Raw genomic sequence first — 44,531 nt, 5'->3', positions numbered from 1 at the left:
ACGCTCTTGCCGAACACGCCGAACAGCCCCGCCGAAACCGTGCCCTGCTCCTTGTCGACGGAGATCCTCATCAGCCGCAGCAGCGGATGGCCGGGCGCCTGCACGTCGACGGCAAGCACGTCGTCAGCATTGCGTCCGGCGATAAAGACATTCGAGCAGACGATCTTGGCCGAGTACCCCGAGCCGATACGGATCAGCTCCGGCGGCGCCAAATACAGCCAGGCGGCGAGTGCTGCGACCGCCAGCACGGCCAGCCCGACCAGCCATTTCACCAGCCTCAGAACAATCCGCATTTTTCCGACTCTCCCCGGACGCTCATCTATGTCATTGATTTGGCGCCATTGCTTCGGCAAAATCGCGATTTCTGTCGAGCGCCGTCAACGGAATATCAACCATGATCGGCGATCACTGATGCTTGTCGCCCAAAAGTGCGCAGTGGTTTTGGGATAACGACATGCAGGAAAACAAAGATTAAAGCGCGTCGAAGAGGCGCGCTTTAAAAATAGGAGCGGTCCTGTGGGGTGATCGCTTTGGGGGTACTGTCGAGGGGCCACCTGCAGCAACAACCCATCAGCGGCCGGCTGAAATCCGGTTCAGGAGTAGCGATGCGCCGTTTCGCGGCTTTCATCATGCTGACGTTGCTGGGCGCCTGCTCGACCGTCGACGATCTTGCGCCGTCACTGCCGAGCGCCCCGACCGTTGCGGTGCGTGCACCCCGTTTCGACGACTCCGACCCGCATGAGTGGGAAAGCGGCGCGCCGTGGAGCTATGCCGTTCACGGCACCGACGTCTCCAAATACCAGACCTCGGTCGATTGGCCGGCGGCCAGGGCCAGCGGCATTTCCTTCGTTTTCATCAAGGCGACTGAAGGCGGCGATCGCTTCGACGAATATTTCGACGAGCATTGGAGCGGCACGAAAGCCTCGGGAATTCCGCGCGCGGCCTATCATTTCTACTATTTTTGCACGCCGGCCGCCACGCAGGCGCGCTGGTTCATCAAGAACGTGCCCAAAGACCGCTCGGCGATGCCGCCGGTTCTCGACATGGAATGGAACCCGCAATCACCGACCTGCAAGCTGCGCCCTGATGCGGCCACGGTGCGCAGTGAGATGAGCACATTCCTCGAAATCGTCGAAAAACACTATGGCAAGAAGCCGATCGTCTATACTTCGATCGATTTCTTCGATGACAACGGCCTGTCGGCTTTTCGCGGCTACCCCTATTGGCTGCGTTCGGTGGCTGGCCATCCGCGCGAGAGATACGGCAGCCACCCCTTCACTTTCTGGCAGTACACCGGAACCGGCGTTGTGCCGGGCATAAGGGGCAAGGCCGATATCAACGTTTTCAACGGCTCGGAAGCAGCCTGGAACAAGTGGCTGCGGCAGAACACCCGTTGACACCGGGCCTGCCGCCTGCTTTTCGACACAGCCAGTGAAGGACGCCTGCAACCGCTGGTAATCTTCTTGGAAGGATGGCGATGCGATTGCGCTTGGAAATTCTCGCGGCGCTGCTTCTGGCCGCCACGGCGCCGGCGGTGGCACAGCAATGCGGCGGCGATTTCGAGGCATGGAAGCAGGGTGTGGCGGCGGAGGCCAGGAACGCCGGCGTCGGCACTGCCGGCCTTGAGGCGCTGGAAAACGCCACCGCCGATGAAAAGGTGCTGGCGCGCGACCGCTCCCAAGGCGTCTTTACCCAGACCTTCGTCGAGTTCTCGAACCGGATGATCTCGCCCCACAGGCTGAAGCAGGGCGCCGCCAATCTGAAGAAATACGCGGATGTCTTTGCCCGCGCCGACCGGGAATTTGGCGTCCAGCCGCCGATCATCGCCGCCTTCTGGGCGCTGGAAACTGATTTCGGCGCCGTGCAGGGCGATTTCCACACGCTGAACGCACTGGTCACGCTCTCGCATGATTGCCGCCGCCCGCAACTCTTCCGGCCGCAGATCACGCCGCTGCTGACCCTCATCGATCGCGGCGTCGTGCCGGCTGATGTCACCGGCGCCTGGGCGGGGGAAATCGGCCAGACGCAGATGCTGCCGTCCGACTATCTCGGCCGCGGCGTCGACGGCGACGGCGATGGTCTGGTCGACCTGCGCAGCAGCGCGCCTGATGTGATCATGACCACGGCCAACAAGATCATGTCGCGCGGCTGGAAACGCGACCAGCCCTGGATCGAGGAAGTCCGCGTGCCCGCCGACATGCCGTGGGACCAGACCGGCCGCACCAACAAGCTGCCGTTGACGCAGTGGGCTCAGTGGGGTGTCACCAACCCGAACGGCACGCCGCTTGTCGACAACGGCCTGAAGGCAGGTGTCGCGCTGCCCATGGGCCGCAAGGGGCCGGCCTTCCTCGTCTACGACAATTTCGACGTCTATCTCGAGTGGAACCAGTCCTTCACGTATGCGCTGACCGCGGCAAATCTCGCCACGCGGCTGGCGGGTGCGCCGCAGTTCGATCCGCGCAATCCCGAGCCCGGCCTCAACGGCGATCAGATGAGGGCATTGCAGACGAAGCTCGAGGCCAAAGGCTTTGACGTGGGCACGGTCGACGGCATCCTGGGCACCAACACCCGCGAGGCGATCCGCAAGGAGCAGAAGCGGCTAGGCTTACCGGTCGACGGCTGGCCGACACCGGCGTTGCTGGCGAAACTTTAAGCGGGTCATCGCCTGGCAAGCAGGAAGTCGATGAAGACACGCAAGGCCGGCGGAACCTGCCGGGAGCTCGTATGATACAGGTAAAAGCCCGGAAATCTGGGCGACCAGGCTTCGAGAAAACGGATGAGCTTGCCGGCTTCGATCCACGGCCGAACCTGGTAATCCAGCATGTAAGCCACGCCGATCCCATCCAGGGCCGCCCTGATCATCAGTTCCGTGTCGTTGACCGTCAGACCGCCGTTCACGGCTATTTCCAAAGCGCGCTGGCCTCGCGCGAACTCCCATCGATAGATGTTGCCGCCACCGGGCCATTGGAAATTGATGCATTCGTGATGATGCAGGTCAGCGGGATGGCGGGGCACGGGGTGATGCTCCAGATAGCTGGGCGCCGCCACCGCGGCCATCTCCAGCTCCTCGCTGAGTTTCACCGCTACCATGTCCTTATGCAGCCGCTCACCAAGCCTGATTCCGGCATCGAATCGTCCCTCGACAATGTCGGTCAGCATGTCGTCGATGATTATGGTGAGGGCAATATCGGGATAGGTGCGGCGGAAATCGCCGAGGATGGGCGCGATGAAACGCATCGCGGCAATGCGTGGAACATTGATGCGCAGCGAGCCTGCCGGTCGATCGCGGGATGCATGCGCGTCGGCGACAGCCCCTTCGAGTTCGCTGAATGCCGGTGCGAGGCGGGCAAACAGCGTTTCGCCTGCGGCGGTCGGCGACACGCTGCGGGTCGTACGGTTGAGCAGCCGGACACCGACACGCTCTTCCAGCCCGCGTATCGTCTGGCTAAGCGCCGGCGGCGAAACCCTCAGCCTGGCCGCGGCGCGGACGAAGCTGCCTTCCTCGACGATCGCCGCAAACGCGTTCAGCTCGGAAAACTCGCTCCCTCGCATTATGTACCCCAGACTTAACAAGCCTATTCGATAATAGGTTATTATCTGAGCAATAGCATTCCCCTAACTTCGACATGGAACTGCTGCCCGATTTGGTGCGGGCGCACACCCAGACGAAAAAGGGACAGCTATGTATCGTTCGCTTGAAGGCAAAACCGCGCTCGTGACCGGCAGTTCGCGCGGCATCGGACGCGCCATCGCCGAGGGGCTCGCGGCAAACGGCGCGGCCGTGGTCGTCAACTATGTCGGTAACGAGAAAGCCGCCCAGGAAGCCGTTGCCGCCATCCGCGAGAATGGCGGCAAGGCCGTCGCCATTCGGGCCGATATCTCCAATGTTTCCGACATAAGCCGGCTGTTCGATGAGACCGAAAAGCAGATGGGGCCGATCGACATCGTTGTCGCCAATGTCGGTGTCGCCGTCATAAAGCCGTTCGTCGAGGCCACCGAAGCCGACTTCGACCATGCCTTCGGCGCCAACGCCAGAGGCACCTTCTTCACGCTTCAGGAGGCGGCGCGCCGCGTGCGCGACGGTGGCCGCATCATCGCCGTCTCCACCGGTGGAACCAAGATGTTTTTCACGCAGACGGCCCTTTATCTCGGCAGCAAAGGGGCCGTCGAGCAGTTCGTCCGCGTCCTCTCGCGCGAGCTCGGGCAGCGCGGCGTCACCGTGAATGCGCTTTCGCCAGGCTTTACCGATACCGACCTGCTGCCCGAGCGAGATCGCGCGATCGCCGCCGGCATGTCGCCCTTCGGCAGGATCGGAGCGCCGCGCGACGTTGCCGATGTCGCCGTTTTCCTCGCCTCCGACGAGGCCCGCTGGCTGACCGGCGAGAACATCCAGGCCGGCGGCGGCGTAGCCTGACCTGCGTATGGCCTAATCAGCCATCGTCTCCAGGCTGGCAAACCCCTGCGGCGCGTCGCCTTCGTCGAACGGCGTCGTCACCTCGACGAACGTGTCGGGGTAGAAGCCGTTGAATCGTGTCCTCAGCGACAGCGAATAGGCGCCGATATGGCCGATCTCGATCCAGTCACCGGTATCGACCGTTTCCGGCAGCCAGAACGGCCGCGACAGGATATCGACGGAATCGCAGGTCGCGCCGCACACCTTGAACGGCACGATGGTCTTCTCCTCGCCATTGCGCGAACGGATCGCCGGGTCTGGAATGAAGCGCGCCGGCAGTGTGATCTTGCCGGTCCATGAATCCGACAGCGACGCCCAGATGCCGTCATTGATGTAGAGCCGCTTGCCCTTGCGCAGCAGCACGCGCACGATCAGCGACAGGCAACGCGCCACGATCACCCTGCCCGGCTCCGCCACCAGCGGCATCTGGTCGAACTGGTATTCCTTCAGATCGCCCGACAGCCGCGACATGATCTGGCCGAGCGACGGCATCTCGATCTGCTTGCGGTTGGGATCATGGCCATATTCGGCGGGAAAACCGCCACCGACGTCGAGCCCGGCAATGTCGAAGCTGACGCGGTTGCGCACCCAGTCGGCCGAGGCCAGTGCCCGCTCATAGGTGTCGGGATCCTCGATCTGGCTGCCGACATGAAAGCACAAGCCGACCTTGTAGCCGGTCCGGTTCAGCCGTTCGGCCAGCTCGACCGCATTGGCCGGGCCGGCGCCGAATTTCTTCGACAACTCGTAAGCAGCCGATCCTTTCGTCTGGATGCGCACGAACACGGTGATCGCACCCGGATCGATATCGAGCGCCCGCACCACGCGGGTTAGCTTGGTGATCTCGTCCTCATGGTCGAGCGAGATGACGCGAATGCCGTATTTCTCCAGCGCCAACTTGATGTCCGACTGCGCCTTGACCGGATGCATGTAGAGCATCTCGGCGTCGGGCGAGACCGCGCGCACGGCGGCGAACTCGCCGGGCGAGGCAACGTCGAAGGCATTGACGCCGGCCTCGACCAGCGCCTTCAGCACGATCTGTTCGCCGTTGGTCTTGACTGCATACGCGGTCTTGCCGGGAAACATGCCCATGAACTGCCTGGCGTCCGCCTTCAGCACCTGCGGGCGGAAGCAATAGATCGGGTCGTCCGGGCGAAGCGCCAGCGCCGCTTCCCGGGCATTTTCGAATCGCTGCATGGACGAATCCCTTGACCTAGACTGCGCACAATTAATCCAACCTATGCGTGAATGAAAACAATTCTGTGTCTCGCGCCCCTGACGCTGCGGCGCTACGCCGGATGACAGGCCAGACGACAGGAAAGCTAGCCCACCGATCTGGTTTCGGGTGGCCCTTGCAGACAAATAGGATATGGCCTGAACAGACGCCTGACTGGCTTTGCATTCAGAGCCATCTGGGAGGACGATCCATGGCGATCACAACCACGACTGCAATGCGCGGACCAATGGTCCTGAAAGAGTGGGGGCAGCTTCTGCTGCTCGGTGCGATCTGGGGCGGCTCGTTCTTCTTTGCCCGCATTGCCGTTGCCGAGCTTCCCCCGCTGGTGCTGGTGCTGTTCCGGGTTGCCATCGCGGCGATGGCACTGCAGCTCTATCTCGGTCTGCGCGGCCCGTCCTTCCGCCTCGCCTTGCCGCATGCCGGCCTGTTCTTCCTGCTGGCACTCGTCAACAACGTCATTCCCTTCTCGCTGATCTTCGCCGGGCAGACCGAGCTTGGCGCCGGTGTCGCCTCGGTGCTCAATTCGACGACGCCGTTCTGGACGTTGATCCTCGCCAACGCGCTGACATCAGACGAAAAACTCTCCTGGAACAAGCTTGCCGGGATTGCGCTCGGCATCGTCGGCACGGCGGTGATGATCGGTCCCGGCCTGCTTGCCGGACTGGGCGGACCGGTCTGGGCGAAGTTCGCGCTGATCGGCGCGTCGCTGTCCTATGCGGTCGCCCTGATGGTGGCCCGCCGCTTCAAAGGCGTGCCGTCACCGGTCATCGCCACCGGACAATTGACCGCCTCGACCATCATCATGATCCCGGTCGTGCTGCTCGGCTATGGTCCTGCCAACCTGTTTTCGGCCTCGCCGCCGGTCTGGGCGGCGGTGTTGGCGCTGGCGTTGCTGTCCACTGCCTTCGCCTACATTCTCTATTTCAACCTCGTCGCTTCGGCCGGCGCCACCAACGCCTCGCTGGTCACGCTGATCGTGCCGGCCAGCGCCATCCTGCTCGGTTTCCTGTTCCTGGGCGAACGGCTTGAATTGTTCGAGCTCGGCGGCATGGCGCTGATCGCGCTCGGCCTCGTCACCATCGACGGCCGCATGTTCAGCCGACGGTAGCGTCATTCCTGCGACGTCGGTTTCGGGAACGACGGGTTGGCTCAGATGAAGCTGCGTCCCGGTCGGTCGGTTCATGATCGGCGAGCGGCGCAGCCTGGCCTTGAGCGAGCAGGCCCCCCTGCTCCACCTGTATGATGTCATCAGGGAAGACGTCGTCGATCTGCAGCACCCGCGAGCCTTCGTAGAACCTGCTCATCAGTTGGGACCCGCGGGATTCTCGACGAGGACGGGGCCGGCGATCGGTGGAGCTTGAATGGTTGCTGTCATGGTTCCAAACGCGCCCTTGCAGACCGGACGTTGGCTAAAACGCCTCGTGTTACATTGCTTACGCTGGGTCAAGATAAAGCAAACCGCGCATCGGGACAGTCGGCATATGCCGACTGTCGGCAATCGTGATCTCAGGACCGGAGGTTCGCGCAAAAGACGAATCCGGCTTTTTGGCCGACGCGGTAGCGCTGCCATCCTCGATATTGCCCCGGCTTCGCCACAATTTATTCACAGGTCCGAAGCCGACTTTTGCCGAAGAATTTCAATGCCTAACGGCAAAGAGCCGGTCGTAGATTCCACAATGTCGTCGCATTGCAACATATTTTCCGCTTGCCTGTGGCACAAATGACCCTAGACTCTGGCCATAGCTCTTTAAGAGGAGGCTATGACATGGGACTCACGAGGCCAATCAACGCATTGATGATTTGTGCTGCGTTCGCATTTATCGGAGCCCTGATTATGGGCTTTCTTCCGTAAGACCCGCCAAGCGACGGAAGGCCAGCACCGAATAGTCCAAGTCATTGAAAAGGCCGGGTTTTTACCCGGCCTTTTTGGTTTTCAAAACGGCGATAGAAACTACGCCGCGGCAGACCCCGCAGCTTCCACCTCATGCGATCGGATGCCGATCATGTGGCAGATGGCGAACACCAGGTCGGCGCGGTTCATGGTGTAGAAGTGGAAATCGCCGACGCCGCGCTCGACAAGGTCGAGCACCTGCTCGGCCGCCACGGCGGATGCCACCAACGCGTGCGTCTGCGGGTCCTTCTGCAGCCCGTCGAAGCGCTCGGCCAGCCATGCCGGCACCAGCGCGCCGGCGCGCGACGAGAAATTGGCGACCTGGGTGAAATTGTGGACCGGCAATATGCCCGGCACGATCGGTATGTAGATGCCGGCCCGCCGCGCCCGCTCGACATAGCGCTCATAGAGATCATTGTCGAAGAAGAACTGGGTGATCGCCCGCGTCGCGCCATTGTCGACCTTGCGCTTCAGCATATCGATATCGGTGGCGAAATCCGGGCTCTCCGGATGCTTTTCCGGATAGGCGGAGACCGAGATGTCGAAATCGCCGACACCTTTCAGCGCCCCCACCAGTTCGGCACCGTTGGCGTAGCCGTCCGGATGCGGACGGTAGGCGGCGCCGACGCCCTCGGCCGGATCGCCGCGCAAGGCGACGAAGCGGGTGACACCCATGTCGGCGAATTCCTGAATGACCTCATCGACCTCGTGACGCGCGGCATTGACACAGGTCATGTGCGCCGCCGGCGTCAGCGTCGTTTCGTTGAGGATGCGCTTGACCGTGCGCGCCGTGCGCTCTCGCGTCGAGCCGCCGGCGCCATAGGTGACGGAGACGAATTTCGGCTTGAGCGGCTCCAGCCGGGTGACTGTGTCCCACAGCCTTGCTTCCATCTCGTCGCTCTTCGGTGGGAAGAACTCGAATGAAACCCGGATCTTGTCGCCAATGTCAGGGCGGCGGGAGAAGCGGAACTGGTTCATCAGGCGGTTTCCCCTATCGGATAAGCATTGGCCGGTTGTGCGTGGCTGGAAGGGTCAGCGATCAGCATGCGCTGGTCACGGCCGAGCCACAGCTTTACGGTGAGCCTGGCCTCGTTGCCGCCGCGCGGCTCGAATTCCTGGCTGTCCTCGAGGTCGAGCCCGGCCTCGGAAAACCACTCAGTGATCTGCCGGTCGGAAAAGCCGAGCCGTACATGCGCGTGCGCGTCGCGCAGGAATTCCAGCGCATGCGGAGCGAAATCAACGATCACCAGCCGGCCTGCCGGGCGCAGCAGCCGCGCTGCCTCGCGGATGGCGCGGGCGGGATCGTCGAGATAGTGCAGCACCTGGTGGATGGTGACGAGATCGAAGGCGTCGCGCTCGACCGGCGGCGCAAAAATGTCGCCCTGGCGCACCTGCGCATTCGAAATGCCGGCTTTGTCGAGGTTGGCGCGCGCCACGGTCAGCATCTCGCGCGACATGTCGATGCCGATGCCGCGCCGGTAGAGCGGCGAGAAGATTTCGAGCAGCCGCCCGGTGCCGGTGCCGAGATCGAGCATCGACTGGAACGGCCGCTTGCCGACGAGCTTGAGCAGCGCTGCCTCGACGGCGCGATCCGGCACATGCAGCGAGCGGATATGGTCCCAGCTTGCGGCGTTTACGGAGAAATATTCGGCGGCGCGATCCTGCCGCTTGCGCTTGACCGCTGCCAGCCGCTCGAGGTCACGCTCAACCTGCGGGTCGGCGCCACGGATGCCGGACACCAGCCGCAGCACGAAATCGCGCGCCGCATCCGAATCCGACAACCGGAAGAAGGCCCACGAGCCCTCCTGATAGCGGCCGATCAGTCCCGCCTCCAGCAAAAGCTTCAGGTGGCGCGAGACGCGCGGCTGCGACTGGCCGAGGATTTCGGTGAGATCGGAAACGGTCAGGTCGCCGCGCGACAGCAACGCTAGGATGCGCAGCCGGCTGGATTCGGCCGCCGCCTTCAATGTATCTACCATAGTGTCGAGAGCGACATGCATGCGAGCATTCTCTTTGAAAAAGATATAAACATATGTTTATGTCGATTTTGATGGCCTTGCAAGCGCTATGTCGCTTCCGGACAAGAAAATGACGCATGCGTGGCGGATCGCGCACAGCCGGAAGCATGATCGAGGCGAAAACCATGTTTGAGACGCGCGGCGGCGAAAAGCTTCTGGAAACCGATCCGGCTGATATGCCGCCGGATGGCCATATCGTTTTCATCGGTCGCGTCGCCTCGCCCTGGACTACGCGGGAAACTTGCCCCAAGAACATGAAAGCCGCGCGGGAGACGGGACAGCCGGCGGTTCTCACGATCGACCAGCCCTATCGTGACGGCCTGCTTGGCCTGGAACGCGCCAGCCACGTCATCATCCTGTCCTGGCTGCACCACGCGCCGCGGGCCCTGATTGTCCAGAAACCCCGCCATGCGGCTGAGCCGAAAGGCGTTTTTTCGCTGCGCTCCCCTGCCCGGCCGAACCCGGTCGGGCTGCATATCGCCAAGCTCGTCGCCCTCGACATCGACACCGGCCGCATCGAGCTCGACGCCATCGACGTGCTCGACGGCACGCCGGTCATCGACATCAAGCCCTACTTCGCCTCGACCGACGCCTTCCCCGAGGCAACCATGGCCGGACGGGACGAGCCCGGAAGGGTCGAACGATGAGCGCGCCGACCGGCCGCCGCCGCGCCATCGCCAAGGCGCTGACAGCCCTTCTGCCGCTGGCGCCCTATGCCGACATGGAAAAGATCCGCGCTGACGCCGGAGCGGTGCACATGAAGACCTTGCCGCCGACGATCGCGGTGTGGCTGGCGACGACAGCCCATATCCGTCATGTGCACACCGACTACGAAAAGCTCCTGGCTGAAGGCTACGACCGCGACGCGGCGCGTTTCTTCGTCATTGAACAGACCAATATTGTGCTGACTCGCTGGCGCGCCACGCGTCTGCTCGATGACGAGGAGGAAGAATAACTGGTTCTCAATGGCTCAGCGGCCAATGGCCCAGCGGCGAGCCCAGCCTGTGTCTTGTACCACCCACCGTGCCGCTCTATCCCGCCATCTGGTCGGCGAAAAACGAACTGACGGAGGACGTGATGAGCAAGTCGATCGATCTGCAAGCCAACCCCCTGCCTGAGCTCTCCGCCCATCATACAGACCCGCACTCCTATCCGGATGGCGTTGCCTTCCTGGACGGGCAATATCTGCCGATGTCGCAAGCCAAGATCTCGGTGCTGGATTGGGGCTTCCTGCATTCCGACGCCACCTACGACACGGTGCATGTCTGGGACGGTCGCTTCTTCCGCCTAGATCTGCACCTCGATCGCTTCTTCGGCGGGCTGGAGAAGCTGCGCATGACGATCCCGTTCGACCGCGAAGGCGTGGCCGAAATCCTCCAAAATTGCGTCGCGCTGTCGGGTCATCGCGCCGCTTATGTCGAGATGCTGTGCACGCGCGGCGTCTCCCCGACCTTCAGCCGTGACCCGCGCGAAGCGGTCAACCGCTTCATGGCTTTCGCCGTTCCCTTCGGCTCGGTCGCCAATGCCGAGCAATTGCAGCGCGGCCTTCATGTTGCGATCAGCGACAAGGTGCGCATCCCACCGGCCTCGATCGATCCGGCGATCAAGAACTATCATTGGCTCGACCTGGTGCGAGGCCTCTACGACGCCTATGACTGCGGCGCGGAGACGGCACTGGTCCTCGATTTCAACGGCAATGTCGCGGAAGGCCCCGGCTTCAACGTCTTTTGCGTGAATGACGGCAAACTGTCGACGCCGGCTATCGGCGTGCTGCCCGGCATCACCCGTCGCACCGTCTTCGATCTCTGCACGGAGGCAGGGCTTGTCATTACAGCGACCGATGTCGGCGTCGCTGCGCTGCGTCAGTCCGACGAGGTCTTCATCACCTCAACCGCCGGCGGCATCATGCCGGTGACGGTGATCGACGGTGTTCCGGTCGCGGACGGCAAGGTCGGCGCGATTACCAGGCGCCTTATGGCGATGTATTGGCAGAAGCACGAGGATCCGGCCTGGTCGAGCCCGGTGCGCTATCCCTGATCCAAGCCTGGCCGGCTCTCGTGCGTCGGCTCTCATCAACAAAATGTGCTCTACCTTGGATGGGCCGGGAATGCTTCGTATATGCCGGAAACGGAGAAGCCTCCGTTTACCTGACAACAAAGCCCGCAAGGGCAGGAACTGGTGGATCATGACACACAAGGTTTGGTTTATTACCGGATCGTCGAAGGGTTTCGGTCGCGTCTGGGCAGAAGCAGCACTCGCCCGCGGCGATCGCGTCGCGGCAACGGCCCGCAATGTCGGCACGCTTACCGACCTCGTCGATAAATATGGCGACCATATCGCCGCAATAGAGCTCGATGTCACCGACAAGAAAGCCGTCGATGCCGCGATTGCACAGGCGCATAGCCGCTTCGGCCGGCTCGACGTCGTCATCAACAATGCCGGTTATGGCCATTTCGGCGCCATTGAGGAAGTCAGCGAGCAGGAAGCCCGCGACCAGATCGAAACCAATGTGTTCGGCGCTCTTTGGGTGACCCAGGCGGCCCTGCCGATCATGCGGGCGCAGCGTTCCGGCCACGTCATTCAGATCTCGTCGATCGGCGGCGTCAATGCCTTTGCGTCGCTCGGCCTCTATCATGCGTCGAAATGGGCGCTGGAAGCGTTTAGCCAGTCGCTCAGTATCGAGGTCGCGGAGTTCGGCATCCATGTGACGCTTGTCGAGCCGGGCGGGTTCTCCACCGACTGGGCCGGCCCGTCGGCCAAGATTTCCACAGCGATCGAGGCCTACGCGCCCGCCCGCGCCAAGATGGCCGAGCGCCGGGCCAACTCAGTAGCCGGCGATCCCGAGGCCACTGGCCCGGCGATGCTGGCGATTGTCGATGCCGCCGAGCCGCCGCTGCGGGTATTCTTCGGCGATGGCGGCCTGCCGATGATCCGCCAAGAATACGCCAACCGCATCGCGCTCTGGGAAAAGTGGGATCACGTGTCCGTCATGGCGCAGGGCGAGAACAAGAACCGCAAGGCCGCCTAAGACCGATTCCGGAAATCGCTACGCCGCCATGGCGGCGTAGCCCCACCCTCACCTGCCTTAAGCCCGGTAAATCCACTGCTCCGGCACGCGCACCGATATCTCCTCGCCGGCGGTGATGCGGCCTGGCTTTTCGACCCAGGCGACGATGCCGCGCAACCGCTTTGCCGCCTTCGGAAACAGCAACGCGCCGGCCTCGTGGTCGGCCATTCCGGCATTTTCGGCGACCGAGCGTCCGGCGATGCGGCAAGGCCCGTTCTGCGCGTCGACCTTGATGGTGACGCCTCCCCTAAAGAACAGCAGCGTGCCGGACGGCAGCATGGAGAGATGCGGCAAGCCTTCGATCAACAGGTTGGCGCCGATCCACTCCGGCTTGATCTCCGCCAGCCTCATCCGCTCCGCGACGACAGCAAGCTCGTCCGCTGCCACAACAGACAATTGCCGCTCGTTGCGCATTTCGGTCCCGCGTGGATACCAGGGTTCGCGCCCGCCGGAGCGCCGCGTCGCGCCGGCGTGGAAATCGCCGTCGATGCCATCAAAGCCAAGCCGCAATTCATCCACTGCGCGGGTCTCGAAGTGACCCGATGGCGCGACGTAAAGCGCTGCCACCTGCGCGGCAAGCTTCCGCGCCGGGATGATTTCGACCGGACTTTCGGCCTCGGGGAAGAGATCCAGCATAGGCTTCGCTCCTTGCGTGATGCCGCGCAATTAGCCGCAGTCAGCTCATCAGGTCCAGTCTAAAGCGCTGATGCTCCGATCAAGGAGACTGATGCGATTGTACCGGCGCCCTCTAATACTGGTGCCGTTCGCGCCAAAATAGATCAGAGCATGCGCAATAGCGCCCCGCCAATCGAATAGCCGGCACCGAAGGCGCAGAGCAGGCCGTAGTCTCCGGCCTTCATGTCGGCGTGGTTCTCCGACAGGGCGACGATCGCGCCGGCGCCGGCGGTGTTGCCGAGGCGCTCCAGCACCATCGGTGCGCGGTCATGATCGACCTCGTGACCGAACGACAATTTTAGGATCATGGCGTTCATCCGGGCATTGGCCTGATGCAGCCAGAAGCGCCGGATTGCTTGCGGCGTCAGCCCGTGCTCGGCCAGGAACTCGACGATGAACTTGTGCCCGGCGACGGTGACTTCCTTGAACACCTTGTTGCCGACCTGCTTGATCAGATTGCCTTCCAGATTGATCATATACGGATCGTCCTGGGCGGTGCGCGTGTGGTAGCCGAGATTGGTGCGGATGTTGTTGGACATCTGCGTCCAGGTGCGCGTGTCGAGCACTTCAAAACGTCCGGGCCGCTTCTCGCCCTGGGCAAGCCCCTCGACGATCATCGAAACCGAGGCATCGCCGAAGATGAAATGCGTCTGCCGGTCGCGGAAATTGAGATGGCCGGTGATGATCTCGGGCGTCGTCACCAGCACGCGCCTGTGTGCGCCGGCCCGCACCAGATTGACCGCAATGTGCAATGCCGCCGCCGCCGACGAGCAGCCAAGGCCCATGTCGAAGCCGGCGCCCTTCGTGCCCATCGCCTGCTGCATCTCGATGGCGATCGCCGGATAGGGCCGCTGGTGATGCGAGGCCGAGCAGATCACCAGGTCGATATCCCCAGGCTGCAGGCCGGCATGGTCGAGCGCTTTCCTCGCCGACGCGATGCCGAACTCGGCTTCCAGCGACAGCGCATCGTCCGGCCGCGCCGGAATGCGCGGCGCCATGCGGGTCGGGTCGAGAATGCCTTCCCGCTCGATCACATGGCGGGTCTGCACGCCCGAAGCATGAACGATGAAGGCGCTGTCCGACTTCTGCAGCAGCGTCTCGCCCGTGGCCCGGCGGCGGACATTCTCCATGTCGACCCAGGCATTAAAGCTGCCGACCAGTTCTTCATTGGTGATCGAAGGCTCGGGGATTTCAACGCCGATGCCGCTGATGATGACGCGATGCATTTCCAGTTCGTCCCCATGCGCAGGCGTTGCGGCTTGATGTGGGCGCCGCGAGAGCTCGGCGCAACATCTTTCGCATCAAGCAAGTTTATGCGGGCTTAAATCAAGTGCCTGAGCTAAGCGGCGCGCCGCGCGACGATGAAGAGGCGGGGAAAGCGCAGCAGCACCTTGCCGTTCGCCGTCTTCGGATAGGCTTGCGCGATCGCTGCCGTGTAGCGGTTGAGGAAAAGCCGCCGCTCGTCCTCGTCGAGCGGATCGAGGAACGGCTTCAGCCCAGTCGACTTCAGCCACTCGATGATGGCTTCGGCATCGGCCAGCGGGTGATTGTAGGCCGTGTGCCAGATGTCGAGCCGGTCGCAGAACGGCGACAAAAGATCGTAGTAGAACGACACCGGCGGCAGTTGCCCGCGCGCTGCATTCCTCAGCTTGTCGGCAAACGGCATTTCGGCAGCCGTCTCCCGCATCAGCCGGTGCGACGGTTCACCCATATTGTCGGGCATCTGCACGGCAAGCGCGCCGCCGGGCGCCAAAAATCCCATCAGCCGCTGGAAGATCGCCGGATGCTCCGGCAGCCACTGGAAAACAGCATTAGCAAAGATCACGTCGACAGGTTTTTCGGGCTGCCACGCCGCCGCATTGGCCAACTCGAAGGTTACGTCAGGCAAACGCGCCTTCGCCTTCTCGATCATATCAGGCGAGGTGTCGAAGCCGCTGACCTGCGCGCTCGGCCAGCGCTCGACCAGCAATTCGGTGGAATTGCCAGGACCGCAGCCGATATCGACCACCCGCCGCGGTGCCTCCACCGGCACTTGCGCGACGAGATCGCGCGACGGCCGCGTGCGCTCGTCCTCGAATTTGAGATATTGGGCAGCGGACCAGTCAGGTTTTGCTTTAGCGGCAGTGCTGTTCATCGATAGACCTCGCGACGGTTGCCAACCTCCACAACCAGCACGACAAGCCGGCTATCCTCGAATTGGGCAATGATTCTGTAGTCGCCGACGTAGTCGCCGACGCGAAAACGCCAGGCTTCTTACTTGGTCGCGGTCAGGCGCTTGGCAAGTGCTCTTGGATTGGGGTGCGCCGAAACTCTTTGATGCAGGAATTCGAGGATACGCCGCTGGTCTTTCGTTGAAAGCCGTTCCATCCTTTTCGGCTCGCGGCGTGAACTCGACACGCCAATTCATTCAGCGGCAGGTTTCTTGCGCCGTTCCTCGACTTCGCGAAGTTCAAGCTTCCGGGTCATCTCCTCCAGCGGAATGCGCGCACCGTCGTCATCCCTCAGGCGTTCCTCCGCAATCCTGGCATCCTGCCAATCCTCAATGGTTTCGAGGATCGCTTCAACTGCGACCTGATCGATCGTACGGCCGCTGGCCTTGGCCATATCGGCCAGCAGCTTCTCGGCTTTTTGCGGCAATTTGACCGTGATCATGGCAGCTCCATCCGATCAATTTAGGTCAAACGACGATCACCTGCAACGGATCGAGACCCTATCGCGTCAGCCGCTTGTACGTCATGCGGTGCGGATTGACGGCATCGGGGCCGAGCCGGCGGATCTTGTCCTGTTCGTAATCCTCGAAATTGCCCTCGAACCATTCGACATGGCTATCGCCCTCAAAGGCGAGGATGTGCGTCGCCAGACGGTCGAGGAACATGCGATCGTGCGAGATGATGACGGCGCAGCCGGCGAAGTTTTCCAGCGCGTCTTCGAGTGCTGCCAGCGTTTCCGTGTCGAGATCGTTGGTCGGTTCGTCGAGCAGCAGCACGTTGCCACCGGTCTTCAGCATCTTGGCCAGATGTACGCGGTTGCGCTGGCCGCCGGACAGGTTGCCGACCTTCTGCTGCTGATCGCCGCCACGGAAATTGAACGACGCGCAATAGGCGCGGGTGTTGGCCTCGAACTTGCCGAGCTTGACCACTTCGGCGCCGCCCGAGATTTCTTCCCACACGGTCTTGGTTGGGTCGAGTGCGTCGCGGCTCTGGTCGACGTAACCGAGCTTGACCGTCTCGCCGACGCGGATCGTGCCGGCATCCGGCTTTTCCTGGCCGGTGATCATGCGGAACAAAGTCGTCTTGCCGGCGCCGTTCGGGCCGATGACGCCGACGATGCCGCCCGGCGGCAGCTTGAATTCGAGATCGTCGATCAGCAGCGTGTCGCCAAAGCCCTTCGACAGATCGTCGACCTCGATCACCACATTGCCAAGCCGTTCGCCATGCGGAATGACGATCTGCGTGTCGCTCGGACGCCGCTTGTCGGCTGCATCCAGCAGATCCTGGAACGCCTGGATGCGTGCTTTCGACTTGGTCTGCCGGGCCTTCGGGCTGGACTGGATCCACTCGCGCTCGCGGCCGATCGCCCGCTGGCGCGCATCGTCCTCGCGGCCCTCCTGCTTGAGCCGCTTGGCCTTGGCTTCGAGATATTTGGTGTAGTTGCCCTCATACGGAATGCCGCGGCCACGGTCGAGCTCGAGGATCCAGCCGGTGACATTGTCGAGGAAGTAGCGATCGTGGGTGATGATCATCACCGCGCCCGGATAGGCGCGCAGATGCTTTTCCAGCCACGCCGTGGTCTCGGCGTCGAGATGGTTGGTCGGCTCGTCGAGCAGCAGAAGGTCAGGCTGGCGCAGCAGGAGCTGGCAAAGCGCGACGCGGCGGCGCTCGCCGCCCGACAGCTTGGTGACGTCGGCTTCCTTGGGCGGACAGCCCAGCGCTTCCATCGCCATCTCGACCTGTTGTTCGAGATCCCACAGGTTGAGCCGGTCCATCTCGTCCTGGAGCTTGGCCGACTCGTCGGCCGTTTCGTCGGAATAGTTCATCATCAATTCGTTGTAGCGCTCGATGATGGCGGTCTTGGCGGCGACGCCTTCCATGACGTTCTCGAACACGGTCTTGCTCGCATCGAGTGCCGGCTCCTGCGCCAGGTAGCCGACGGTCGCGCCTTCGGCCAGCCACGCCTCACCGCTCCACTCCTTGTCGATGCCGGCCATGATCTTGAGGATCGTCGACTTGCCGGCGCCGTTCGGGCCGAGGATGCCGATCTTGGCGTCCGGGTAGAAGGAGAGATGGATATTCTCAAGCACCTTCTTGGTGCCATAGGCCTTGTTGAGGCCGGCCATGTGATAGATGAACTGGCGTGCCACGCGCGCTTTCCCTGAAAAGTCGACTGGAATGTCGGATTGAATGGAAGTTGCGCGCTATGTAGGCGATGCCGCGCCGAACGGCAAACTGTTTTGGCATTTGTGGCTTATCTTCGGGCCGAAGACGCTCATCGAACCGTCTCCGCTTTCGGTTCGCTGCATAGCCCGGCGCAAGCTCCGGTTAACCATTCCGCGTCAAAAAGGTGTTGGATGGGGAATCGCCGGCAAGCCGCGATTTCTGCGGTGAAAGATCGGATCGACGGCGTTGTTGAACAGTTGCCTGCTCCTTGCCGAAGCGGTTCTCTATTTCGGCGTCATGGTCACGCTTTTCCGGTTCAGGCACCGTATCGGCCTCGGCGTGTTTGTCTGCGCGCTCGGGGTCATGCATTTCCTCGAAACCTACCTCGCCAGCGTCTTTTACGTCGCGCTACCGTTCGGCATGGTTTCGCCCGGTTCCGCCGTGCTGTTTTCCGGCAAGCTTGTGATGCTCCTGCTGCTTTACATCAAGGAGGACGCGGAAACCGTCCGGCAGCCGATCTACGGCCTGTTGCTCGGCAATGCCCTGATGATCGGGCTTGTGCTCGTCCTGCGCCTGCATGAGATCGCACCGCTTCCCAGTGGCAAGCTTCCCGACATCGGCTTCATCGACCAGATGGGCTGGCTGATGGTGTGGGGCACGACGCTGCTCTTCGTTGACGCCATCCTGATCATCCTGCTCTACGAAAAGCTTGGGCGTTATCTTCGCAAGGCGCTTTTTACCCGCATCCTGGTCTCCGTCGCCTGCGTGCTGACATTCGACCAGGCTGGGTTTTTCACCGCGCTGCACTTCGTCACCGGCGCACCGATCGCGGTTTTCTTCGGCGGCTGGTTCGCCAAGATGGGCGCGGCGCTTGCCTACAGCATCATGCTTGTCGCTTACATCAGATGGTTCGAGGCGCGACAGATCCCGGCCCCGCGCGGGCTGTCCGACATCTTCGACACGCTGACCTACCGCGAGCGCTATGAGGCGCTGATCGAGCATGTCGGCCGCGACGGCCTCACCGGCCTGCTGCACAGAGGACGCTTCGACAGCGACGGCGAAGCCGTCGTTGCCGCAAGCCTGCGAACGGCCAAGCCGCTCAGCCTGCTGATCATCGACGTCGACCACTTCAAATCGATCAACGACCGCTTCGGCCACGCCGAGGGCGACAAGGTGCTGAAATCCGTCGCCGCCCTGCTCGGCGAGATTGTCGGTCCCGAGGATCAGGTGTTCAGGATCGGCGGAGAGGAATTCGCCATCCTCTGCTCACGTCCGCATTCGGTCGCCAGGCTGCTTGGCGAAAGCATCAGGCACGCGGTCAAGACATCCGCAAACACCAGCCGGTTCGACATCACCGTCAGCGCCGGCATCTCCACCGTCAGCGAGACAACCCGCTGCCTTGCCGATCTTTTTGCGCTGGCCGACCAGCGCCTCTACAAGGCCAAATCGACCGGGCGCGACCGCGTCGTCGGCGAACCGGGCGGCCACGAGGCCGACAGCCTCACCGCGTGGACCAGGTCAGGGCGCAGCGCCGAAGCATAATTTCCGGCCTGCCTGCTGGCTTGCCTGTTATTGGAATCCTGTGGGATCGACAACGCCTTTCGGGCAGCCGGCTTTGCTTGTCGGCGCGGCAGCCTGCATCAGGTCGCCGAGCCGACTGCTCGGACCGATTGGGCCGGTGAGGCCAAGCGTCAGCTCACCGATCAGCCGCCTACCACTCGTCGAATCGACCAGGCAGGATAGCCGGACCCGCTCACCTGCCCCGGCGCCAAACGCGCTATCGAAGGCACTGCGGATCTGATCCGACGTCAGTTTCTTGCCGATGTTCTTTGCGAACAGATCACGCACCGTTGAAGCATTTACCGCGCGCGTCAGGTTCAGCGCATCGGAAAAATACTCTTGCTGGCTCTTGCCGTAGCAGGTGCCATGCTTGATCCACTCATGTCTTTCCAAGTCGGATGCGGTGCCCGGCATCACCTGATCGAGCTCCGAACGCGTGTTCGGGTCGAGCTCGACCGGCGGCAGATCCTGCCAGTGCGCCGGATTGTCGTTCGCCTTGTCGGCCGCTGCCACCTGGCAATAGAAATTTCCGTTCGGCTGCGGCCACAGCCCATGCAAGGTGAAATGCGTCGCGTCGAAACCGGCCGCAGTCTGCGCCTTGCATTCAGTCTTGCCGGGCCTGGTTTCGCAAAAGGCCGGCTGCCAGCTCAGCGCGAGGACATATTCGGGCTTTCCCGAAACCGGCGCAGCAGATTTGTCCCCTTCGGTCGGCACCGGCGCGGCCGTGGATGCGCTGCCACCCGAAACATGGCCGCAATCGACCTTCACCCATCGGCGCTCCGGATCGCCCCCCGGCACGCGGATCAGATAATGCGTGGGAGCATCCTTGTTGCCGGCCAGCAGCTCGTAGCTCCGTCCCGCATCGGTCGAGATGTCGCCGGGGTTCTTGCCGCTCTTGATGGCCTGCGTCGCTGGACAGCTGGCGTCGGCCACGAAAGAGCCGCTCATCTTCACCTCGGCCCGCGCAGCACCCGTCAGCAACGCGGCGACAAGCGCCAATCCGAAAACCAGACCTGTCCGCATGCGCATAAAAGGACCCCCCTTTGAAAAGTGCTGCGGCAACGGACTGCCGCCCTCTCTCGGTATCAAATTCTCCATGTCAGAATTGCGATACCGCGCGTTGCGACGCAAGAACAGCGCTGCGAAAACACCGCCAACGGATTGACGCAAAACCGGCGTCGGCGCACACAAACGCCCCGTAGGCGCGAAAACGCGTTGGAGACGAAGCGACAATGTCATTCAGCCAGCAGCGCGTGCTCCGATCGCCGACCGGTGCTGCGCTAAACCTTTATGTGAAACGCGCCGAGGGCCGCCCGCGCGCCGCTGTCCAGATCAATCACGGACTGGCCGAACACGCCGCGCGCTATGTCCGCTTCGCTACCTTTCTGGGTGAGCGCGGCTTCCATGTCTACGCCCATGACCATCGCGGCCATGGCGCAACCAAGGCGCCAGACGCGCCGCTCGGCCAGTTCGCTCAATCAGATGGCGGCGCCAAGGTCATCGCCGATGTCGCCGCCGTGCACGATCTGATCGCCGATGACCACCCCGGCCTGCCCGTCATCGTCTTCGGCCATTCCATGGGCGGCCTCGTCGCCCTTAATTTCATGCTTCATCATTCGAACCGACTGCACGCCGCCGCCATCTGGAACGCCAATTTTTCCGCCGGGCTCGCCGGCCGCGCCGCGCAAATGATCCTTGCCTGGGAAAAGTTCCGGCTCGGCTCCGACATGCCGTCGCGCATGCTGCCGAGACTGACCTTCCAGGCTTGGGGCAAAGCCGTCCCCGATCACCGGACGCCGTTCGACTGGCTTTCGCGCGACCCAGCCGAAGTCGAAAAGTACATCGCCGACCCGCTCTGCGGCTGGGATGCCTCGGTGTCGATGTGGCGCGACCTGTTTGGCTTTGTCTTTGACGGTGCCGACGACGCTAATTTTTCCGGCGTCCGCAAGACCCTGCCGATCTGCCTGGTCGGCGGCGAAAAGGACCCCGCCACAGATGGCGGCAAGGCCGTCAGCCATCTCGCTGGGCGCCTGCACAGGATGGGCTTTTCGAATCTCGTTTCAAAAGTTTACGCCGAGACCCGCCATGAAAGCCTGAACGAGGTTAATCGAGATATCGTCATGGACGATTTCGCAGCATGGGCCGACAGCGTGCTAAAACAAGCGCGATCGAGATAGGCATGGCCGACATTGGCACAATCCGATTGGCCCATTGCAAGAGCCGTGACAGCAGCACGCGGGATTGATAGTGCATGTTGCCCAAAAGTGCGCAGCGGTTTTGGGACAACGACATGCACAAAAAAGAAATCCAAGGCTGCGCTTCCGACCAATCACGGTGATCCATGACTGAGCCTCCGCTGAAAGGCATCCGCGTAATCGAACTCGCCCGCATCCTGGCCGGGCCGTGGGCCGGGCAGCTGCTTGCCGATCTCGGCGCCGATGTCATCAAGGTCGAGAGCCCGGAAGGTGGCGACGACACCCGCAAATGGGGTCCGCCCTTCGTCATGAGCCATGACGGCGAGAACCTTTCGGCCGCCTACTACCATTCCTGCAATCGCGGCAAGCGCTCCATATCAGTCGATTTCTCGACGCCCGAAGGCGCCGAGACGATCCGCCGGCTGGTCGCGACCTCAGACGTGCTGATCGAGAACTTCAAGCTCGGCGGCCTGAAGAAATATGGGCTCGACTATAACAGCTTGCGCAAGAGCAACCCGCGGCTGATCTATTGCTCGATCACCGGCTTCGGCCAGGACGGGCCCTATGCGCCACGCGCCGGCTATGACTTCATCATCCAGGGCATGGCCGGCATGATGTCGATCACCGGCGAGGCTGGCCGTGAGCCGCAAAAGGCTGGCGTCGCCATCTCCGATATTTTCACCGGCCTCTATTCGGTGATCGCCATCCAGGCCGCACTTCGTCACGCCGAGATGACCGGCGAAGGCCAGCATATCGACATGGCGCTCTACGACACCCAGATCTCGGCGCTCGGCAACCAGAACCTCAATTATCTCGTCTCCGGCAAATCGCCTGTGCAGATGGGCAATGCGCATATGAACATCGCGCCCTACGAAGTGGTGCCGGTGAAGGACGGCCACATCATCTTGGCCATCGGCAATGACGGCCAGTTTGCCAAATTCTGCGCGGCCGTCGGATTGGTCGACCTGCCATCGAACCCCGACTTCGCCACCAATCCCGCTCGGGTCACCAACCGGGCGAAGCTGCGCGAACACATGATCGATGCGCTAAAAACCTTCGATCGCGATCCGCTGCTGACCAAGCTGGAGGCAGCAAGTGTGCCTGCCAGCCCGATCAACACGATCGGCGAGATGTTCGCCGACCCGCAGACCATCGCGCGCGGCATGCGGCTCGACCTCGACGACGGCCACGGCAATCTCTTGCCCTCGGTGCGCGCGCCGATGGTCATGTCGGGCACACCGCTGGTCTATGAGCGGCCCTCGCCGCGTCTCGGCGAGCACACCGAAGAAATCCTTGCCGAACTGGAGGGGTCAGGAAAATGAAGACCGGCGGACAACTGATCGTCGATGCGCTCGAAGCCAACGGCACCGACCGCATCTATTGCGTGCCCGGAGAATCCTATCTTGCGGTGCTCGACGCGCTGCACGATTCGCCGATCCGCACCATCGTCTGCCGCCAGGAAGGCGGTGCTGCGATGATGGCCGACTGCCATGGCCGCTTGACCGGCAAGCCCGGCATCTGCTTCGTCACCCGCGGCCCCGGTGCCACCAACGCCTCGGCCGGCATCCACATCGCCATGCAGGATTCTGTTCCCGTCATCCTGTTCATCGGCCAGGTCGCCAGCCACGCCAAGGGACGCGAAGCCTTCCAGGAAGTCGACTATGTCAGGTTCTTCGGTGACATCGCCAAATGGGTGGTCGAGATCGATGATGCCTCGCGCATCCCCGAATTCGTCACGCGCGCCTTCGCGGTGGCGACGTCCGGCCGCCCCGGCCCGGTCGTCATCTCGCTGCCGGAAGACATGCTGACCAGCCTTGCCGAGGCGCCAGCAGCCCTGCCCCACACGCCGGTCGAAACGCGGCCGGGCGAGGCCGAGCTCGATGCTCTCGAAAAGCTCCTCAACAAGGCGAAGCGCCCCTTCGTTATCCTCGGCGGCACGCGCTGGGATGCGGAGGCCGTCGCGCGGATGCGGACGATCGCCGAAGCCTGGTCGCTGCCGGTCGGCTGCTCGTTTCGCCGCCAGATGCTGTTCGATCATCTCCACCCGAACTATGCCGGCGATGTCGGCATCGGCATCAACCCGAAGCTGGCCACCGCCATCAAGCAGGCCGACCTCGTGCTGCTCGTCGGCGGCCGCATGGGCGAGATGCCATCCTCCGACTACACGCTCCTGAAGAGCCCCTACCCCGACCAGACGCTGGTCCATGTCCATGCCGACGCCAGCGAACTCGGCCGCGTCTATCGGCCGACGCTGGCGATCAACGCCTCGCCGTCCGCTTTCGTCGAAGCCTTCGCCGGGCGCAAACCGGCCGCCACGCCGGTCTGGGCGGATGAAACGCCAAAACTTCACGCCGCCTATCTCGACTGGTCGACACCGCCGGAAAGCGGTCCCGGCTCCGTCCAGATGGGGCCGATCATGAACTATCTCGAAACGGTGCTGCCTGACGACGCCATCCTCACCAATGGCGCCGGCAATTACGCCACCTGGGTCCACCGTTTCCACCGCTCCCGCCGCTTTGCCACGCAGGCAGCCCCCACTTCCGGCTCGATGGGCTACGGCACGCCGGCCGCGGTCGCCGCCAAGGAATTGTTCCCCGAGCGCGATGTGATTGCCTTTGCCGGCGACGGCTGCTTCCTGATGAATGAGCAGGAATTCGCCACCGCCGTGCAATACGATCTGCCGATCATCGTCATCGTCGTCAACAACGGCATCTACGGCACCATCCGCATGCATCAGGAGCGCGAGTATCCGGGCCGCGTCGTCGCCACCGATCTCAGAAATCCCGACTTCGCGGCTTTGGCTCGCGCCTATGGCGGCCACGGCGAAACGGTCGAGAAGACGGCCGACTTCGCGCCGGCCTTCGAACGCGCCCGCGCCAGCGGCAAGCCGTCGATCGTCGAGATCAGGCTCGACCCCGAGGCCATCACGCCGACCCGGACGATGACCCAGATCCGCGACAAGTCCTGATCCGGCAGGAAGGGGTGCCCCTTCCGTCGGCGCAAGACTTGGCTACATCGTCGCCGCCTTCTCGATCTGCCCGCGGATCTCGCCATCCTCGTGGGCCGCCGTATGGATGTTGATGTAATATTTGCCGGCCATCAGGTCGGCAGCCTGCGCGTCGGTCAGCACCGCCGCCCCCTTGAACGGGCTTTTCGGAGCGCCCTTGAACGGGACGGCGACGCCGGCATTTTCACCCTTTGCTGCCGGACCGTGAATATGTCCGGCCGTCGCAGGCCCACTGAGACCTGAATACGTCACGTTCCAGGTGAGCTGTTTCGTGGCGGTGTCAAAGACGAGAGCGGCGGTACCCTTGCCCTCGGTGGTGATGGGCGGATTCTGCTGAGCGCCATCGAGCGTCGCCTTCATCTTCATCATCTCGGCCAAAGCCGGTGAAGCGCACAGGAACGAAGCCGAAACGGCCAGCGCCGAAAGCATCGGCGAGAAGGATTGCATGCGCATGGAAATCTCCGTTGTGGCGATGACATCCGCTGAAGCTGGATGCACCGCAACAACGGTTGTGCGAGCAGATGTTTCCACCGGTAACGGCTATTTTACGTCCCAACAAAAAGGGGCGGTCGCCCGCCCCCTTTTCGAATGCAGGCTTCAGAAGCCCAGTTGATCGCCCTACTTGATCGCCTTGTCAGTGATGGCTGTCGTGTAGGCGCCGGTCGGCTCCTTGGTGATGATCTTCTGGTCAAGCAGCGCCTTGGCGGTGCGCGCGTAGGTCGCCGGGTCGAGCTTGCCGTCGGCATTGTCGATCAGCTTGGCGACTTCGCCCATCATGCGCTTCTGGTGGTTCTCGTCCTGGCCGCCATTGTCCATGACGATGCCGGCCGCCTCGTCGGAATTGTCGACGGCGTATTTCCAGCCTTTCATCGAGGCGCGCACGAAACGCACCATCTTGTCCTCGAAGGCCGGATCCTTGAGCTTGTCCTCCGACGCATAGAGCCCGTCCTCAAGCAGGTCGTTGCCCATCGCCGAGTAGTTGAACACGATCAGCTCTTCCGGCTTGTAGCCGGCGTCGATGAGCTGCCAGTATTCGTTGTAGGTCATGACCGAAATGCAATCCGCCTGCTTCTGGATCAGCGGTTGCACGTCGAAACTCTGCTTCAGCACGGTGACGCCGTCCGGACCGCCGTCGGTCTTCAGGCCGAGCTTGTTCATCCAGGCGTAGAACGGATATTCGTTGCCGAAGAACCAGACGCCGAGCGTATGGCCCTTGAAGTCGGCTTCGGTCTTGATCGGGCCATCCTTCGGGCAGACCAGCTGCATGCCGGCCTTCTTGAACGGCTGGGCGATATTGACCAGCGGCACGCCCTTTTCGCGTGCGGCGAGCGCGCCGCCCATCCAGTCGACGATGACATCGGCGCCGCCGCCGGCGATCACCTGCTCGGGCGCGATATCGGGGCCGCCCGGCTTGATCTCGACGTCGAGGCCTTCGGCCTCATAGAACCCCTTGTCCTTGGCGACGTAGTAGCCGGCGAATTGGGCCTGCGTGACCCATTTCAGCTGCAGCGTCACCTTGTCTGCGGCCATCGCCTGGAACGCGGCAAGCGACATCGCGCCGGCCAGCATCGAAATAACAAGTCTTTTCATGTCTTTACCCTCTGAAGTTAAGTGTTCACCCTTTAGGATCAGGACCTTCAATGCGCTCCTGATTCCAAACCCGCCACCGCCCTATCCACCACGGACGGAGGGATGCCAAAACGTGACTGCTCTCTCGAAAAGAGCGACCACGCCATAAAAGACCGAACCCGCAAGTGCTGCAACTGCGATTTCGGCCCAGACCATGTCGATATTCATCCGTCCGACTTCGGTCGAAATCCGGAATCCCATGCCGACCACCGGTGTGCCGAAGAACTCCGCGACGATGGCGCCGATCAACGCCAGCGTCGAATTGATCTTCAGTGCGTTGAAGATGAAGGGGGCTGCCGCCGGCAACCGCAGCTTGAACAGCGTCTGCCAATAGCTCGACGCATAGGTGCGCATCAGGTCGCGCTCCATATGGCCGGAGGCGGCAAGGCCGGCGACCGTATTCACCAGCATCGGGAAGAAGGTCATGATGATGACGACGGCGGCCTTCGACTGCCAGTCGAAGCCGAACCACATGACCATGATCGGCGCCACGCCGATGATCGGCAACGCCGACACCATGTTCCCGATCGGCAGCAAACCGCGGCGCAGGAACGGCACGCGGTCGGCCGCGATGGCGGCGAGGAAGCCGGCACCGCTGCCGACGACATAGCCGAAGATCACCGCCTTGAAGATGGTCTGCCGCACGTCGGCGGCCAGGACCGGCAGCGAATTGGCGATACGCACGCCGATGGCGCTTGGCGGCGGCAGCAGGATGAAAGGAATGCCCGCGCCGCGCGTCACCGCCTCCCAGATGATCAGGATCCAGGCACCGAAAATCGCCGGGATGATCAGCCTCAAAGCGGTCGCCGCCCAGCGCGAGGTCGGGCGAAGCGCGGACAGAACCGTCACGCAGCGCCAGGCCAGAAGCCATGCCGCGGCAAGCATCAGATAGAAGGAGGCGCGAGCGCTCCCCTCATTGCCGGTTATGCCGGCGAGCAGCAGCCACGCCGCGCCATGCGCGCCAATGAAAAGGAATATTGCCCTGGCTACGGGCGGAAAATGGTCAAACTGAATTGCGAGGAGCAGCAGGAAGAAAATCAAAACACCAGTCGTCACATCGTAACCGGGAGTGGCATCGACAAGCGGCCAAAGAAGGAACGCGCCGGCAAGGAGGGCAAGCGCTGCAAACCCCTGCCATGAACGAGGCGCGATCGACGAAAGGCTGAGGAGATCGCTCATGCCGGCCTCCCGCCCATGGCGCGATCGACGATGCGCCCGGCGATGCCGACGACCATCACCAGCAGAGCCGCCACCACCGAGCCGGCCACCAGCGCTGACCAGATGTCGATGGTCTGGCTATAATAGGCGCCGGCGAGCAGCTTGGCGCCGATGCCGGCAACGGCACCGGTCGGCAGTTCGCCAACGATGGCGCCAACCAGGCTGGCAGCGACCGCGACCTTCATCGAGGTGAACAGGAACGGCACCGAAGCCGGTACGCGCAATTTCCAGAAGGTCTGCGAAGGGCTGGCATTGTAGGTGTACATCAGATCGAGATGAGTGAGCTCGGGCGAACGCAAACCCTTGACCATGCCGACGGCGACCGGGAAGAAAGACAGATATGTCGAGATCAGCGCTTTCGGGATCAGGCCGGTGACGCCGACCGCCGCCAGCACGACGATGATCATCGGCGCCACCGCCAGGATCGGAATCGTCTGCGAGGCGATGATCCATGGCATCAGGCTGCGGTCGAGCGTCGCCACATGCACGATGCCGACGGCGATGACGATGCCGAGCGCGGTGCCGAACGCGAAGCCGAGCAACGTCGAGGACAGCGTCACCCAGGCATTGTAGACAAGGCTGCGGTTGCTGGTGATCTTGCGCAGAAACGTGTTCTCGAAGAAATTCACCGCCACCTGATGCGGCGCCGGCAGTGTCGGCTTCGGCTGCGACATCGTCTTGCCGATAAATTCCACAACATCAGGCGTCTCGCCGGCGCGGCGATCGAGATCGCGCTGGAACGGCGCGTTGAGGATGACGGCCATAATGTACCAAACGACCATCACGCCCGCGAGGATCGAGGTCACCGGGATGAGCTTGTCGCGGAAGGAGTCCATCAGCGGCCCTCGCCAGACTGGCGCACGCTCTGCGTGACGCGAGAGGGTGACCGCGCTTTCGTCATCCTAGGGCAGAGCACCCGCGAAGCGGCGTGCGCAGACCCTAGGATCCATGCCGTGACGTTGGCCGAAAAACCCAAACGCTTCAGAATGTCCGCAGGGCAAGCCACGACGGCTGATGGTTTCTTTAGGTCGGGAGCAATGTTTCGCACCGTTGCGGGGCGGGAAGGTAACGGCATGGATCCTAGGGTCTGCGCCGCGTCGCTTCGCTCCTTGCTTCGCCCTAGGATGACGAGGGCGTGGTTTGGCGCTCCCTTTACGCACGCCGGTTCGCGGCGGGTCCGCCCTAGGATGACGAAGGGAGGGTCAGCCACTCCCCCGTCAGGAGGCAGCCCATTCTCCACCGCCTCAATCATCATAGCTGTGCCCTGCCCTGAGGCCATCACGCACGCGCGCGGCGATCGCCAGGAATTCCGGCGTCTCGCGGATGTCGAGCGGCCGCTGCTTGGGCAGCGTCGATTCGATGACGTCGCTGACGCGGCCCGGACGCGGCGACATGACGATGATGCGCGTCGAAAGGTAGACCGCCTCGGGAATGGAATGGGTGACGAAGCAGATGGTCTTGTTGGTCCGTTCCCACAGTTCCAGCAGCTGTTCGTTGAGATGGTCGCGCACGATCTCGTCCAGCGCGCCGAACGGCTCGTCCATCAACAGAAGATCGGCATCGAAGGCCAGCGCCCGCGCGATCGAGGCGCGCTGCTGCATGCCGCCGGAAAGCTGCCACGGATATTTCTGCTCGAAGCCGGACAAATTGACGAGATCGAGCGTGCGCTTGATCCGCGCCGCCTGCTCTGCCTTGGACAGGCCCATGATCTCCAGCGGCAGCGCCACATTGCGCTCGATCGTACGCCACGGATACAGCGCCGCCGCCTGGAAGACATAGCCATAGGCGCGGCTCTCACGCGCCTGCTCGGGCGTCATGCCGTTGACCGAGATGCTTCCCGAGGTCGGCTTCTCCAGATCGGCGATGACCCGCAGCAAGGTCGTCTTGCCGCAGCCGGACGGCCCGATGAAGGACACGAATTCGCCCTTGCCGATGGTCAGGTCGACATTCGACAGCGCCTGCACCGGACCGTCACTGGTCTGGAAGGTCAGGCCGAGCTTGCTTGCCGAAACGACGGCTGGCGATGCTCCCGTCATAGGCCGCAGCCTGCCTTTTCGCACCGCTGCCGCGCCGGTCGGAATCCGGTTGATCTTTCCTCGATGTTGCTTTCCACTCGCCCTGTCCTATCCGGCTGAGAGTTCCCACTCGATCGAGAGTCGCCCCGATGTCGCCCAAACCCACTTGTCATCTTATCCGCCCTGAAAGCTCTTATGAAGGCAAGCAGGGACTGAGTTATTTCACCGGCATCGCCGCCGAGACCGTCGGTTCCTCCGGTATCTGCATGCACCTGCTCACCATGCCCCCCGGTGCCCGCGCCAAGGCGCACATGCATGAAAGCCATGAGACGGCGATCTATGTGCTCTCCGGCGAGGTCCATACCTGGTATGCGACCGGCTCGAACAGCAGATCGTGGTCAAGTCCGGTGACCTCTTCTACATTCCTGCCGGAGTGCCGCATCTGCCGGCCAATCTGAGCGCCAGCCCGGCCTCGGCGGTCATCGCCCGCACCGATCCCAACGAACAGGAAAGCGTCGTCCTGCTGCCGCAACTGGATGGGCAGGTCGCCTGAGGCCGACGCTGAGGCAGCGGCCATCATCGGCAACGGGAGACTTCCCCCATGACCATGCCGTCCTCGTCGGCAATCACCAGCCTCTTGGCGTTCTTCAGGCTGCGCCTGATGGTGAACTGGATTGGCGACTGACCTTCCTCGCCTTCCGCGTCGCACAGTGATTTCACCACCAGCGAACCGTCGGCCTGTGCCTGCTTTTCGGTGAAAGTGCAGGCGCTGGCCACAGTGATGAATTCCTTGTCGGTCAGGAGCAGCATGTCCTCGGCATAGACCTGCTGACCGTTCTTGTTGATACAGCCTGACTTGTTGCCATAGGGCTTGGAAAGGTCGATCGCGGCGGCCGAAGCCTGGCCGGCGGCCAGCAGGGCCGCGGCTGCTATGGCGACATGAACAGCGTGCATGTTCAGACCCCGGTCGCCGGAATACCTGTGCGTTCCACTTTGCGCGGCGCAGAAATCTCCTTCCAGGTCGACAGCGCCCGGTTGACCGCTGCATTCGGCTCGCGGCCGACGAACTCGCCATGGCTGGGCTTCGCCTTGACCTCAGCCTCCTGGATCGACAGTTCGCCGCGCGAGAAGACAAAGCGCGGCAGGCCGGTGACCTCAAAACCTTCGAAGACGTTGTAGTCGATCACCGATTGCTGTTTCTTGGAGGTGATCGTCTTCTTTCGCTTCGGGTCCCAGACCACGATGTCGGCGTCCGCGCCTTCGACGATGGCGCCCTTCTTCGGATACATGTTGAGGATCTTGGCGATGTTGGTCGAGGTCACCGCGACGAATTCGTTCATCGTCAGCCGGCCGGTGTTGACGCCCGCCGTCCACAGCACTGGCAAACGGTCCTCGAGCCCGCCGGTGCCGTTCGGGATTTTGGTGAAATCGCCGACGCCGTTGCGCTTTTGGCTGGTGGTGAAGGCGCAATGGTCGGTCGCCACCACTTGCAGCGATCCGGCCTGCAGGCCGGCCCACAGCGAATCCTGATGCAATTTGTTGCGGAAGGGCGGGCTCATCACCCGGCGCGCCGCATGGTCCCAGTCCTTGTCGAAATATTCGCTCTCATCGAGCGTCAGATGCTGGATCAATGGCTCGCCAAACACGCGCATGCCTTTCTGTCGCGCTCTGCGAATGGCTTCATGGGCCTGCTCGCAGGAGACGTGGACGACATAGAGCGGCACGCCGGCCATGTCGGCGATCATGATGGCGCGGTTGGTCGCCTCGCCTTCCACTTCCGGCGGGCGCGAATAGGCGTGCCCTTCGGGGCCGTTATTGCCCGCGGCCAGCAGCTTCTGCGACAGGGCGGCAACCACGTCGCCATTCTCGGCATGGACCAGCGGCAGCGCGCCAAGATCGGCGCAACGCTGGAACGACGAATACATCTCGTCGTCGTCGACCATCAGCGCCCCCTTGTAGGCCATGAAGTGCTTGAACGAGGTTATGCCCTTGTCGACGACGGTGGCCATCTCGTCGAACACCTGCTTGCCCCACCAGGTGATCGCCATGTGGAAGGAATAGTCGCAGGATGCTTTCGAGGTCTTGTTGTCCCACATCTGCAAGGCCTCGAGCAGAGACTGCTGCGGCGCCGGCAGGCAGAAATCGACAACCATGGTGGTGCCGCCGGCAAGCGCGGCGCGCGTGCCGCTCTCGAAATCATCGGCCGAGTATGTGCCCATGAACGGCATTTCGAGATGGGTATGCGGGTCGATGCCGCCCGGCATCACATAGCAGCCGGTGGCGTCGAACTCGTGGTCGCCATGCAGATCCGGGCCGATGGCGATGATCTTGCCGTGCTTGAACAGCACGTCGGCCTTCCAGCTGCGGTCGGCGGTCACGATGGTGCCGTTCTTGATGACTTTGGACATTTTCTTGTTCCCTTGTTCTCTTCGCGCTTCTGGCGAGCGGCGTTCGGAATCTTGGTTTCTAGCTCACTCCACGATGACAGCCGTCTCCACCACCGCATGGAACAAAACATCGGCGCCGGCCGCCGCCCATTCCTTGGAGATCTCTTCGGCCTCGTTGTGCGACAGGCCATCGACGCACGGGCACATCACCATCGCCGTCGGCGCGACGCGGTTGATCCAGCAGGCGTCGTGGCCGGCCCCGGAGACGATGTTGCGATGCGTATAACCCAAGCGCTCTGCCGCTTCCCGCACAGCCTTGACGCAGCCCGCATCGAAGGTGACCGGATCGAAATGGCCGACCTGATCGATCACGTATTTGATGTCGAGCGCTTCGCAGATCGTGTCGATCCCCTCACGGATGCGCCCGTCCATCGCGTCCAGCACTTCCTTTTCCGGCGAGCGGATGTCGATGGTGAATACGGTGCGTCCGGCGATGATGTTGCGCGAGTTCGGATAGACCTCCATATGGCCGACCGCGCCGACGGCGTCGGGCTGGTAGTCCATGGCGATCTCGTGAACCAGCTCGATCACCCGCGCCATGCCGAGCCCGGCGTTGCGGCGCTTGGGCATCGGCGTCGAGCCGGTATGCGCCTCCTTGCCGGTCAGCGTCACCTGCAGCCATTTCAGCCCCTGGCCATGGGTGACGACGCCGATATCGATGCCCTCGTCCTCGAGGATCGGCCCTTGCTCGATATGCAGCTCGAAGAAGGCGTGTATCTTGCGGTCACCGACTTTCTCGGCGCCCTTCCAGCCGATGCGTTCGAGCTCCTCGCCAAACTTCTTGCCGTCCTTGTCGACATGCGAATAGACATCGGCCTGGTCGAGGACGCCGGCAAAAACGCCGGATGCCATCATGGCCGGCGCAAAGCGCGCACCTTCCTCGTTCGTCCAGTTGGTGACGACGATCGGATGTTTGGTCTTGATGCCGAGCTCGTTGAGCGAGCGCACGATCTCCAGCCCGCCAAGCACGCCGAGCACGCCGTCATACTTGCCGCCGGTCGGCTGAGTATCGAGATGGCTACCGACATAGACAGGCGGCAGATCAGGGTCGGTGCCTTCGCGGCGGGCAAACATCGTGCCCATCTCGTCGAGGCCCATTTCGAGCCCCGCCGCTTCGCACCAGCGCTTGAACAGATGCCGCCCTTCGCCGTCCTCATCGGTCAATGTCTGGCGATTGTTGCCGCCGGCAATGCCGGGGCCGATCTTCGCCATCTCCATTATCGAATCCCACAAACGGTCTGAATTGATTCGCAGATTCTCGCCGGGAGCGGCCATTTTCTAAAACCTCATCGATTGCGGCACGCCGGCGTCCCCCTCCCCCTCGAGGGGAGGGTGGCCGCGAAGCGGTCGGGTGGGGTCGCCGAACATGCGCACGACCTTCTCCTTCACCACCTGCGCGACATGCCATGCGCTGTTTATGACATCGGGCTCGTCAACGCGAAATATATCGAACCCGAGCGATCGCAGATAGGCGTCACGGACAGCATCGTGCCGTTTGCCCAGTTCCTGCTCGTGCAGATCGCCATCCACTTCCACGACCAGCTTTACCGCAAGGCAGGCAAAGTCAACGATATAGGGCCCAATCGGACACTGGCGGCGGAACTTGATGCCGGCCGATTTCAGCTCGCGCAGTTCATACCGCAGCAGGGATTCGCCCTTGGTCGCATGAACTCGAAGCGCGCGCGCCTTTTGACGCATTTCGAAGCTCACGCGGGTACGGGGCATCAGAAACAACCTCGCGGCAAGAGATCAGGTCGACGCGCTGCCGCACCGACCCCACCCGGCCGCTTCGCGGCCACCCTCCCCTCAAGGGGGAGGGAAAGCTGCGGCACGTCCCTCAATCCACCGCCCTCAGCACTTCACGCACATGGTCGATCAATTCATTGATCTGGCCCTTGGTGATGATCAGCGGCGGTGACAGCGCGATGATGTCGCCGGTGGTGCGGATCAGGGCGCCGCGCTCGAACGCCTTGACGAAGGCCGAGAAGGCACGCTTGGTCGGACTACCGGGAATGGGCGCCAGCTCGATCGCGCCGATCAGGCCGATGTTTCTGATATCGATGACGTTCGGCTCGCCCTTCAGCGAATGCAGCGCGTCTTCCCAATACGGCGCCAGTTCCTCGCCGCGGGTCAGCAGCCCCTCTTCCTTGTAGGTGTCGAGCGTGCCGAGTGCGGCCGCACAGGCGATCGGATTGCCCGAATAGGTGTAGCCGTGGAAGAACTCGATCATATGCTCGGGACCGGTCATGAAGGCGTCGTGGATTTCCTTCTTGACGAACACCGCGCCCATCGGGATGACGCCGTTGGAGACGCCCTTGGCGGTGGTCATGATATCGGGCGTGACGCCGAAATAGTCGGCGGCGAATGGCGTGCCAAGGCGGCCGAAGCCGGTGATGACCTCGTCGAAGATCAAAAGGATGCCGTGCTTGGTGCAGATCTCGCGCAGCTTCTGCAAATAGCCCTTCGGCGGCAGGATGACGCCGGTAGAACCGGCCACCGGCTCGACGATGACGGCCGCGATGGTCGAGGCATCATGCAGCGCGACGATGCGCTCCAGCTCGTTGGCCAATTCCGCGCCATGTTCGGGCACCCCCTTGGTGAACGAATTCTTCTCCGGCAGATGCGTGTGCGGCATGTGGTCGACGCCGCCGAGCAGCGTGCCGAACATCTTGCGATTGGTGACGATGCCGCCGACCGAGATGCCGCCGAAATTGACGCCGTGATAGCCGCGCTCGCGGCCGATCAGGCGGGTGCGTGAGCCCTCGCCTTTGGCGCGGTGATAGGCGATCGCCATCTTCAGCGCGGTCTCGACCGATTCCGATCCGGAATTGGTGAAGAACACATGGTCCATGCCCTTCGGCGCGAGGTCGACCAAACGGTTCGCCAGTTCGAAGACGATCGGGTGGCCCATCTGGAAGGCCGGCGCATAGTCGAGTTCGGCGGCCTGTTGCTGGATCGCCTCGGTGATCTTCGGCCGGCAGTGGCCGGCGTTGACACACCACAGGCCGGCGGTGCCGTCGAGAACCTTGCGTCCGTCGCTCGTCGTGTAATGCATGTCCTTGGCGGACACCATCATGCGAGGCGCCTGCTTGAACTGCCGGTTTGCCGTGAACGGCATCCAGAATGCGCTAAGATCGTTCGGCGTGACTTTCAGCCGGTTGGACATGACCAAGACTTCCCCTTGTAACCTGTTTCGGTGCGGCTAACGCTTGGTCTTCCCGACACTTGGTCTCCGTTGCGTTTTCGTGCTACGCAAATTTTGACCGATTGGACAAACGTTAGCACCGCCCTGTCGGCGGTCAAGGGATTACTAGCGGAAATGCGGCAGCTGAAGCGCGCTCCACAGGCCGGAGAAAAACTGGTCCAGAGAATTGGTCCAGATGGCCCTCGGTGCGGCGGCCTGCAAGGGTGACGGCCGACATGGACACCCCCGCCCCTCGCCGTACCCGCATCCAGCAGGAAAAGCGCGAGCTCATCCTGGAGGCGGCGCTCGAGGTCTTCTCAACCAACGGTTTTCGCGGCTCGACCATCGACCAGATCGCCGAAGCCGCCGGCATGTCGAAGCCCAACCTGCTCTACTATTTCCGCCGCAAGGAGGACATTCACGAGACGCTGATGCAGCGGCTTCTGGACACCTGGCTGGCGCCACTGCGCGAACTCGACGACATCGGCGACCCCCTGACCGAATTGCGCAGCTATATCAGGCGCAAGCTCGAAATGGCGCGCGATTTCCCTAGGGAAAGCCGCCTGTTCGCCAACGAGATCCTGCAGGGCGCGCCGCGCATCATGCCGATGCTGGAAGGCGAGTTGAAGACGCTGGTCGACGAGAAGGCCGCCGTCATCAAGGGCTGGATGCGCGCCGGCAAGATCGCCCGCACCGACCCTTGGCACCTGATCTTCTCGATCTGGGCGACGACGCAGCATTACGCCGATTTCGACGTTCAGGTCCGCGCCGTGCTCGGTCCCAACCGCGGCGGTGACGGCCGCTTCGAGGATGCGGCAAGATTTCTGGAACAGCTGTTCATCGACGGGCTGAAGCCGAAAACCTAACTCTCGTTTCGTCATCCTGGGATCTGCGCTGCATCGCTTCGCGGCTGCTACGCCCTGCGATGACGAAGCTTACGGGGCTGCGGCCAACCATCGGCTGATTGCGTCGGGGAATCCATCGACGCCATTATAGCAGTATGGATGCCAGGATAATGTTTGAACTGTTTGAGGCGTGTCGGATGCCCCATCTTCCACCCAGAGCAACAATGTGGAGGCTCAAGCATGGAACTGAACGACAAGACAATCCTCATCACCGGATCGACCGACGGCGTCGGCCGCGTGGTTGCGCAAAGGCTCGGCGCCGGCGGCGCGCGTGTCCTGGTGCATGGCCGCGATGCGACACGAGGCAAGGCGACGGTCGCCGAGATCGAAACCGCCGGCGGCAAGGCCGAGCTTCTCGTCGCCGACCTTTCGTCGCTCGCCGAAATCCGCCGTCTCGCCGAGGCTGTCCGCGCCCGCACGGATCGGCTCGATATCCTCATCAACAACGCCGGCATCGGCACCGCCGGCACCAAACGACAGGTCAGCGCCGACGGCTACGAACTGCGCTTTGCCGTCAACTACCTCGCCGGCTTCCTGCTCACTTCGCAGCTTCTGCCGCTGCTCAAGGCGAGCGCGCCGGCGCGCATCGTCAACGTCGCCTCGGCCGGCCAGCAGGCGATCGATTTCGACGATGTCATGCTGACCCGCAGCTACGATGGCGTCCGTGCCTACTGCCAGAGCAAGCTGGCGCAGATCATGTTCACCATCGATCTGGCGCAGGAGCTGAAGGGCAGCAATGTGACCGTCAACAGCCTCCATCCGGCAAGCTACATGAATACGACCATGGTCCGGCAAGCCGGCGTCACGCCGTGGAACTCGGTCGAGACCGGCGCTGACGCCATCCTTAACCTTGCGATATCGCCTGACCTGGAAGGGCGGAGCGGCCTGTATTTCGACGGTCTGAGGGAAGCCCGCGCCAACGCGCAGGCCTATGATGCAAAGGCAAGACAGCATTTGCGGACATTGAGCCTCGATCTGGTCGAGCGTCAGCCGGCCACCTTAACATCGAAGGGATAACGTTCACGAGCGAGAAACCCTCACATGCCGTGATCGTCGGCGGCTCTTCCGCTTCGGCCTCGCGGCGCGGAAACTGGCATGTCGCCACAGACCGTGGCGGCTGCCGCCGCGAGGCGGCCGTCCGAACCGTCAAAGCGGCTGCGCCACCAGCGCCAGGAACCCTCCAGTCAACGCCACATTGCCGACAAAGCCGTTGATGCGGGACGCCCGCTCGGGCCCCTGATGATCCCAGAAATTGTGGAACATCGGCGTGGCGACAATCAGGAACAGCACCAGGCACAAGGCGGCGGCAGCGGTCCAGACACCTGATATCACCAGCGCTCCGGAGACGACCTGCAGGACGATACCCAGCCACAGCATCAGCCGCGCCTGCGGCACGCCGCGTGTCGTCATCAGCTGGGTCAGGAAGGTAGCGTTCTGGATGTTGCGCAGACCGGCAAAGACAAAGGCGCCGCCAAGCAGCAGGCGGGCGGCAAACAGAATTTCATTCTCAAAATTTGCCATCATGTTCTTGATCCTCAAACAAAAATGGCACGCGGCGCCCAGGCCGCGCGCCGGTTCGACCGCTCAGGCAGCTTTCGCCGCCGGCATCGGATGAATGGCCTGGAACGGGATGCAAAGCCGGTTCCAGGCGTTGATCATGCCAAGCGCGACAGACAGCTTGACCAATTCCTCTTCCGAGAAATGCTCGAGCGTGCGCGCATAGAGTTCGTCCGAGACACCGTTATCGGCGATCTTCGTCACCGCTTCGGTCCAGGCGAAGGCAGCGCGTTCTCGTTCGGAAAACAGCGGCGATTCCTTCCAGGCGGAGACGAGATAAAGCCGCTGCTCGGTCTCGCCGTCATGGCGCGCCTCGCGGCTGTGCATCTCGACGCAATACGAACAGCCATTGATCTGCGATGCCCGCAGCTTGATCAGATGCAACAGGCTTTCCTCGAGCCCGCATTCGTCGACCGCCTTGTTGAGCGCCGATACCGCTTTCATGATTTCCGGCGCAGCGCCGAAGAATTGCAGCCTCTGTTTCATCGTCTTTGCCTTTCACGCTTGCTTGGTTGAACTGGATTTCTGTGGTCGCTGATGGCGCTCGACAAAGGCGCAGTTCGCGGCGACTGAACGGGGATCGGCATCGCTTACATATTCCGCCACGATGTCCGACAGCCGGGCCTCGGCAAGAGCGGCGCGATAGGCGCGCTCAGCCTTCATCATCGCGACGCTGATGCCGCAGGGTTTGACATAGACGGAAGCATCGAGCCTGGCCGGTCCGCGCTGACGGATTTCGCCGCAACGAAAGGCCGGTTCGCGTCCTTCCACGGCGAGCACGATATCGAGCAGCGTTATGCGCTCCGCCCGCCGCGCCAGCCGGTAACCGCCCGATGGCCCGGGCACCGATTCCAGAATGCGCGACGCCGTCAGCGCATTGAGATGCTTGAGGAGATAGCTCGGCGACAGGCCGAACGCTTCGGCCATGGCAGCACCCGGTATAGTCGCCGCGCCTTCCACGCCGGCAAGCATCGCGGCGCAGTGGATGGCCGCTTCGACGCCCTCGCCCAGCTTCATCGTGCTGATCTCCAATTCACGGATATATCCTATCGTGGATAAATTTTATCTTCAATATACTTTTGAAAAAAGCGGCGCCGCAGACGCCGCTTTTCCACAACAGGCGGCCGCCCCTATTCCGCCGCCACCTTGGCCATCGGATTGTTGGGATGCGTCGTCCAGTTGGCGTAGACCGGCGACACCGGTCTGCCGGTGCGCTGGTCCATCACGCCGGCCGCCAGCGGCTCCATGGTGATGCAGTTCTCGACCGGGCAGACATTGACGCAGAGATTGCAGCCGACGCATTCGGCCTCGATCACTTCGAAGTGCCTGGCGCCGTCGACCATTGCGGTGATCGCCTGGTGCGAGGTGTCCTCGCAGGCGATGTGGCAGCGGCCGCATTTGATGCAGGCCTCCTGGTCGATATGCGCCTTGGCGATGTAGTTAAGGTTGAGATATTGCCAGTCGGTGACGTTGGGCGTGGCGCGGCCGACGATATCGTCGAGCGAGGCATGGCCCTTCTCGTCCATCCAGTTTTCCAGGCCGGCGATCATCTCCTGCACGATCTTGAAGCCATAGGTCATCGCCGCGGTGCACACCTGCACATTGCCGGCGCCGAGCGCCATGAATTCGGCGGCGTCGCGCCATGTGGTGATGCCGCCGATACCGGAGATCGGCAGGCCATGCGTTTCCGGATCGCGGGCGATCTCGGCGACCATGTTCATGGCGATCGGCTTCACCGCCGGGCCGCAATAGCCGCCATGCGAACCCTTGCCGTCGATTGTCGGTTCCGGTGCAAAACTATCGAGATTGACGCCGGTAATCGAATTGATGGTGTTGATCAGCGACACCGCATCCGTGCCGCCGGCAAGAGCGGCACGCGCCGGCTTGCGCACATCGGTGATGTTGGGCGTCAGCTTGGTGATGACAGGCATGCGGGTGTTGGCCTTGCACCAGCGCACGACCATTTCGATGTATTCCGGCACCTGGCCGACGGCGGCACCCATGCCGCGTTCCGACATGCCGTGCGGGCAGCCGAAATTAAGCTCGATGCCGTCGGCCTCCGTCTCCTCGACCACCGGCAGGATCGCCTTCCACGCGTGTTCCTCGCAAGGCACCATCAGCGAGACGACGATGGCGCGGTCGGGCCAGTCCTTCTTGACCTGCTTGATCTCGCGCAGATTGACCTGCAGGTCGCGGTCGGTGATCAGCTCGATGTTGTTGAGGCCGAGCAGGCGGCGGTCGGCGCCCCAGATCGCGCCATAGCGCGGACCGTTGACGTTGACCACCGGCGGGCCCTCTTCGCCGAGCGTCTTCCACACCACGCCGCCCCAGCCCGCTTTAAAGGCGCGGATGACATTGTAGGCCTTGTCGGTCGGCGGCGCCGAGGCCAGCCAGAACGGATTGGGCGATTTGATGCCGACGAAATTGTTTCTGATATCTGCCATGCTCATGCCCTCCCGTTCGAGGTCAGTGCCCGGTGGATCGATTCCGCGGCGTCACGGCCCTGAGCGACGGCGGAGACGGTGAGGTCGTCGCCGCCATGGATACAATCGCCGCCCGCCCAGACATTGGCCAGCGAAGTACGGCATTCGGCATCGACCTTGATGCGGCCAGCCTCCAACGCAAGCAAGGCCCCGCTGCCATTGAGCGCAGCCGGGACAAAGCTCTGGCCGATCGCCTTGAACACCTGGTCGGCAGTGAGCGTCAGGCGCTCGCCGGTGCCGACGAGTTTCTCGCCATCCATCGCCGTGTATTCGAGCTCGATGCCCGACACCTTGCCGCCTTCGGCAATGACCCGCTTCGGCTGCAGCCAGTGACGGATCGTGACGCCGTTGGCGGCGGCCAGATCCTGCTCGAATTCGGAGGCGTTCATGTGCTCCTGGCCGCGCCGGTAGCAGATCGTCACCTCTTCGGCGCCGAGCAGTTTCGATTGCACCGCTGCGTCGATCGCCGTCATGCCGCCGCCGATGACGACGACACGCCGGCCGACCGGCAGGCTGGCAAGGTCACTGGCCTGGCGAAGCTCCGCGATGAACTCCACGGCATTGGTCACGCCTTGCGCCTCCTCGCCGTCGGCACGCAGCGCATTGACGCCGCCAAGCCCCATGCCGAGAAACACCGCGTCGTAGTTCCTGGTCAGGTCCGACAGCTGATAGTCGCGGCCGAGCGCCTTGCCATTCTGAACCTCGATGCCGCCGATCGACAGGACGTAATCCACCTCGGCCTGGGCGAAATTGTCGATGCTCTTGTAGGCGGCGATGCCGTATTCATTGAGACCGCCGGCCTTCGGGCGGGCCTCAAGGATGGTCACCTCATGACCATGGCGGGCGAGCCGATGCGCGGCGGCAAGCCCCGCCGGTCCGGCGCCAACCACGGCGACCGTCTTGCCGGTCGGCTCAGCGCGCCGGTAAAACTGCTTGTCCTGCGCCATCGCGACATCGGTGGCGTAGCGTTGCAGGCGGCCGATCTGCACCGGCTTGCCTTCGGCCACTTCGCGCACGCAGACCTCTTCGCACAGCGTCTCGGTCGGGCAGACGCGGGCGCACATGCCGCCCAAAATGTTCTGGTCGAAAATCGTCTTGGCCGAGCCGATCGGATTGCCGGTCGAGATCTGGCGGATGAACAGCGGGATGTCGATCGAGGTCGGGCATGCGTTCATGCATGGCGCGTCATAGCAGAAATAGCAGCGATCGGACTCGACCAGCGCCTCGTGATGATCGAGCGGCGGATGCAGGTCGGAAAAATTATCCGCATATTGTTCGGGCGAAAGCCGTCCGCCGGCAATGCCCTGCTTGAAATGACCAGTCGCCATTCCGCTTCCCCATTCTTGTGGTTTTGCCGAAGGCTAGCACGTTTTGTTTTTTTATCAATTGGTCAATTTTCGATGCAAGCCGCTGAAAAGGCTTGATAAAAACATGATAGATATACTCATGTTTTTATTTCACGCGCGATCACTGTGCAGACAGGAGGCCCATTCCGGGGGCACGGCCATGCATCGACCTGATCTCGTTCGCGACCAGTTCCTGCAGCCGCCACAGATTGCGGTCACGAATGCCGAACGCTTCCAGGTGACTGACGGTGTTGTAGAGATATTCGGCACCGGACCCGACATGCCCGCACGCCCGCGCCAGCACTTGGGCTACCCTCTCCAGCGGCTGGTTGAGCGAGGTGCCCCTGCCGGTCACACCGACCCAGAAGCCCAGCGCCCTTAGCCTGCCTTGAGCCGTACGCACCGGAAGCCACCTGACTGAGCCGATACTCTCGTGATCGCTGATCTCGCGCCGCAGCAATCTTTCGATCTGCAGCGGTTTTTCGCCTTCCGGCAAGCGGTAGATCACGCCGTTGCACCGCCCGCCCCGTTCGAGCGCCATCATCAAGCCCGGCTGCTCGGCACTGCCGCGCCAACGGACCATGTCGAGGCAAAAAGACCGATGCCAGCCGAAAGCGGTGGCGCGCTGCTGTTCGACGGACTCGAAGGCCGGCTTCCAGATCAGCGAGCCATAGGCGAACACCCATAGCGGTTCCCTCGTCCGCCTCGCCTGACAGCCGGGAGGCAAGCGTCTGGAAATCCTCATCGGTCAGTTGCGTCCAGCTTCCATCGGGACCGGGATCGGCCTCCTCCCGATGGCATAGCGCGACAAGCTCTGAAGTGAGCGACATCCGGCGCATGGATCAACAACCCTCGTTGGCGGCAAGCAAAGTCGAAAACCGCGACTTGCGCAAGATTACGAATGAGGGGCGCCTTGCCGCCATCGATTTCTGGCCCAGATGTCGGATTTCCGTCGCCAAGATCGTCCTAGGATGGATCGAACCACAATCCACAACTGGAAACGCAGGGAGCACGACAATGCCAAAGTCCCCGATGCCCTTTTTCTGGTACGAACTGATGACCACCGATCTCGACGCCGCCGAAGCGTTCTACACCGCTGTCGTTGGCTGGAAGGCGCAGCCCTTCGACGGCGCGCCCGGCATGCCGCGCTATATCGTCATGAATGTCGGCGAGCGCGGCGTTGCCGGGCTGATGGCGCAGCCGGACGAAGTGCGCAAGATGGGTATGCCGCCGGCCTGGATCGGCTACATCCACACCAGGGATGTCGATGCCTCGACAAAATCGTTGAAGGAGGCCGGCGGTACAGTTCATCGCGAACCCGATGACATTCCGGGCGTCGGCCGCTTTGCCGTCGTTGCCGATCCGCAAGGCGCGGCCTTCAACTTCCTGCAGCCGGATGGCCCCGACCAGCCGCCGCTGCCATTGGCGACGCCCGGCAATATCGGCTGGCATGAGCTCTATACGACCGACTGGCAGGCCGCGTTCGATTTCTATGCCGGGCAATTCGGCTGGACCAAGGGCGAGGCCATGGATATGGGGCCGATGGGCACCTACCAGCTCTTCGCCGCCGGCGGCGAGCCTATTGGCGGCATGATGAACAAGCCCGAGCAGATTCCGGTGCCGGCCTGGCAGTTCTATTTCAACGTTCCGGCCATCGACGCGGCGGCCAAGCGCGTGACCGACAATGGCGGCAAGATCCTGATGGGCCCGATGGAGGTTCCCGGCGGCGGTTGGATCGTGCAGTGCACGGATCCGCAAGGCGCTCATTTCGCGCTGATGGCGCCGGTGCGGTAGGCGTCCTGACCAACCGAGTGCTGCCGCTGGATCATTCCAGCGTCAGCACCGCAACTTTTTGGTGCTGCTGAGTTGGACGGCTATGTGTCGTTCGGCGACGGCAAGAATTGGGGAGCGCGAGTTAGCGAAAGAGCTTCGGGGAGCCGGAGGTACCATTCGATCCGGGCGACTTTCTTAGAGCAATTCCAGGAAAGTGCGTAGCGGTTTTCCGTCCGGAATTGCGTAAGAACAAATACTTAGAGCGGTTCGGCGACTCTATCAAAAGCTGAACCGCTCTAGGCGAAATCTATCGTGCCCATGGCGGAGGCTCGCCCGTATTTCGCGCTGATCGCGCCGGGACACTGAACCAGCCCGATACCTATCAAAATTGAACAGCCGCACCGCACCGTTGGTGCGATGCGAGCAGATGAATTGCCTCAGGGCGCAAAGTCATTCCGGCGCCAGTACAGCAATCTTGAGGGTCTCTTTCTTGGCGCCGCTGAGTTGGATGGTCGCCGGGCCGGCGGCCGGCTTGAAGCGCACGCTCTTGCGTATCCCGGGACAGGTCTTCATACCACTGAAACCCGCCAACTTCACGGCTTTGCCGTCCTGAACGACATCGACCCAGGCCTCATCGGACAGGCTGATCTGGAGTTCTCCCTCCGGGGGCACGGCCACGCTTGCCATCGCGCCGAATGTACCGGCTGCCGGCGCGCGTTCCGGCGGAACGGTGAAGCTGATCGTGTCGACCGGCACCAACGCCACATCTGCAGCCTCGCCGACCGAAAGGTCAGCGCCAGACTGCGCGGCGGGCGCCACCGCAAACAAGGCCTCCTCGCGCGTCACCGGCCATTTAAAAGCAGCACAACCGGTGTCGTCGGCGATGGCGACGCTGGTGCCTGCAACGACGGCGAATAGGCTGACGACGACTTTTCTCATGGCAAACGGAACCCACATGGTTGGAGTGTCTGGCTATCAATACAACTATAGCGATTTTATACAACCATAGCGAGAAAAATATTGAGGGACGAGGAACATTTCCAATCACCGATTGTTGATGGCAGGCCGTGCGAAGTGAATGGTCCCTTGCCGGGCGATAATCTATGGCCAGTTCGGGGTAAAATGGAGCTTCGATGAAGCTTTTCGACGGTCTCGCCAGATATCAGCGGCAGGCTCTGGCTGTGCTTCGCATCATGACCGCGCTGCAGTTTATGGAACACGGCACCCAGAAACTGTTCAATTTTCCCGTCAGCGATCATGCCGGCGCCCTGAGCGGCCTATCGCTGACCGCGGGCATCCTCCAATTCGCTGGCGGCATCCTGCTGGTATTGGGGCTGTTCACCAGGCCGGTCGCGTTCCTTCTCAGCGGCGAGATGGCGATCGCCTATTTCATGGCGCACATGCCAAGCGGCTTTTTCCCGGTCAACAATGGCGGCGATGCGGCAATCTCCTTCTGTTTCATCTTCCTCTATCTGGTGTTCGCCGGTCCCGGCGCTTT

General features: G+C 62.5%; 44 protein-coding genes and 4 pseudogenes (1 of these 48 only partly in view). 18 read left to right on the top strand and 30 right to left on the bottom strand.

Annotated elements, in window-relative coordinates:
- Positions 1 to 293, bottom strand: a pseudogene (locus EN885_RS25260) (6-aminohexanoate hydrolase); the annotation flags it as partial.
- Between the two features lie 312 nt (positions 294 to 605).
- Here EN885_RS25260 and EN885_RS25255 point away from each other — a divergent pair.
- Both EN885_RS25255 and EN885_RS25250 read left to right on the top strand, forming a co-directional pair.
- Positions 606 to 1,397: a GH25 family lysozyme gene (locus tag EN885_RS25255; protein WP_128243173.1), complete on the top strand. Its 792-nt coding sequence runs from the start codon at positions 606 to 608 to the stop codon at positions 1,395 to 1,397.
- 80 nt (positions 1,398 to 1,477) lie between these two features.
- A complete protein-coding gene (locus EN885_RS25250) occupies positions 1,478 to 2,653 on the top strand; it encodes a lytic murein transglycosylase (protein WP_128243174.1) in 1,176 nt (391 codons plus the stop codon).
- A 5-nt stretch (positions 2,654 to 2,658) separates the two neighbouring features.
- On the opposite strand, the gene EN885_RS25245 is transcribed toward EN885_RS25250, so the two are convergent.
- Entirely contained in the window at positions 2,659 to 3,552 is an 894-nt protein-coding gene (locus tag EN885_RS25245; RefSeq protein ID WP_128243175.1) for a LysR family transcriptional regulator, read from the bottom strand.
- 130 nt (positions 3,553 to 3,682) lie between these two features.
- Between EN885_RS25245 and EN885_RS25240 the strand changes: the two genes are divergently transcribed.
- Positions 3,683 to 4,414, top strand: coding sequence for an SDR family oxidoreductase (locus tag EN885_RS25240; RefSeq protein WP_128243176.1), 732 nt, complete (start codon positions 3,683 to 3,685; stop codon positions 4,412 to 4,414).
- A 12-nt stretch (positions 4,415 to 4,426) separates the two neighbouring features.
- Here EN885_RS25240 and EN885_RS25235 read toward each other — a convergent pair whose 3' ends face one another.
- Positions 4,427 to 5,647 (bottom strand): alanine racemase, encoded by a 1,221-nt coding sequence (locus EN885_RS25235; protein ID WP_128243177.1) that lies wholly within the window; start codon positions 5,645 to 5,647, stop codon positions 4,427 to 4,429.
- A 230-nt stretch (positions 5,648 to 5,877) separates the two neighbouring features.
- Between EN885_RS25235 and EN885_RS25230 the strand changes: the two genes are divergently transcribed.
- The gene (locus EN885_RS25230; RefSeq protein WP_128243178.1) at positions 5,878 to 6,795 is read left to right on the top strand and encodes a DMT family transporter; all 918 of its coding nucleotides are present in this window, start codon (positions 5,878 to 5,880) and stop codon (positions 6,793 to 6,795) included.
- Here the strand turns inward: EN885_RS25230 and EN885_RS25225 are convergent.
- From EN885_RS25225 to EN885_RS25215, 3 genes are all read right to left on the bottom strand, one after another.
- Positions 6,782 to 6,991 carry a hypothetical protein gene (locus tag EN885_RS25225; RefSeq protein ID WP_128243179.1) on the bottom strand — a complete coding sequence of 70 codons (210 nt, stop codon included), beginning with the start codon at positions 6,989 to 6,991 and terminating at the stop codon, positions 6,782 to 6,784. The genes EN885_RS25230 and EN885_RS25225 overlap by 14 nt on opposite strands.
- A 647-nt stretch (positions 6,992 to 7,638) precedes the next feature.
- Positions 7,639 to 8,556 carry a methylenetetrahydrofolate reductase [NAD(P)H] gene (metF, locus tag EN885_RS25220; RefSeq protein WP_128243180.1) on the bottom strand — a complete coding sequence of 306 codons (918 nt, stop codon included), beginning with the start codon at positions 8,554 to 8,556 and terminating at the stop codon, positions 7,639 to 7,641.
- A complete protein-coding gene (locus EN885_RS25215) occupies positions 8,556 to 9,578 on the bottom strand; it encodes a metalloregulator ArsR/SmtB family transcription factor (RefSeq protein ID WP_126105871.1) in 1,023 nt (340 codons plus the stop codon). Before EN885_RS25215 ends, metF begins: the two co-directional genes overlap by 1 nt.
- A 143-nt stretch (positions 9,579 to 9,721) precedes the next feature.
- On the opposite strand from EN885_RS25215, the gene tsaA reads away from it, so the two are divergent.
- The 4 genes from tsaA (at position 9,722) to EN885_RS25195 (ending at position 12,624) form a co-directional block, all read left to right on the top strand.
- Entirely contained in the window at positions 9,722 to 10,243 is a 522-nt protein-coding gene (gene tsaA, locus EN885_RS25210; RefSeq protein WP_164897913.1) for a tRNA (N6-threonylcarbamoyladenosine(37)-N6)-methyltransferase TrmO, read from the top strand.
- Entirely contained in the window at positions 10,240 to 10,551 is a 312-nt protein-coding gene (locus EN885_RS25205) for a DUF2293 domain-containing protein (RefSeq protein WP_128243181.1), read from the top strand. The genes tsaA and EN885_RS25205 overlap by 4 nt, the downstream gene beginning before the upstream one ends.
- A 122-nt stretch (positions 10,552 to 10,673) precedes the next feature.
- A complete protein-coding gene (locus EN885_RS25200; protein ID WP_128243182.1) occupies positions 10,674 to 11,633 on the top strand; it encodes a D-amino acid aminotransferase in 960 nt (319 codons plus the stop codon).
- 148 nt (positions 11,634 to 11,781) lie between these two features.
- Positions 11,782 to 12,624, top strand: a complete 843-nt coding sequence (locus EN885_RS25195) for an SDR family oxidoreductase (RefSeq protein WP_128243183.1) — start codon at positions 11,782 to 11,784, stop codon at positions 12,622 to 12,624.
- Positions 12,625 to 12,681: 57 nt separating this feature from the next.
- Here the strand turns inward: EN885_RS25195 and EN885_RS25190 are convergent, their stop codons facing one another.
- From EN885_RS25190 to ettA, 6 genes and pseudogenes are all read right to left on the bottom strand, one after another.
- A complete protein-coding gene (locus EN885_RS25190) occupies positions 12,682 to 13,299 on the bottom strand; it encodes an MOSC domain-containing protein (RefSeq protein ID WP_127206389.1) in 618 nt (205 codons plus the stop codon).
- A gap of 143 nt (positions 13,300 to 13,442) precedes the next feature.
- Positions 13,443 to 14,564: a beta-ketoacyl-ACP synthase III gene (locus EN885_RS25185; RefSeq protein WP_128243184.1), complete on the bottom strand. Its 1,122-nt coding sequence runs from the start codon at positions 14,562 to 14,564 to the stop codon at positions 13,443 to 13,445.
- Positions 14,565 to 14,677: 113 nt separating this feature from the next.
- The gene (tam, locus tag EN885_RS25180; protein ID WP_128243185.1) at positions 14,678 to 15,472 is read right to left on the bottom strand and encodes a trans-aconitate 2-methyltransferase; all 795 of its coding nucleotides are present in this window, start codon (positions 15,470 to 15,472) and stop codon (positions 14,678 to 14,680) included.
- A pseudogene (locus EN885_RS34335) lies at positions 15,469 to 15,573 on the bottom strand (hypothetical protein); the annotation flags it as partial. The gene tam and the pseudogene EN885_RS34335, both read right to left, overlap by 4 nt.
- 168 nt (positions 15,574 to 15,741) lie before the next feature.
- Positions 15,742 to 15,990, bottom strand: coding sequence for a DUF6290 family protein (locus tag EN885_RS25170; protein ID WP_128243186.1), 249 nt, complete (start codon positions 15,988 to 15,990; stop codon positions 15,742 to 15,744).
- A gap of 58 nt (positions 15,991 to 16,048) precedes the next feature.
- On the bottom strand, positions 16,049 to 17,698 hold the full coding sequence (gene ettA, locus EN885_RS25165) for an energy-dependent translational throttle protein EttA (RefSeq protein ID WP_126105864.1): 1,650 nt from the start codon (positions 17,696 to 17,698) through the stop codon (positions 16,049 to 16,051).
- A gap of 40 nt (positions 17,699 to 17,738) precedes the next feature.
- Between ettA and EN885_RS25160 the strand changes: the two genes are divergently transcribed.
- Positions 17,739 to 17,942: a hypothetical protein gene (locus EN885_RS25160; protein ID WP_128243187.1), complete on the top strand. Its 204-nt coding sequence runs from the start codon at positions 17,739 to 17,741 to the stop codon at positions 17,940 to 17,942.
- 18 nt (positions 17,943 to 17,960) lie between these two features.
- Complete coding sequence (locus tag EN885_RS25155; RefSeq protein WP_128243188.1) at positions 17,961 to 19,256, top strand: GGDEF domain-containing protein; 1,296 nt, start codon at positions 17,961 to 17,963, stop codon at positions 19,254 to 19,256.
- Between the two features lie 27 nt (positions 19,257 to 19,283).
- Here EN885_RS25155 and EN885_RS25150 read toward each other — a convergent pair whose 3' ends face one another.
- Positions 19,284 to 20,297, bottom strand: coding sequence for a ribonuclease (locus tag EN885_RS25150; protein ID WP_128243223.1), 1,014 nt, complete (start codon positions 20,295 to 20,297; stop codon positions 19,284 to 19,286).
- Between the two features lie 209 nt (positions 20,298 to 20,506).
- Between EN885_RS25150 and EN885_RS25145 the strand changes: the two genes are divergently transcribed.
- The 3 genes from EN885_RS25145 (at position 20,507) to EN885_RS25135 (ending at position 24,437) form a co-directional block, all read left to right on the top strand.
- The gene (locus tag EN885_RS25145; RefSeq protein ID WP_128243189.1) at positions 20,507 to 21,451 is read left to right on the top strand and encodes an alpha/beta hydrolase; all 945 of its coding nucleotides are present in this window, start codon (positions 20,507 to 20,509) and stop codon (positions 21,449 to 21,451) included.
- 164 nt (positions 21,452 to 21,615) lie between these two features.
- Positions 21,616 to 22,791, top strand: a complete 1,176-nt coding sequence (locus EN885_RS25140) for a CaiB/BaiF CoA-transferase family protein (RefSeq protein ID WP_128243190.1) — start codon at positions 21,616 to 21,618, stop codon at positions 22,789 to 22,791.
- Positions 22,788 to 24,437 carry a thiamine pyrophosphate-binding protein gene (locus EN885_RS25135; RefSeq protein WP_128243191.1) on the top strand — a complete coding sequence of 550 codons (1,650 nt, stop codon included), beginning with the start codon at positions 22,788 to 22,790 and terminating at the stop codon, positions 24,435 to 24,437. Before EN885_RS25140 ends, EN885_RS25135 begins: the two co-directional genes overlap by 4 nt.
- Positions 24,438 to 24,479: 42 nt before the next feature.
- On the opposite strand, the gene EN885_RS25130 is transcribed toward EN885_RS25135, so the two are convergent.
- The 5 genes from EN885_RS25130 to EN885_RS25105 form a co-directional block, all read right to left on the bottom strand.
- Complete coding sequence (locus tag EN885_RS25130; protein WP_128243192.1) at positions 24,480 to 24,929, bottom strand: CHRD domain-containing protein; 450 nt, start codon at positions 24,927 to 24,929, stop codon at positions 24,480 to 24,482.
- Between the two features lie 165 nt (positions 24,930 to 25,094).
- A complete protein-coding gene (locus tag EN885_RS25125) occupies positions 25,095 to 26,066 on the bottom strand; it encodes an ABC transporter substrate-binding protein (protein WP_095482887.1) in 972 nt (323 codons plus the stop codon).
- Positions 26,067 to 26,147: 81 nt separating this feature from the next.
- The gene (locus EN885_RS25120; protein WP_128243193.1) at positions 26,148 to 27,284 is read right to left on the bottom strand and encodes an ABC transporter permease; all 1,137 of its coding nucleotides are present in this window, start codon (positions 27,282 to 27,284) and stop codon (positions 26,148 to 26,150) included.
- Positions 27,281 to 28,159, bottom strand: coding sequence for an ABC transporter permease (locus EN885_RS25115; protein WP_095482889.1), 879 nt, complete (start codon positions 28,157 to 28,159; stop codon positions 27,281 to 27,283). The genes EN885_RS25120 and EN885_RS25115 overlap by 4 nt, the downstream gene beginning before the upstream one ends.
- Before the next feature lie 408 nt (positions 28,160 to 28,567).
- Positions 28,568 to 29,359 (bottom strand): ABC transporter ATP-binding protein, encoded by a 792-nt coding sequence (locus EN885_RS25105; protein ID WP_128243194.1) that lies wholly within the window; start codon positions 29,357 to 29,359, stop codon positions 28,568 to 28,570.
- Positions 29,360 to 29,487: 128 nt separating this feature from the next.
- On the opposite strand from EN885_RS25105, the pseudogene EN885_RS25100 reads away from it, so the two are divergent.
- Positions 29,488 to 29,891: pseudogene (locus tag EN885_RS25100) on the top strand (cupin domain-containing protein).
- Between the two features lie 23 nt (positions 29,892 to 29,914).
- Here EN885_RS25100 and EN885_RS25095 read toward each other — a convergent pair.
- From EN885_RS25095 to EN885_RS25075, 5 genes are all read right to left on the bottom strand, one after another.
- The gene (locus EN885_RS25095) at positions 29,915 to 30,292 is read right to left on the bottom strand and encodes a hypothetical protein (protein ID WP_128243195.1); all 378 of its coding nucleotides are present in this window, start codon (positions 30,290 to 30,292) and stop codon (positions 29,915 to 29,917) included.
- Positions 30,293 to 30,294: 2 nt separating this feature from the next.
- Positions 30,295 to 31,746: a dihydropyrimidinase gene (gene hydA, locus EN885_RS25090; protein WP_128243196.1), complete on the bottom strand. Its 1,452-nt coding sequence runs from the start codon at positions 31,744 to 31,746 to the stop codon at positions 30,295 to 30,297.
- Between the two features lie 63 nt (positions 31,747 to 31,809).
- Positions 31,810 to 33,060 carry a Zn-dependent hydrolase gene (locus EN885_RS25085; protein ID WP_126105854.1) on the bottom strand — a complete coding sequence of 417 codons (1,251 nt, stop codon included), beginning with the start codon at positions 33,058 to 33,060 and terminating at the stop codon, positions 31,810 to 31,812.
- 3 nt (positions 33,061 to 33,063) lie between these two features.
- Entirely contained in the window at positions 33,064 to 33,510 is a 447-nt protein-coding gene (locus tag EN885_RS25080; protein ID WP_128243197.1) for an endonuclease domain-containing protein, read from the bottom strand.
- Positions 33,511 to 33,622: 112 nt separating this feature from the next.
- Positions 33,623 to 34,951 carry an aspartate aminotransferase family protein gene (locus EN885_RS25075; RefSeq protein WP_128243198.1) on the bottom strand — a complete coding sequence of 443 codons (1,329 nt, stop codon included), beginning with the start codon at positions 34,949 to 34,951 and terminating at the stop codon, positions 33,623 to 33,625.
- 254 nt (positions 34,952 to 35,205) lie between these two features.
- On the opposite strand from EN885_RS25075, the gene EN885_RS25070 reads away from it, so the two are divergent.
- Both EN885_RS25070 and EN885_RS25065 read left to right on the top strand, forming a co-directional pair.
- Complete coding sequence (locus EN885_RS25070; protein WP_128243199.1) at positions 35,206 to 35,835, top strand: TetR family transcriptional regulator C-terminal domain-containing protein; 630 nt, start codon at positions 35,206 to 35,208, stop codon at positions 35,833 to 35,835.
- Positions 35,836 to 36,054: 219 nt separating this feature from the next.
- The gene (locus tag EN885_RS25065; protein ID WP_095482897.1) at positions 36,055 to 36,891 is read left to right on the top strand and encodes an SDR family oxidoreductase; all 837 of its coding nucleotides are present in this window, start codon (positions 36,055 to 36,057) and stop codon (positions 36,889 to 36,891) included.
- 129 nt (positions 36,892 to 37,020) lie between these two features.
- On the opposite strand, the gene EN885_RS25060 is transcribed toward EN885_RS25065, so the two are convergent.
- The 6 genes and pseudogenes from EN885_RS25060 to EN885_RS25035 all read right to left on the bottom strand — a co-directional run bounded on the left by EN885_RS25060 (position 37,021) and on the right by EN885_RS25035 (position 42,099).
- Positions 37,021 to 37,398: a DoxX family protein gene (locus EN885_RS25060; RefSeq protein WP_095482946.1), complete on the bottom strand. Its 378-nt coding sequence runs from the start codon at positions 37,396 to 37,398 to the stop codon at positions 37,021 to 37,023.
- A 60-nt stretch (positions 37,399 to 37,458) separates the two neighbouring features.
- Positions 37,459 to 37,917, bottom strand: a complete 459-nt coding sequence (locus tag EN885_RS25055) for a carboxymuconolactone decarboxylase family protein (protein WP_095482898.1) — start codon at positions 37,915 to 37,917, stop codon at positions 37,459 to 37,461.
- 12 nt (positions 37,918 to 37,929) lie between these two features.
- Positions 37,930 to 38,448 carry an Rrf2 family transcriptional regulator gene (locus tag EN885_RS25050; protein ID WP_128243200.1) on the bottom strand — a complete coding sequence of 173 codons (519 nt, stop codon included), beginning with the start codon at positions 38,446 to 38,448 and terminating at the stop codon, positions 37,930 to 37,932.
- A gap of 113 nt (positions 38,449 to 38,561) precedes the next feature.
- Entirely contained in the window at positions 38,562 to 39,875 is a 1,314-nt protein-coding gene (preA, locus tag EN885_RS25045) for an NAD-dependent dihydropyrimidine dehydrogenase subunit PreA (RefSeq protein WP_128243201.1), read from the bottom strand.
- 2 nt (positions 39,876 to 39,877) lie between these two features.
- Positions 39,878 to 41,242 (bottom strand): NAD(P)-dependent oxidoreductase, encoded by a 1,365-nt coding sequence (locus EN885_RS25040; RefSeq protein ID WP_128243202.1) that lies wholly within the window; start codon positions 41,240 to 41,242, stop codon positions 39,878 to 39,880.
- Between the two features lie 139 nt (positions 41,243 to 41,381).
- Positions 41,382 to 42,099 (bottom strand): annotated as a pseudogene (locus EN885_RS25035) (gamma-glutamylcyclotransferase).
- 178 nt (positions 42,100 to 42,277) lie between these two features.
- Here EN885_RS25035 and EN885_RS25030 point away from each other — a divergent pair.
- Positions 42,278 to 43,054, top strand: coding sequence for a VOC family protein (locus EN885_RS25030; protein WP_127205697.1), 777 nt, complete (start codon positions 42,278 to 42,280; stop codon positions 43,052 to 43,054).
- A gap of 429 nt (positions 43,055 to 43,483) precedes the next feature.
- Here EN885_RS25030 and EN885_RS25025 read toward each other — a convergent pair whose 3' ends face one another.
- Positions 43,484 to 43,972, bottom strand: a complete 489-nt coding sequence (locus EN885_RS25025; RefSeq protein ID WP_245461510.1) for a hypothetical protein — start codon at positions 43,970 to 43,972, stop codon at positions 43,484 to 43,486.
- 194 nt (positions 43,973 to 44,166) lie between these two features.
- Between EN885_RS25025 and EN885_RS25020 the strand changes: the two genes are divergently transcribed.
- Positions 44,167 to 44,531: the 5' portion of a DoxX family protein gene (locus EN885_RS25020; protein ID WP_128243203.1), read on the top strand. The gene runs 28 nt beyond the window's last position; 365 of the gene's 393 nt are visible here — the first part of the coding sequence; its start codon is at positions 44,167 to 44,169; the stop codon falls past the right edge of the window.

Origin of the sequence: Mesorhizobium sp. M6A.T.Cr.TU.014.01.1.1, from assembly GCF_004022765.1 — a bacterium.
GTDB lineage: Bacteria > Pseudomonadota > Alphaproteobacteria > Rhizobiales > Rhizobiaceae > Mesorhizobium > Mesorhizobium mediterraneum.
This window is presented reverse-complemented; position numbering and strand designations above follow the sequence as displayed.

Coding starts and splice junctions, on each gene's coding strand:
- EN885_RS25120 (WP_128243193.1), bottom strand. CDS start 27,284: ATGAGCGATCTCCTCAGCCTTTCGTCGATCGCGCCTCGTTCATGGCAG.
- EN885_RS25185 (WP_128243184.1), bottom strand. CDS start 14,564: ATGCATCGCGTCATCATCAGCGGCATCGGCGTTGAAATCCCCGAGCCT.
- tam (WP_128243185.1), bottom strand. CDS start 15,472: ATGAACAGCACTGCCGCTAAAGCAAAACCTGACTGGTCCGCTGCCCAA.
- EN885_RS25215 (WP_126105871.1), bottom strand. CDS start 9,578: ATGCATGTCGCTCTCGACACTATGGTAGATACATTGAAGGCGGCGGCC.
- EN885_RS25200 (WP_128243182.1), top strand. CDS start 10,674: ATGAGCAAGTCGATCGATCTGCAAGCCAACCCCCTGCCTGAGCTCTCC.
- EN885_RS25230 (WP_128243178.1), top strand. CDS start 5,878: ATGGCGATCACAACCACGACTGCAATGCGCGGACCAATGGTCCTGAAA.
- EN885_RS25205 (WP_128243181.1), top strand. CDS start 10,240: ATGAGCGCGCCGACCGGCCGCCGCCGCGCCATCGCCAAGGCGCTGACA.
- EN885_RS25150 (WP_128243223.1), bottom strand. CDS start 20,297: ATGCGGACAGGTCTGGTTTTCGGATTGGCGCTTGTCGCCGCGTTGCTG.
- EN885_RS25060 (WP_095482946.1), bottom strand. CDS start 37,398: ATGATGGCAAATTTTGAGAATGAAATTCTGTTTGCCGCCCGCCTGCTG.
- EN885_RS25095 (WP_128243195.1), bottom strand. CDS start 30,292: ATGCACGCTGTTCATGTCGCCATAGCAGCCGCGGCCCTGCTGGCCGCC.
- EN885_RS25240 (WP_128243176.1), top strand. CDS start 3,683: ATGTATCGTTCGCTTGAAGGCAAAACCGCGCTCGTGACCGGCAGTTCG.
- EN885_RS25065 (WP_095482897.1), top strand. CDS start 36,055: ATGGAACTGAACGACAAGACAATCCTCATCACCGGATCGACCGACGGC.
- EN885_RS25190 (WP_127206389.1), bottom strand. CDS start 13,299: ATGCTGGATCTCTTCCCCGAGGCCGAAAGTCCGGTCGAAATCATCCCG.
- tsaA (WP_164897913.1), top strand. CDS start 9,722: ATGTTTGAGACGCGCGGCGGCGAAAAGCTTCTGGAAACCGATCCGGCT.
- EN885_RS25080 (WP_128243197.1), bottom strand. CDS start 33,510: ATGCCCCGTACCCGCGTGAGCTTCGAAATGCGTCAAAAGGCGCGCGCG.
- EN885_RS25160 (WP_128243187.1), top strand. CDS start 17,739: ATGGAAGTTGCGCGCTATGTAGGCGATGCCGCGCCGAACGGCAAACTG.
- EN885_RS25040 (WP_128243202.1), bottom strand. CDS start 41,242: ATGGCGACTGGTCATTTCAAGCAGGGCATTGCCGGCGGACGGCTTTCG.
- EN885_RS25070 (WP_128243199.1), top strand. CDS start 35,206: ATGGACACCCCCGCCCCTCGCCGTACCCGCATCCAGCAGGAAAAGCGC.
- metF (WP_128243180.1), bottom strand. CDS start 8,556: ATGAACCAGTTCCGCTTCTCCCGCCGCCCTGACATTGGCGACAAGATC.
- EN885_RS25130 (WP_128243192.1), bottom strand. CDS start 24,929: ATGCGCATGCAATCCTTCTCGCCGATGCTTTCGGCGCTGGCCGTTTCG.
- EN885_RS25145 (WP_128243189.1), top strand. CDS start 20,507: ATGTCATTCAGCCAGCAGCGCGTGCTCCGATCGCCGACCGGTGCTGCG.
- EN885_RS25055 (WP_095482898.1), bottom strand. CDS start 37,917: ATGAAACAGAGGCTGCAATTCTTCGGCGCTGCGCCGGAAATCATGAAA.
- hydA (WP_128243196.1), bottom strand. CDS start 31,746: ATGTCCAAAGTCATCAAGAACGGCACCATCGTGACCGCCGACCGCAGC.
- preA (WP_128243201.1), bottom strand. CDS start 39,875: ATGGCAGATATCAGAAACAATTTCGTCGGCATCAAATCGCCCAATCCG.
- EN885_RS25085 (WP_126105854.1), bottom strand. CDS start 33,060: ATGGCCGCTCCCGGCGAGAATCTGCGAATCAATTCAGACCGTTTGTGG.
- EN885_RS25075 (WP_128243198.1), bottom strand. CDS start 34,951: ATGTCCAACCGGCTGAAAGTCACGCCGAACGATCTTAGCGCATTCTGG.
- EN885_RS25135 (WP_128243191.1), top strand. CDS start 22,788: ATGAAGACCGGCGGACAACTGATCGTCGATGCGCTCGAAGCCAACGGC.
- EN885_RS25245 (WP_128243175.1), bottom strand. CDS start 3,552: ATGCGAGGGAGCGAGTTTTCCGAGCTGAACGCGTTTGCGGCGATCGTC.
- EN885_RS25170 (WP_128243186.1), bottom strand. CDS start 15,990: ATGATCACGGTCAAATTGCCGCAAAAAGCCGAGAAGCTGCTGGCCGAT.
- EN885_RS25105 (WP_128243194.1), bottom strand. CDS start 29,359: ATGACGGGAGCATCGCCAGCCGTCGTTTCGGCAAGCAAGCTCGGCCTG.
- EN885_RS25255 (WP_128243173.1), top strand. CDS start 606: ATGCGCCGTTTCGCGGCTTTCATCATGCTGACGTTGCTGGGCGCCTGC.
- EN885_RS25030 (WP_127205697.1), top strand. CDS start 42,278: ATGCCAAAGTCCCCGATGCCCTTTTTCTGGTACGAACTGATGACCACC.
- EN885_RS25225 (WP_128243179.1), bottom strand. CDS start 6,991: ATGAGCAGGTTCTACGAAGGCTCGCGGGTGCTGCAGATCGACGACGTC.
- EN885_RS25115 (WP_095482889.1), bottom strand. CDS start 28,159: ATGGACTCCTTCCGCGACAAGCTCATCCCGGTGACCTCGATCCTCGCG.
- EN885_RS25025 (WP_245461510.1), bottom strand. CDS start 43,972: ATGAGAAAAGTCGTCGTCAGCCTATTCGCCGTCGTTGCAGGCACCAGC.
- EN885_RS25235 (WP_128243177.1), bottom strand. CDS start 5,647: ATGCAGCGATTCGAAAATGCCCGGGAAGCGGCGCTGGCGCTTCGCCCG.
- EN885_RS25125 (WP_095482887.1), bottom strand. CDS start 26,066: ATGAAAAGACTTGTTATTTCGATGCTGGCCGGCGCGATGTCGCTTGCC.
- EN885_RS25195 (WP_128243183.1), top strand. CDS start 11,782: ATGACACACAAGGTTTGGTTTATTACCGGATCGTCGAAGGGTTTCGGT.
- EN885_RS25250 (WP_128243174.1), top strand. CDS start 1,478: ATGCGATTGCGCTTGGAAATTCTCGCGGCGCTGCTTCTGGCCGCCACG.
- EN885_RS25050 (WP_128243200.1), bottom strand. CDS start 38,448: ATGAAGCTGGGCGAGGGCGTCGAAGCGGCCATCCACTGCGCCGCGATG.
- EN885_RS25140 (WP_128243190.1), top strand. CDS start 21,616: ATGACTGAGCCTCCGCTGAAAGGCATCCGCGTAATCGAACTCGCCCGC.